The 54,518-nt window shown below is 73.3% G+C and carries 50 protein-coding genes and 1 pseudogene (1 of these 51 only partly in view); 21 read left to right on the top strand and 30 right to left on the bottom strand.

Translation table 11 applies throughout. The features are described 5' to 3' along the window. Nucleotides 1-87 precede the first annotated feature (87 nt). Nucleotides 88-1,497 carry a type I glutamate--ammonia ligase gene (gene glnA / locus ABD350_RS01720; protein WP_189752547.1) on the bottom strand — a complete coding sequence of 470 codons (1,410 nt, stop codon included), beginning with the start codon at nt 1,495-1,497 and terminating at the stop codon, nt 88-90. Between the two features lie 210 nt (nt 1,498-1,707). On the opposite strand from glnA, the gene ABD350_RS01715 reads away from it, so the two are divergent. Next, nucleotides 1,708-2,175: an RDD family protein gene (locus ABD350_RS01715; protein WP_344345660.1), complete on the top strand. Its 468-nt coding sequence runs from the start codon at nt 1,708-1,710 to the stop codon at nt 2,173-2,175. 94 nt (nt 2,176-2,269) lie between these two features. Here ABD350_RS01715 and ABD350_RS01710 read toward each other — a convergent pair whose 3' ends face one another. Beyond that, on the bottom strand, nt 2,270-3,928 hold the full coding sequence (locus tag ABD350_RS01710; protein WP_344345658.1) for an FAD-dependent oxidoreductase: 1,659 nt from the start codon (nt 3,926-3,928) through the stop codon (nt 2,270-2,272). 202 nt (nt 3,929-4,130) lie between these two features. Here ABD350_RS01710 and ABD350_RS01705 point away from each other — a divergent pair, with 202 nt between their 5' ends. From ABD350_RS01705 to ABD350_RS01675, 7 genes are read left to right on the top strand one after another with little or no spacing between them, the layout of a single operon-like run. Further along, nucleotides 4,131-5,213, top strand: a complete 1,083-nt coding sequence (locus tag ABD350_RS01705; protein ID WP_344345656.1) for a SchA/CurD-like domain-containing protein — start codon at nt 4,131-4,133, stop codon at nt 5,211-5,213. Nucleotides 5,214-5,249: 36 nt separating this feature from the next. Continuing rightward, the gene (locus tag ABD350_RS01700) at nt 5,250-5,690 is read left to right on the top strand and encodes a cupin domain-containing protein (RefSeq protein ID WP_344345654.1); all 441 of its coding nucleotides are present in this window, start codon (nt 5,250-5,252) and stop codon (nt 5,688-5,690) included. Beyond that, on the top strand, nt 5,687-6,946 hold the full coding sequence (locus ABD350_RS01695) for a beta-ketoacyl-[acyl-carrier-protein] synthase family protein (protein ID WP_344345652.1): 1,260 nt from the start codon (nt 5,687-5,689) through the stop codon (nt 6,944-6,946). Before ABD350_RS01700 ends, ABD350_RS01695 begins: the two co-directional genes overlap by 4 nt. Nucleotides 6,947-6,955: 9 nt before the next feature. Then, a complete protein-coding gene (locus ABD350_RS01690) occupies nt 6,956-8,200 on the top strand; it encodes a beta-ketoacyl synthase N-terminal-like domain-containing protein (protein ID WP_344345650.1) in 1,245 nt (414 codons plus the stop codon). Between the two features lie 22 nt (nt 8,201-8,222). Further along, nucleotides 8,223-8,477 carry an acyl carrier protein gene (locus tag ABD350_RS01685; RefSeq protein WP_030783119.1) on the top strand — a complete coding sequence of 85 codons (255 nt, stop codon included), beginning with the start codon at nt 8,223-8,225 and terminating at the stop codon, nt 8,475-8,477. A 1-nt stretch (nt 8,478) separates the two neighbouring features. Further along, a complete protein-coding gene (locus ABD350_RS01680; RefSeq protein ID WP_344345647.1) occupies nt 8,479-8,958 on the top strand; it encodes an SRPBCC family protein in 480 nt (159 codons plus the stop codon). A 21-nt stretch (nt 8,959-8,979) separates the two neighbouring features. After that, on the top strand, nt 8,980-9,312 hold the full coding sequence (locus ABD350_RS01675; RefSeq protein ID WP_344345645.1) for a TcmI family type II polyketide cyclase: 333 nt from the start codon (nt 8,980-8,982) through the stop codon (nt 9,310-9,312). Between the two features lie 76 nt (nt 9,313-9,388). On the opposite strand, the gene ABD350_RS01670 is transcribed toward ABD350_RS01675, so the two are convergent. The 6 genes from ABD350_RS01670 to lipB all read right to left on the bottom strand — a co-directional run bounded on the left by ABD350_RS01670 (nt 9,389) and on the right by lipB (nt 14,789). Further along, nucleotides 9,389-10,384, bottom strand: coding sequence for a methyltransferase (locus ABD350_RS01670; protein ID WP_344345770.1), 996 nt, complete (start codon nt 10,382-10,384; stop codon nt 9,389-9,391). 112 nt (nt 10,385-10,496) lie between these two features. Beyond that, on the bottom strand, nt 10,497-11,582 hold the full coding sequence (locus ABD350_RS01665; RefSeq protein ID WP_344345643.1) for a right-handed parallel beta-helix repeat-containing protein: 1,086 nt from the start codon (nt 11,580-11,582) through the stop codon (nt 10,497-10,499). A 122-nt stretch (nt 11,583-11,704) separates the two neighbouring features. After that, nucleotides 11,705-12,406 (bottom strand): DUF4191 domain-containing protein, encoded by a 702-nt coding sequence (locus ABD350_RS01660; RefSeq protein ID WP_344345641.1) that lies wholly within the window; start codon nt 12,404-12,406, stop codon nt 11,705-11,707. Nucleotides 12,407-12,482: 76 nt separating this feature from the next. Next, nucleotides 12,483-12,680 carry an SCO2195 family GlnR-regulated protein gene (locus tag ABD350_RS01655; protein ID WP_344345639.1) on the bottom strand — a complete coding sequence of 66 codons (198 nt, stop codon included), beginning with the start codon at nt 12,678-12,680 and terminating at the stop codon, nt 12,483-12,485. A 231-nt stretch (nt 12,681-12,911) separates the two neighbouring features. Continuing rightward, complete coding sequence (gene lipA / locus ABD350_RS01650) at nt 12,912-13,877, bottom strand: lipoyl synthase (RefSeq protein ID WP_344345637.1); 966 nt, start codon at nt 13,875-13,877, stop codon at nt 12,912-12,914. Between the two features lie 114 nt (nt 13,878-13,991). Next, complete coding sequence (gene lipB / locus ABD350_RS01645) at nt 13,992-14,789, bottom strand: lipoyl(octanoyl) transferase LipB (RefSeq protein ID WP_344345635.1); 798 nt, start codon at nt 14,787-14,789, stop codon at nt 13,992-13,994. Between the two features lie 240 nt (nt 14,790-15,029). Between lipB and ABD350_RS01640 the strand changes: the two genes are divergently transcribed. After that, nucleotides 15,030-16,499: an NsdA family TPR-like regulatory protein gene (locus ABD350_RS01640; protein WP_344345633.1), complete on the top strand. Its 1,470-nt coding sequence runs from the start codon at nt 15,030-15,032 to the stop codon at nt 16,497-16,499. A 15-nt stretch (nt 16,500-16,514) separates the two neighbouring features. On the opposite strand, the gene ABD350_RS01635 is transcribed toward ABD350_RS01640, so the two are convergent. Together ABD350_RS01635 and ABD350_RS01630 are read right to left on the bottom strand one after the other, a co-directional pair. Next, nucleotides 16,515-17,936 (bottom strand): NAD(P)/FAD-dependent oxidoreductase, encoded by a 1,422-nt coding sequence (locus ABD350_RS01635; protein ID WP_344345631.1) that lies wholly within the window; start codon nt 17,934-17,936, stop codon nt 16,515-16,517. 183 nt (nt 17,937-18,119) lie between these two features. Further along, nucleotides 18,120-19,013, bottom strand: coding sequence for a TIGR01777 family oxidoreductase (locus ABD350_RS01630; RefSeq protein WP_344345629.1), 894 nt, complete (start codon nt 19,011-19,013; stop codon nt 18,120-18,122). A 74-nt stretch (nt 19,014-19,087) separates the two neighbouring features. Between ABD350_RS01630 and ABD350_RS01625 the strand changes: the two genes are divergently transcribed. Beyond that, the gene (locus ABD350_RS01625; RefSeq protein WP_344345627.1) at nt 19,088-19,576 is read left to right on the top strand and encodes a GNAT family N-acetyltransferase; all 489 of its coding nucleotides are present in this window, start codon (nt 19,088-19,090) and stop codon (nt 19,574-19,576) included. Nucleotides 19,577-19,585: 9 nt separating this feature from the next. Here ABD350_RS01625 and ABD350_RS01620 read toward each other — a convergent pair whose 3' ends face one another. Beyond that, complete coding sequence (locus ABD350_RS01620) at nt 19,586-20,770, bottom strand: MarP family serine protease (RefSeq protein WP_344345625.1); 1,185 nt, start codon at nt 20,768-20,770, stop codon at nt 19,586-19,588. A gap of 198 nt (nt 20,771-20,968) precedes the next feature. Here ABD350_RS01620 and ABD350_RS01615 point away from each other — a divergent pair. After that, nucleotides 20,969-21,796: pseudogene (locus tag ABD350_RS01615) on the top strand (peptidoglycan recognition protein family protein); the annotation flags it as partial. Between the two features lie 260 nt (nt 21,797-22,056). Here ABD350_RS01615 and ABD350_RS01610 read toward each other — a convergent pair. From ABD350_RS01610 to cobT, 11 genes are all read right to left on the bottom strand, one after another. After that, nucleotides 22,057-22,575, bottom strand: coding sequence for a DUF4240 domain-containing protein (locus ABD350_RS01610; RefSeq protein ID WP_344345768.1), 519 nt, complete (start codon nt 22,573-22,575; stop codon nt 22,057-22,059). Nucleotides 22,576-22,633: 58 nt separating this feature from the next. After that, nucleotides 22,634-23,617, bottom strand: a complete 984-nt coding sequence (locus ABD350_RS01605; protein WP_344345623.1) for a helix-turn-helix transcriptional regulator — start codon at nt 23,615-23,617, stop codon at nt 22,634-22,636. Nucleotides 23,618-23,836: 219 nt separating this feature from the next. Further along, nucleotides 23,837-26,539 carry a pyruvate dehydrogenase (acetyl-transferring), homodimeric type gene (aceE, locus tag ABD350_RS01600; RefSeq protein WP_344345621.1) on the bottom strand — a complete coding sequence of 901 codons (2,703 nt, stop codon included), beginning with the start codon at nt 26,537-26,539 and terminating at the stop codon, nt 23,837-23,839. A 259-nt stretch (nt 26,540-26,798) separates the two neighbouring features. Further along, nucleotides 26,799-27,422, bottom strand: a complete 624-nt coding sequence (locus ABD350_RS01595) for a GntR family transcriptional regulator (protein ID WP_344345619.1) — start codon at nt 27,420-27,422, stop codon at nt 26,799-26,801. 255 nt (nt 27,423-27,677) lie between these two features. Beyond that, the gene (gene sucB, locus ABD350_RS01590) at nt 27,678-29,495 is read right to left on the bottom strand and encodes a 2-oxoglutarate dehydrogenase, E2 component, dihydrolipoamide succinyltransferase (RefSeq protein ID WP_344345617.1); all 1,818 of its coding nucleotides are present in this window, start codon (nt 29,493-29,495) and stop codon (nt 27,678-27,680) included. Nucleotides 29,496-29,558: 63 nt separating this feature from the next. After that, on the bottom strand, nt 29,559-30,947 hold the full coding sequence (lpdA, locus tag ABD350_RS01585) for a dihydrolipoyl dehydrogenase (protein WP_344345615.1): 1,389 nt from the start codon (nt 30,945-30,947) through the stop codon (nt 29,559-29,561). Nucleotides 30,948-31,238: 291 nt separating this feature from the next. Continuing rightward, entirely contained in the window at nt 31,239-32,777 is a 1,539-nt protein-coding gene (locus ABD350_RS01580; protein ID WP_344345613.1) for a leucyl aminopeptidase, read from the bottom strand. Between the two features lie 228 nt (nt 32,778-33,005). Further along, nucleotides 33,006-33,776 (bottom strand): adenosylcobinamide-GDP ribazoletransferase, encoded by a 771-nt coding sequence (locus tag ABD350_RS01575; protein WP_344345766.1) that lies wholly within the window; start codon nt 33,774-33,776, stop codon nt 33,006-33,008. A gap of 80 nt (nt 33,777-33,856) precedes the next feature. Next, a complete protein-coding gene (locus ABD350_RS01570; protein ID WP_344345611.1) occupies nt 33,857-34,612 on the bottom strand; it encodes a hypothetical protein in 756 nt (251 codons plus the stop codon). 7 nt (nt 34,613-34,619) lie between these two features. Further along, nucleotides 34,620-36,416 carry a phosphatidylglycerol lysyltransferase domain-containing protein gene (locus tag ABD350_RS01565; protein WP_344345609.1) on the bottom strand — a complete coding sequence of 599 codons (1,797 nt, stop codon included), beginning with the start codon at nt 36,414-36,416 and terminating at the stop codon, nt 34,620-34,622. 58 nt (nt 36,417-36,474) lie between these two features. Continuing rightward, a complete protein-coding gene (cobT, locus tag ABD350_RS01560) occupies nt 36,475-37,578 on the bottom strand; it encodes a nicotinate-nucleotide--dimethylbenzimidazole phosphoribosyltransferase (protein ID WP_344345607.1) in 1,104 nt (367 codons plus the stop codon). A gap of 133 nt (nt 37,579-37,711) precedes the next feature. Between cobT and ABD350_RS01555 the strand changes: the two genes are divergently transcribed. Further along, nucleotides 37,712-38,695: a class I SAM-dependent methyltransferase gene (locus ABD350_RS01555; protein WP_344345605.1), complete on the top strand. Its 984-nt coding sequence runs from the start codon at nt 37,712-37,714 to the stop codon at nt 38,693-38,695. 76 nt (nt 38,696-38,771) lie between these two features. Here ABD350_RS01555 and ABD350_RS01550 read toward each other — a convergent pair whose 3' ends face one another. After that, entirely contained in the window at nt 38,772-39,974 is a 1,203-nt protein-coding gene (locus ABD350_RS01550) for a bifunctional adenosylcobinamide kinase/adenosylcobinamide-phosphate guanylyltransferase (protein WP_344345603.1), read from the bottom strand. 80 nt (nt 39,975-40,054) lie between these two features. Between ABD350_RS01550 and ABD350_RS01545 the strand changes: the two genes are divergently transcribed. After that, nucleotides 40,055-40,264: a hypothetical protein gene (locus tag ABD350_RS01545; RefSeq protein WP_344345601.1), complete on the top strand. Its 210-nt coding sequence runs from the start codon at nt 40,055-40,057 to the stop codon at nt 40,262-40,264. Between the two features lie 38 nt (nt 40,265-40,302). Here the strand turns inward: ABD350_RS01545 and ABD350_RS01540 are convergent, their stop codons facing one another. The 3 genes from ABD350_RS01540 to ABD350_RS01530 form a co-directional block, all read right to left on the bottom strand. After that, on the bottom strand, nt 40,303-41,382 hold the full coding sequence (locus ABD350_RS01540; RefSeq protein WP_344345599.1) for a S1C family serine protease: 1,080 nt from the start codon (nt 41,380-41,382) through the stop codon (nt 40,303-40,305). 56 nt (nt 41,383-41,438) lie between these two features. Continuing rightward, nucleotides 41,439-42,140, bottom strand: coding sequence for a class I SAM-dependent methyltransferase (locus ABD350_RS01535; RefSeq protein WP_344345597.1), 702 nt, complete (start codon nt 42,138-42,140; stop codon nt 41,439-41,441). A gap of 83 nt (nt 42,141-42,223) precedes the next feature. Next, a complete protein-coding gene (locus ABD350_RS01530; protein WP_189996505.1) occupies nt 42,224-42,850 on the bottom strand; it encodes a DUF3043 domain-containing protein in 627 nt (208 codons plus the stop codon). A 266-nt stretch (nt 42,851-43,116) separates the two neighbouring features. On the opposite strand from ABD350_RS01530, the gene ABD350_RS01525 reads away from it, so the two are divergent. The 4 genes from ABD350_RS01525 (at nt 43,117) to ABD350_RS01510 (ending at nt 46,335) form a co-directional block, all read left to right on the top strand. Then, nucleotides 43,117-43,896 (top strand): PspA/IM30 family protein, encoded by a 780-nt coding sequence (locus tag ABD350_RS01525; protein ID WP_344345594.1) that lies wholly within the window; start codon nt 43,117-43,119, stop codon nt 43,894-43,896. 33 nt (nt 43,897-43,929) lie between these two features. Then, nucleotides 43,930-44,208, top strand: a complete 279-nt coding sequence (pspAA, locus tag ABD350_RS01520) for a PspA-associated protein PspAA (RefSeq protein ID WP_344345592.1) — start codon at nt 43,930-43,932, stop codon at nt 44,206-44,208. Between the two features lie 232 nt (nt 44,209-44,440). Next, entirely contained in the window at nt 44,441-45,658 is a 1,218-nt protein-coding gene (locus ABD350_RS01515; RefSeq protein ID WP_344345590.1) for a sensor histidine kinase, read from the top strand. Then, entirely contained in the window at nt 45,655-46,335 is a 681-nt protein-coding gene (locus tag ABD350_RS01510; protein WP_344345588.1) for a response regulator, read from the top strand. Before ABD350_RS01515 ends, ABD350_RS01510 begins: the two co-directional genes overlap by 4 nt. Before the next feature lie 65 nt (nt 46,336-46,400). Here ABD350_RS01510 and nadA read toward each other — a convergent pair whose 3' ends face one another. Continuing rightward, on the bottom strand, nt 46,401-47,585 hold the full coding sequence (nadA, locus tag ABD350_RS01505) for a quinolinate synthase NadA (protein WP_344345587.1): 1,185 nt from the start codon (nt 47,583-47,585) through the stop codon (nt 46,401-46,403). Nucleotides 47,586-47,849: 264 nt separating this feature from the next. Between nadA and ABD350_RS01500 the strand changes: the two genes are divergently transcribed. Continuing rightward, the gene (locus ABD350_RS01500; protein WP_030340884.1) at nt 47,850-48,206 is read left to right on the top strand and encodes an iron-sulfur cluster assembly accessory protein; all 357 of its coding nucleotides are present in this window, start codon (nt 47,850-47,852) and stop codon (nt 48,204-48,206) included. Nucleotides 48,207-48,362: 156 nt separating this feature from the next. Here the strand turns inward: ABD350_RS01500 and ABD350_RS01495 are convergent, their stop codons facing one another. Both ABD350_RS01495 and ABD350_RS01490 read right to left on the bottom strand, forming a co-directional pair. Continuing rightward, nucleotides 48,363-49,862 (bottom strand): hypothetical protein, encoded by a 1,500-nt coding sequence (locus tag ABD350_RS01495; RefSeq protein WP_344345581.1) that lies wholly within the window; start codon nt 49,860-49,862, stop codon nt 48,363-48,365. 99 nt (nt 49,863-49,961) lie between these two features. Further along, nucleotides 49,962-50,171: a hypothetical protein gene (locus ABD350_RS01490; RefSeq protein WP_344345579.1), complete on the bottom strand. Its 210-nt coding sequence runs from the start codon at nt 50,169-50,171 to the stop codon at nt 49,962-49,964. A 128-nt stretch (nt 50,172-50,299) separates the two neighbouring features. On the opposite strand from ABD350_RS01490, the gene ABD350_RS01485 reads away from it, so the two are divergent. Continuing rightward, nucleotides 50,300-51,274: a carbohydrate kinase family protein gene (locus ABD350_RS01485; protein WP_344345577.1), complete on the top strand. Its 975-nt coding sequence runs from the start codon at nt 50,300-50,302 to the stop codon at nt 51,272-51,274. A 118-nt stretch (nt 51,275-51,392) separates the two neighbouring features. Here ABD350_RS01485 and ABD350_RS01480 read toward each other — a convergent pair whose 3' ends face one another. Further along, nucleotides 51,393-52,769, bottom strand: coding sequence for a cysteine desulfurase/sulfurtransferase TusA family protein (locus ABD350_RS01480; protein ID WP_344345575.1), 1,377 nt, complete (start codon nt 52,767-52,769; stop codon nt 51,393-51,395). Between the two features lie 280 nt (nt 52,770-53,049). Between ABD350_RS01480 and ctaC the strand changes: the two genes are divergently transcribed. Both ctaC and ctaD read left to right on the top strand, forming a co-directional pair. Then, entirely contained in the window at nt 53,050-54,009 is a 960-nt protein-coding gene (gene ctaC, locus ABD350_RS01475) for an aa3-type cytochrome oxidase subunit II (protein WP_344345573.1), read from the top strand. After that, nucleotides 54,006-54,518, top strand: the 5' end (the start) of a protein-coding gene (ctaD, locus tag ABD350_RS01470) for an aa3-type cytochrome oxidase subunit I (RefSeq protein WP_344345571.1). It continues 1,221 nt past the right edge of the window; only the first 513 of its 1,734 coding nucleotides appear in the window; its start codon is at nt 54,006-54,008; its stop codon lies beyond the right edge, outside the window. The genes ctaC and ctaD overlap by 4 nt, the downstream gene beginning before the upstream one ends.

Raw genomic sequence — 54,518 nt, 5'->3', positions numbered from 1 at the left:
CGGTGAGTGACGGGGTCCGGGTGCGGCGCGGGTGCGACCAGGCCGTGCTCATCCGCTATGACCTCGGACGGCCGCGTTCCCCGCCTGTCACACGTCGAAGTACAGCTCGAACTCGTGCGGGTGCGGGCGGAGCTGGAGGGGGGCGATCTCGTTGGTGCGCTTGAAGTCGATCCACGTCTCGATCAGGTCGGACGTGAACACGTCGCCCTGGAGGAGGAACTCGTGGTCGGCCTCCAGCGCGTCGAGGACGGCGTTCAGCGAGGTCGGGACCTGGGCGACGTTCGCGTGCTCCTCGGGAGCCAGCTCGTACAGGTCCTTGTCGATCGGCTCGGCCGGCTCGATCTTGTTCTTGATGCCGTCCAGGCCCGCGAGCAGCAGCGCCGAGAAGGCGAGGTAGGGGTTGCCGGAGGAGTCGGGCGCGCGGAACTCGACGCGCTTGGCCTTCGGGTTGGAACCCGTGATCGGGATGCGCATCGCGGCCGAGCGGTTGCGCTGCGAGTACACCAGGTTGATCGGCGCCTCGAAGCCCGGCACCAGACGGTGGTACGAGTTCACCGTCGGGTTGGTGAAGGCCAGCAGCGAGGGGGCGTGCTTGAGGATGCCGCCGATGTAGTAGCGGGCCATGTCCGACAGGCCCGCGTACCCGGCCTCGTCGTAGAACAGCGGGTCGCCGTTGCTCCACAGCGACTGGTGCACGTGCATGCCCGAGCCGTTGTCACCGAAGATCGGCTTCGGCATGAAGGTCGCGGTCTTGCCGTTGCGCCAGGCCACGTTCTTCACGATGTACTTGAAGAGCTGGAGGTCGTCGGCGGCGGCCAGCAGCGTGTTGAACTTGTAGTTGATCTCCGCCTGGCCGGCGGTGCCCACCTCGTGGTGCTGGCGCTCGACCTTCAGGCCCTGCTTGTCCAGCTCCAGGGAGATCTCGGCGCGCAGGTCGGCGAAGTGGTCGACCGGCGGGACCGGGAAGTAGCCGCCCTTGTAGCGGACCTTGTAGCCGCGGTTGTTCTCCAGGGCGCCGGTGTTCCAGGCGCCCGCCTCGGAGTCGATGTGGTAGAAGGACTCGTTCGCCGAGGTGGCGAAGCGCACGCTGTCGAAGACGTAGAACTCGGCCTCGGGGCCGAAGTACGCGGTGTCGGCGATGCCCGTCGACGCCAGGTACGCCTCGGCCTTCTTCGCCACGTTGCGCGGGTCACGGGAGTACTGCTCGCCCGTGATCGGGTCGTGGATGAAGAAGTTGATGTTGAGGGTCTTGTCCCGGCGGAACGGGTCGACACGGGCCGTGGACAGGTCGGCACGCAGAGCCATGTCGGACTCGTGGATGGCCTGGAAACCGCGGATCGACGATCCGTCGAAGGCCAGCTCCTCGTCCGGGTCGAACGCCTCGACGGGCACCGTGAAGTGCTGCATGACGCCCGGCAGGTCGCAGAAGCGGACGTCGACGAACTTGACGTCCTCGTCCGCGATGAACTTCTTGGCCTCGTCGGCGTTCTGGAACATCCAGCTCCTCCTACTCCCGACCGTCCTCGCCGGGGTGGTAGATCGTTCGTGCGGCCAGTGCGGTGGCACACGCTGGCCTCGACCCTAGGGACGGGTGATTTCTCGGGCGTGACCCGTTTGTTTCGCAGACGTTAACCGGCCACATGTCCACCGTAGCCCCCGTGCACCCCTGCGCGTAGTGCCCGAAACCGGGCGCAGTACCGTGGACGGGTGGACAACAGGCAGGCAATCGGATCGTGGCTCTCCGGCCCGCGCGCGGCCATGGAAGAGGCGGGTGCCGACTTCGGCTACCGGGGCGAGCAGCTCGGCCTCCCGGAGCACGGGCCGAACTCGATCGCACGGCCCGGACGGCGACTCGGCGCGCTCGTCGTGGACTGGGCGCTGTGCGTCCTGATCGCATACGGCCTGATCACGCACGGCGACGGACCGGCCACGAGCAACTGGGCGCTGGGCGTCTTCTTCGTGCTGAGCGCGCTCACCGTCGGCACGGTCGGCTGCACCCCCGGCAAGCGGCTCTTCGGCATCCGGGTGGTCGCCCTGAGCACCGGCACGGTCAGCCCGGGCCGCGCCCTGCTGCGCACGGTCCTGCTGTGTGTGGCGGTTCCCGCGCTGATCTGGGACCGCGACGGCCGCGGCCTGCACGACCGTCTCGCCCGAACGGTGGAAGTCCGCATCTGACCCGGCCACGGGAAGAAGGCCGCCCGCGCCACGTGGGCGAAGGCCGCCCGCGCCACCTGGCGCGGGCGGTCTTCGGCGTTCCGTCCCGCGCGTCTCACCCCCTGCGCAGCACCGCCCCCAGCACCCGCCGCAGCTCCGCCTCCGGATCGGCCGCGGCACCGGGCGCGCGCCAGGCCACGAAGCCGTCCGGACGGACGAGGACCGCGCCGTCGGCCGTCGTGCCGTGCGCGGCCGCCCAGTCGGTGCCGCCGCCGGGGCCGTCGCCGTCGTAGGTCAGGTCGGCGTCCGGGCCGGCGCCGATGCGGTAGGTCTCCAGCCGTACCCCGTCCGTGTGCGCGACGCGCCGCGCGGCCGACTGCCAGGCCGCGCCCGCGGCCGAGGCGGCGTCGCTGAGGAGGACCAGCGACCGCTCGTAGAGGTCGATCGTGGACAGCCGTGTGCCCGCCCGGCGCAGCCACAGGTGCGGGGCCCGGCTGCCGGGGTCCGCGGTCAGCCGCACCCCGTCGGGTACGACCGGCTGGGCCGGGTCGGCGTCCAGGACGGCGCCCTCCAGATAGCGGTAGGCGAGGACCACCGGGAGGATGCCGCTGCGCGGGCCGCCGCCGACGCCCGGGGTCGGGGCGAAGCCGGGGTGGCTGTGCTCCACCGAGCGCGCCGAGGCCCGGGCGCTGGTGGCCAGGGCGACCGGCCGGCGCTCGGTGTCGTAGGTCTCCAGCAGCTCGGGCCCGGCCCAGCCGTCGAGCACGGCGGCCAGCTTCCAGGCCAGGTTGTGCGCGTCCTGGATGCCGGTGTTGGAGCCGAACGCGCCGGTCGGTGACATCTCGTGGGCCGAGTCCCCGGCGAGCAGCACCCGGCCGGCCGTGTACCGCTCGGCGACCCGTTCCGCCGCGCGCCAGGACGCCTTCCCGGTGATCTCGATGTCGAGGTCCGGCTCCCCGACGGCCAGCCGGATGTGCCGCTGGAGCCGCTCCTCGGTGAACTCCTCCAGCCGCTCGCCGTGCTCCGGGTGCCAGGGCGCGTGGAACACCCAGTGCTCCTTGTTGTCGACGGGCAGCAGCGCGCCGTCGGCCTCCGGGCTCGTGAGGTAGCAGCAGATGAAGTGCCGGTCGCCGACGGTCTCGGCGAGCAGCTTGGACCGGAAGGTGACGCTGACGTTGGCGAACAGGTCGCCGGGGCCGCTCTGGCCGATGCCGAGCCGGCCCCGCACGGGGCTGCGCGGGCCGTCGCAGGCCGCCAGGTAGTCCGCGCGGACCGTGTACAGCTCGTCGCTGTCGCGGTCCCGGACGTACGCCGTCACCCCTTCGGGGTCCTGGGAGAAGGACTCCAGCTCGTGGTAGTAGCGCAGGTCGCCGCCGAGCGCCCGGGCCCCCTTCAGCAGCACCGGTTCCAGATCGTTCTGGCTGCACAGGCACCACGTGGTGGGGCTGAACTTGGCGAGCCCGCCGCCCGGGTCGATGTGCCGGAACAGCCATTCGCCGGCGTCACCCGCCAGGGTGGGCGTCTGGAGGATGCCGTGGTTGTCCGCGAGCAGCGAGGCCGCCGCCTTGATGTCCGGCTCGATGCCGGCCACCCGGAACAGCTCCATCGTGCGCAGGTTGTTGCCGCGGCCACGCGGGTGGATCGAGGTCCCCGAATGCCGCTCGACGAGCATGTGCGGTACGCCGAGACGGCCCAGGAACAGGGAGAGGGACAGGCCCACCAGGGAGCCGCCCACGACGAGGACGGGCACCCGGTGATCGGCTTTCTGCTGCATCAGGACTCCAGAGGCAGGGTGAGGGATGCGGGGCGCATTGGTGTTTGTGTGCCCTCTGGGACGGCTTTCGCGTGCTCAATCACCCGCGTGGTTCACGCGAGTCGCGCGATCCGGCACAAGCGGCACAGGATCAAGAAGCGCTGACGTCGCGTCATTCGGCGGCCGGCGTTGCCTCTGCCCTCGTGAAGGAGATGTGCGCAGCATGACCACCTTGTCGGAAAAGCCCTCGGCCCCGTCGACGCGCCAGGTGTCGAAGCGGGTCTCCCAGTCGGTGTTCGACGGCTCCCGCCTGCGGGTCGTCCTCCTCGTGGACGTCCACGACGGCGCCCAGCAGCAGTTCCTGGAGGCCTACGAACAGCTGTGCAACCAGGTGGCGCAGGTCCCCGGTCACGTCAGCGACCAGCTGTGCCAGTCCATCGAGAACCCCTCCCAATGGCTCATCACCAGCGAGTGGGAGAGCGCCCCGCCGTTCCTCACCTGGGTGAACAGCGAGGAACACGTGCGGATGGTGGAGCCGCTGCACAGCTGCGTGAGGGACACCCGGTCGCTGCGCTTCCACGTGGTCCGCGAGACCGGGGGAGAGGCCGCCGTCTCCGCCGAGCGCCGCCGGCTCCAGACGTCCCCCCGGATCGGCGACGGGGTGATCCGGCACGCGCTCACCTTCACGGTGCGGCCCGGCAGCGAGGCGGAGGTGAAGCGGATCCTGGCGGACTACGCCTCGCCCCGGGCCCGGGTCGACGAGACCACCCGGCTGTGCCGGACCTCCCTGTTCATGCACGGCAACCGGGTGGTGCGGGCCATCGAGGTGCGCGGCGACCTGCTCGCGGCCCTGCGCCACGTGGCCCGGCAGCCCGAGGTGCGGGCCGTGGAGGAGGCCATCAACCCCTATCTGGAGCAGGAGCGGGACCTGAACGACCAGGAGTCCGCGCGGGTGTTCTTCACCCGGGCGGCGCTGCCCGCCGTGCACCACGTCACCGCGGACGAGCTGACCGAGGGCGAGCGGCTGGCCCGGTACTACCCGGCCCGGCCGGGCGGCGGCATGCGGCTGGCCGAACTGCTCGCCCAGCGGGACGAGGCGGCGGCGGACGACCCGGACAGCCCCGTGCTGCGCAGCACGATCTTCCAGCGTGACGACGTCGTCGTCCGGCTGATCGACGTACGCCCCGGCTCCGGCGCCCAGGCCGCCTCGCCGGAGCCCGGGCACCTGGCCGGGCTGGAGGACCTGCTGGACGGCGAGCCCGTCGGCATGGACCTCGTCACCGACCGCCGCTCGCCCGACGCCTGACCCCCGGCGGGCCGGCCCAACCAACGGAGGATCACCGTGATCACACCCCTTCCGAAGATCATCGACCTGAGCGAGATCGAGCCCAACACCCGGCGCGGCGGTGATCTGCGCGCCATGCTCACCCCCACGACGGTGGGCGCCACCAGCGGTTTCATGGGCGTGGCCATCGTCCGGCCCGGCGACCGCATCGGTGAGCACTACCACCCCTACTCCGAGGAGTTCGTCTACGTCCTGTGCGGGCAGCTGGAGGTGGACCTGGACGGCGAGCCGCACCCGCTGCGGCCCGAGCAGGGGCTGATGATCCCCATCAACATGCGCCACCGGTTCCGCAACGTCGGCAACGTGGAGGCTCGGCTCGTCTTCCACCTGGGCCCGCTCGCCCCGAAGCCGGCCCTCGGCCACGTCGACACCGAGGAGACGGCGCAGCCCGTCGCCGCCGTCGCCGAGCCCGCCGGCCGGGAACAGGTCCGCTCATGACCCGGCGCGTGGCGGTCACCGGCATAGGCGTCGTCGCTCCGGGCGGGATCGGCGTACCGGCGTTCTGGGACCTGCTGGCCGAAGGCCGTACCGCGACGCGGGGCATCACGTTCTTCGACCCGGCCGGGCTCCGGTCCCGGATCGCGGCCGAGTGCGACTTCGACCCGGCCGCGCACGGCCTGGACGCCGAGCAGGTCCAGCGGGCGGACAGGTACATACAGTTCGCCCTGGTCGCCGGGGAGGAGGCGGTCCGGGACTCCGGTCTCGACCTGGCCCGGGAGGACCCCTGGCGGGTCGGTGTCTCCCTGGGCACCGCCGTCGGCGGCACCACCCGCCTGGAGCACGACTACGTCCTGGTCAGCCACCGCGGGCAGCGCTGGGACGTCGACCACGGCGAGGCGGAGCCCCAGCTGCACCGGGCGTTCTCGCCGAGCACCGTGGCCTCCGCTGTGGCGGAACGTTTCGGCGCACGGGGTCCGGTGCAGACCGTCTCCACCGGCTGCACCTCCGGCCTGGACGCCGTCGGCTACGCCTTCCACACCGTCCAGGAGGGGCGGGCCGACATATGCGTGGCCGGGGCCTCGGACTCCCCGATATCCCCGATCACCATGGCCTGCTTCGACGCGATCAAGGCCACGAGCCCCAACAACGACGACCCGGCGCACGCCTCCCGGCCCTTCGACAACAACCGTGACGGCTTCGTCATGGGCGAGGGCGGCGCGGTGCTCGTCCTGGAGGAGCTGGAACACGCCCGGGCCCGCGGTGCCCATGTGTACTGCGAGTTCGGCGGCTACGCCACCTTCGGCAACGCCTACCACATGACCGGCCTGACCAAGGAGGGCCTGGAGATGGCGCGGGCCATCGAGACCGCCCTCGGCCAGGCACGGCTCGACCCCACGGCGATCGACTACGTCAACGCGCACGGCTCCGGCACCCGGCAGAACGACCGCCACGAGACGGCGGCCGTGAAGCGGGCGCTCGGCCACCACGCCTACGACACCCCGATGAGCTCCATCAAGTCCATGGTGGGGCACTCCCTCGGGGCGATCGGCGCCATCGAACTGGTCGCCTGTGTGCTGGCCCTCGCCAAGCAGGTCGTACCACCGACCGCGAACTACGAGATCCCCGACCCGGAGTGCGACCTGGACTACGTCCCACGCGTCGCCCGCGAACGCAAGCTGACCAGCGTGCTGTCCGTGGGCAGCGGGTTCGGAGGCTTCCAGTCCGCGGTGATCCTGACCCGGCCGAGGGAGTGAGGACACACGATGAGCGAACCGAAGGACCGGCAGGCGGCCATCACCGGCATCGGGGTGGTCGCACCCAACGGCACCAGCACCGACACCTTCTGGAAGGCGACCCGGGAGGGCCTCAGCGTCCTCGACCGGGTCACCCGCGAGGGCTGCGAGCACCTTCCGCTGAAGGTGGCCGGTGAGGTCCGCGCCTTCGACCCGGCGGCCACCATCGAGGAGCGCTTCCTCGTCCAGACCGACCGGTTCACGCACTACGCCATGGCCGCGGCCGACTTCGCGCTGGACGACGCCCGGCTCACGCCGTCCGGCATCCCGGACGCGCCGTACTCCATCGGCGTGGTCACCGCCGCCGGATCCGGCGGCGGCGAGTTCGGCCAGCGCGAACTGCAGCGATTGTGGGGCAAGGGCAGCCGGTTCGTCGGGCCGTACCAGTCCATCGCCTGGTTCTACGCCGCCAGCACCGGTCAGGTCTCCATCCGCCGCGGCTTCAAGGGGCCCTGCTCGGTCGTCGCCTCCGACGAGGCCGGCGGACTGGACGCCCTGGCCCACGCGGCCCGGGCGGTGCGCCGCGGCACCGACGTGATCGTGGCCGGCTCCACCGAGGCGCCGCTCGCGCCGTACTCGATGGTCTGCCAGCTCGGCTACGCGGAACTGAGCCGGGAGACCGACCCCGCCCGGGCCTACCGGCCCTTCACCCACGGGGCGTGCGGCTTCGTGCCGGCCGAGGGCGGCGCCATGCTCGTCGTCGAGGCGGTGGGCACCGCCGAGGACCGCGGCGCCGACGTCCGGGCCGTCGTCGCGGGCCACGGGGCCACCTTCACCGGCGCCTCCCGCTGGGCGGAGTCCCGCGACGGCCTCGCACACGCCATCCGGCAGGCCCTGGCCGAGGCCGGCGCGGCCCCCGAGGAGATCGACGTCGTCTTCGCCGACGCCCTCGGGGTGCCGGAGGCCGACCGGGCCGAGGCACTCGCGCTCGCCGACGCCCTCGGCGCGCACGGCACCCGGGTCCCGGTCACCGCCCCGAAGACCGGGATCGGCCGCGGCTACTGCGCGGCCCCCGTGCTGGACACCGCAGCGGCCGTGCTGGCGATGGAGCACGGCCTGATCCCGCCGACGCCGAACGTCTTCGACGTCTGCCACGACCTCGACCTCGTGACCGGCCACGCCCGCGTCGCCGAACCGCGCACGGCACTGGTGCTCAGCCGCGGACTCATGGGGTCGAACTCGGCGCTGGTGCTGCGAGCCGGCACCAGGCAGTGAGCACAGCAAAGGAGGAAAGCGCATGCCGCAGATCACCGTGGAAGAACTCGCCGCGCTGATGAAGAAGGCCGCCGGGGTCACCGTCAGCCCGGAGCAGCTGATGGAGAAGCCGGACACCGGTTTCGACGTCCTCGGCGTCGACTCGCTCGGCCTGCTCGGCATCGTCGGCGAGCTGGAGAACACGCACGGCACCCCGATGCCGGTCGACGCCGAACGCTGCAAGACGCCGCAGCAGTTCCTCAACCTCGTCAACACCACCCTGATGGCAGGAGCCTGACATGGCAGGACACACCCAGAACGAGATCACCATCGCCGCCCCGCTGGACCTGGTCTGGGACATGACCAACGACCTGGAGCGCTGGCCGCAGCTGTTCAGCGAGTACGCGTCGGTGGAGGTCCTCAAGCGGGAGGGCGCCAAGACCACGTTCCGGCTGACCATGCACCCGGACGAGAACGGCACCGTCTGGAGCTGGGTCTCCGAGCGCGAGCCGGACCGCGACGCGCGCACCGTCACGGCCCGCCGGGTGGAGACCGGCCCCTTCGCCCACATGAACATCCACTGGAGCTACGAGGAGGTCCCGGCCGGCACCCGGATGGTGTGGACCCAGGACTTCGAGATGAAGCCGGACGCCCCGGTCGACGACGCCTGGATGACCGACAACATCAACAAGAACTCCAAGGTCCAGCTCGCCCTGATCCGGGACAAGATCGAGAAGGCGGCGGCCGGCCGGCGGCCCGCCCCGGCCCTGGCCGACTGAGCCGGAGAGCAGGAGACGACCGTGCACCAGGCCCTGATCGTCGCCCGCATGGCCCCGGGCTCCGCCCCGGACATCGCCAAGGTGTTCGCGGAGTCCGACCGCGGAGAGCTGCCGCACCTCGTCGGGGTGGCCCGGCGCAGCCTCTTCCAGTTCGGTGATGTGTACATGCACCTCATCGAGTCCGAACGCGAGCCCGGACCGGCCATCGCCAAGGTCACCTCGCACCCCGAGTTCAGAGAGGTCAGCGAGCGGCTGTCGGCGTACGTCAGCGCGTACGACCCCGAGACCTGGCGGTCCCCGAAGGACGCCATGGCCCGGCGCTTCTACGTCTGGGAGCGCGACGCCGGAGTCTGAGACCCCCGTCCGGAGCACCGGTGCCGGGCCCGCGTCACACGCGGACCCGGCACCGGTGTGCCGTGGGGCAGTGGGCTCACCCGCGGACCGTGCAGTCGAAGGCGTGCAGGAAGGGGTTGACCGGGCGGATGTCGCCGACCTCCAGGCCCGCCGCCCGCAGCCGGCCGGTCATGCTGGCGGTGGTGTGCTTGGCCCCGCCCACGTTGAGCAGCAGCAGCAGGTCCATGGCGGTGCTGAACCGCATGGACGGCGTGTCGTCCACCAGGTTCTCGATCACGACGACCCGGGTGCCGGGGCCGCCCGCCTCGACCACGTTGCGCAGCAGCCGGGCGGTGGAGTCGTCGTCCCACTCCAGGATGTTCTTGATGATGTAGACGTCGGCCCTGACCGGGACGGCCTCGCGGATGTCACCCGGCACGATCCGCGTCCGGCCGGCCAGGTCGCCGCCCGGGCGCAGCCGTGGCAGGGCGTTGTCCACCACCCGCGGCAGGTCCAGCAGATAGCCGAGCATGGCCGGGTACTTGTCGAGCAGGCTGGCCACCACGTGCCCCTGCCCGCCGCCGAGGTCGGCGACCGAGTCGCTGCCGGACAGGTCGAGCAGCGCGGCGACCTCCCGGGCCGACTGCTCGCTGGACCGGGTCATCGCCTGGTTGAAGACGTCGGCGGACTCTGGGGCGTCCTCGTTGAGGTACTGGAAGAACTCCTTGCCGTACAGGTCCTGTACGACGTCGTGGCCGGTGCGCACCGCCCGGTCCAGTTGGGGCCAGGCGTCCCAGGTCCACGGCTCGGTGCACCACAGGGCGATGGCCCGCAGGCTGTTCGGGTCGTCCTCGCGCAGCAGCCGGGACATCGCGGTGTGGGCGAACGTGCCGTCGGGCCGCTCGGCGAAGACGCCGTGGCAGGACAGGGCGCGCAGCAGCCGGCGCAGCGGCCCGGGCTCGGTGTGCACGGCCGCCGCCAGGCCCTGGACGGTCATGGGGGCGTCACCGAGGGCGTCGGCGACACCGAGCCGGGCGGCGGCGCGGACGGCGGCGGCGCAGGCCGCCCCGAACACGAGTTCGCGCAGCCGCATCGACGGTGGCGGGGTGGGGGGCGCCCCGGGCTCCGGCGCGGTGGAGAGCGCGGGGGATGGTGCGGTCATGTGCCGTCTTCCTTCCTTGCGTGGGTCGGGTACGGCGGTCCGGTCAGCACAGGCCCGCGGGCCTGGAGGCGCGGCAGGAGTTGCGCTCGAAGGCGTTGCCGCTCTTGGCCGCTTCCTGGTTGACCAGGTCCGCCGGGGAGTTGGCCGACAGGTGGTTGCCGGTGATCCGGTTCCGCTCGCTGGTGGCGCCGACGAAGCTCTTGAACAGGACGATGCCGCCCGACAGCGGGGACCTGCCCGAGTGGCCGGTGACCGTGTTCCGGGCGATCAGGGCCTTCTCGGTGCCGGTCAGGACGATGCCGGAGCCCTGGAGGTGGGGCAGCCGGGCGGTCTTCGGGCAGTACTTGTTGTTCCGCTCGACCAGGTTGGCGCGCACGGTCAGCGCGCCCGCCCGCGGTTTGTTCTCGTCGCCCACGACGAACACGCCGGCGCAGTTGCCGGTGACGTGGTTGCGCCGGACGGTGAGGTTGCGCAGCCGGCGGACGGTGAGTCCGATCCGGTTGCCTTCCAGCAGGGTGCGCTCGACTACCGTGCCCTTGCTGTCCGCGGCGCCCTGCTCGGCCTTGACGCTGTTGGCGAGGAACAGGCCGGCGTCGCCGTTGCGCCGGGCGGTGTCACGGCGGAAGACGCCCCGGGTGGAGTGCTCCTGGGCGATGCCCCACTGGCCGTTGTCGTCGGCGATCACCCCGGTGACGGTCAGCCGGTCGGTGTCCATGGACCACAGGCCGACCTTGGCGAAACCGGTCACCTTCAGATGGGCGACGGTGACGTCCCGGAGGGGTTTGTGCTTCCCGCCGACCACGCAGATGCCGTTGCCGGCCGCGCGACAGGTGGGGGTGGCCCCCTTCGCGGGCGGTACGGCCCTGGAGTTCGCGGGCGGCCGGATGACGGTGCGGGGGCCCACGCCCCGCAGGGTCACCGCGGCGGTTTTGAGCGTGACGCTCTCGTGGTAGGTGCCGGCCGACACCAGCACGGTGTCGCCGGGCCGGGCGGCGTTCACCGCCTTCTGGATGGACTCACCCGGGTGCACCACGAGGGTCCGGTGGGCCGCCGACGCCGGGGCGGCGCCGGCGAACGCACCGACGAGGGCCGTGGCGCATGCGAGGTACGTAATATGGCGTTTTGTCACATTCCGAAGGCTAAGAGCGGATGAGCCGATTACCTGCCGGATGCTCCGTTCGGTGGCGTGTCAACGAAGCCCCGTACCCACCAGGGGGTACGGGGCTTCGTCGATGGCGTGTCCGGGTGCGGTCAGCGCCCCCGGGGCCCGCCCTTCGGCAGCTTCATGCCCTTGGGCATCGGACCCTTCGGCAGCGGCATGTTGCTCATCAGGTCGCCGAGCGCGCGCAGCCGGTCGTTGGTGGCGGTCACCTGGGGGCCGGTGAGCACCCGCGGGAACTTCAGCAGGGTCGTGCGCAGCTTCTTCAGCTCGACCTGGCCCTCGCCGTTGCCCACGATCACATCGTGCACCGGCACGTCCGCGACGATCCGGTTCATCTTCTTCTTCTCGGCGGCCAGCAGGGTCTTCACCCGGTTCGGGTTGCCCTCGGCGACCAGCACGATGCCGGCCTTGCCGACGGCCCGGTGCACCACGTCCTGGCTGCGGTTCATCGCCACCGCCGGAGTCGTCGTCCAGCCGCGGCCGATGTTGTCCAGCACGGCCGCGGCGGCGCCCGGCTGGCCCTCCATCTGACCGAAGGCGGCCCGCTCGGCCCGGCGGCCGAACACGATGGCCGTCGCCAGCAGGGCGATCAGCAGGCCGAAGATGCCCAGGTAGACCGGGTGTCCGATCAGGAAGCCGATCGCGAGGAAGACACCGAGCGTGCCGATGCCGACGGCCGCGAGTACAAGGCCGATCTTCTTGTCGGCCTTGCGGGTCATCTGGTACGTGAGGGCGATCTGCTTCAGTCGCCCGGCATTCGCGGCGTCCGCCGCGGTTTCCTTCCTCGCCATGCCACGAAGTCTACGTGCCCCCGGGAGCGCCTACGACGGCAGTGCCCGGCGGGGCCGGCCCGGGGGCGGGTGCGGGTCAGGAGCGGCCGGCGGCCTGCTCCAGGAACCGCTGGGCCTCGACCCGGTCCTTGGCCCGGCGGCGGTCCTCCAGGACGGAGGTCCAGGCGTTGCGGCGGGCGGTGCGCTGGCCGCCGCTCAGCAGCAGGGACTCGACGCGGCGGAGCGCGTCGGTGAAGGACGGGATGGCGGTGGCGCGTACGGGTGCTGCCTGCATGATCGGGATCCCCCCTAGAAACGGTGGAGACAGGGGCGTGAACACCCAGGGTCACTGTCTGGTGTTACCAGGGCGTGACCGACCGGTCAAACAGGGGTGAACCCCTGGGCGCGGGGGCCGCAACGGCGACGCGGCCCCGGCGCCGCCCTCATCAGCGAGGACGGCCGGGACCGCGTCGACTCGGCCATTACCGGTCAGTAGTGACGTGTGCGACGATTCACACGCGCGGGCTCACACCGCCTGGGCGGCGACGAACGCGCCCCGCTTCTCGACGGCCATCTGGTACAGCCGCCCGGCGCGGTAGGAGGAGCGCACCAGCGGGCCGGACATCACACCGGAGAAGCCGATCTGCTCGGCCTCCTCCTTCAGCTCCACGAACTCCTGCGGCTTCACCCAGCGCTCCACCGGGTGGTGCCGGACGGAGGGACGCAGGTACTGGGTGATGGTGACCAGCTCGCAGCCCGCCTCGTGCAGCTGCCGCAGCGCCTCGCTGACCTCCTCGCGGGTCTCGCCCATGCCGAGAATCAGGTTCGACTTGGTGACCAGGCCGAAGTCGCGGGCCTCGGTGATGACCTTCAGGGAGCGCTCGTAGCGGAAGCCGGGGCGGATCCGCTTGAAGATCCGGGGGACCGTCTCGACGTTGTGCGCGAAGACCTCGGGGCGGGACTCGAAGACCTCCGCCAGCTGCTCGGGGACCGCGTTGAAGTCGGGGGCCAGCAGCTCGACCTTGGTCCGGCCGCCCTCGCGCCCGGCCGTCTGGGCGTGGATCTGGCGCACGGTCTCGGCGTACAGCCAGGCGCCGCCGTCCGGCAGGTCGTCGCGGGCCACGCCGGTGATGGTGGCGTAGTTCAGGTCCATCGTCACCACGGACTCGCCCACCCGGCGCGGCTCGTCGCGGTCGAGCGCCTCGGGCTTGCCGGTGTCGATCTGGCAGAAGTCGCAGCGCCGGGTGCACTGGTCGCCGCCGATGAGGAAGGTCGCCTCGCGGTCCTCCCAGCACTCGTAGATGTTCGGGCAGCCGGCTTCCTGGCACACCGTGTGCAGGCCCTCGCTCTTCACGAGGTTCTGCATCTTCGTGTATTCGGGGCCCATTTTCGCCCGGGTCTTGATCCACTCGGGCTTGCGCTCGATGGGGGTCTGGCTGTTGCGGACCTCCAGGCGCAGCATCTTGCGTCCGTCCGGTGAGACTGCGGACACGTCGGCTCCCTGTGACTTCGATTCTTCGGCGTACACCAGGGTACGCCCGTGCTGATTGCGCCCTGCCGGTGAGACCAACCTCGCGACCACAGGGCGCATTCCCGGTGCCGACGGTCAGGCGGACGCCTTCTCGATCTCCCGGGGCCTGAGGACCGCGTTCTCCAGGACGTCCCTGAGGTGCCTCTCGACCACCGGCACGACCTCCTCGACCGTGATGTCCCGGCCCAGCTCGCCCGCGAGGGAGGCCACGCCCGCGTCGCGGATGCCGCACGGGATGATCCGGTCGAACCACTTCATGTCCGGGTTCACGTTGAACGAGAAGCCGTGCATCGTGACGCCCTTGGCCACCCGGATGCCGATCTGCGCGATCTTGCGGTCCTCGCGCCGCTGGCCCGCGTTGGAGGGGGCGTACTCGGGGCCGTTGAGGCGGGGGTCGAACTCGTCGTCGGTCAGGCGCGGGTCGAAGTCCAGGGACAGCCCCCCGAGCGCCGGCCGCTGCTCGACCGGGTCGCCGAGCACCCATACGCCGCTGCGGCCCTCGACCCGGGTGGTCTCCAGGCCGAACTCGGCGCAGGTGCGGATGAGCGCCTCCTCCAGCCGGCGTACGTGCGCGACCACGTCCACCGGGCGGGGCAGCTTCTGGATCGGGTAGCCCACCAGCTGGCCCGGGCCGTGCCAGGTGATCTTGCCGCCGCGGTCGACGTCGACGACCGGGGTGCCGTCCAGCGGGCGCTCGCTGTCCTCGGTGCGCCGGCCGGCCGTGTACACCGGGGGGTGCTCCAGGAGGAGCACGGTGTCGGGGACCTCGTCGGCGAACCGGGCCGCGTGGATCCGGCGCTGCTCGTCCCAGGCCTCCTGGTAGTCGACGGCATCGGCACCGAATCCCCTGCGGACGAACCGCAACTCACTCACGGCAAGCGCCTCCCTCGGCGATGGGTGTGTCAGGCATGTATCGCGCCCACGCCACTGTACGTCCGACCGGCCCGCGTCAGCCCTGCGGGCGTTCCTCACACGATCGAATGAAGGTGGCGCAAAGTGTGTGATCGTCTGTTCACTCTCCGCTACATTCGCGCCGTTCATGAGGCCATAAGGGCTGCTCAAAGGCAATCCGGGCACGTCCACAGGCCCGGAAGGCAGGAGACCGCACCGCAGATGACGGACCGACCCGCGCAGCGCACCCCCAACCGCCAGCTCGCCGCGCTCATCGCAGAAGCGGGGTTCTCCAACGCGGGTCTGGCCCGTCGCGTCGATCAGCTCGGTCTGGAACACGGGCTGGACCTCAGATACGACAAGACATCGGTCACCCGCTGGCTGCGCGGGCAGCAGCCGCGCGGGACGACCCCCGCCCTCATCGCCGAGGTGTTCACCCGCCGGCTCGGGCGCCGGCTCACCGCCCAGGATCTCGGCCTGGACTCCTGCGCGCCGGTGTACGCCGGGCTGGAGTTCGCGGCCACCCCCGAGGAGGCCGTCGACATCGTCAGCGGCCTGTGGCGCAAGGACTCCGGCAGCCACGCCGAGCTGCGCAAGATCGCCTTCACCCCGGCGGGGCTGGTCGTGCCCAGCCGGGACTGGCTGATCGGCAAGCCCGACGACCGGGTGGCCCGCGAGCCGGGACCCCGGGTGCCGCCGCAGGGCCGGCCCGGCGCGGCCAGGACCCCGCTCCCGCCCGGGGCGGCGGCCGTGGCCCGGGCCCGCGCGACCGCCGAACGCACCCCCGGCCACCGGGTCACCGCCGGCGACATCGCCGCCCTGCGCTCGGTCGGCGAGCTGTTCCGCACCCTCGACGACCGGTTCGGCGGCGGCCACGCCCGGCAGGCGCTGGTGCGCTACCTGGAGCACGAGTGCGAGCCGATGCTCCGCGGCAGCTACGGCGAGCAGACCGGCCGCCGGCTGTTCGGCGCCGCCGCCGACCTGACCCGGCTGGCGGGCTGGACGTCGTACGACATCGCCGCGCACGGACTCGCCCAGCGCTACTTCGTGCAGGCCCTGCGGCTCGCCCAGGCCGCCGGCGACCGGGCCTACGGCTCCTACGTCCTGGTCACCATGAGCCGCCAGGCCGTCTACCTCGGGCACGGCAGGGAGGCCGTGCAGCTGACCCGGGTCGCCCAGCAGGGCGTGGGCACCGGCGCCCCGCCCGTCGTCCAGTCGCTGCTGCACGCCTCCGAGGCGCGGGCGCACGCCGTCCTCGGCGAGGTACGGGCGTGCACCGCGGCGCTGGTGCGGGCCGAGCGCGCGCTGGAGGCGGCCCGGCCCGGGGACGAGGTGCCGTACTGGGCCCGGTTCTTCGACGAGGGGCAGCTCGCCGACGAGTTCGGGCACTGCCACCGGGACCTCCAGCAGTTCCGGGCCGCCGCGCAGCACGCCGAGCGCGCCCTCCAGCTGCGGGCGCCCGCCTTCGCCCGCAGCCGGCTGTTCTGCCGGGTCGTCCTCGCCACCGCGCGGCTGGGTCTCGGTGAACTCGACCAGGCCTGCGCGCTGGCGGCGGAGGCCGCCGGGCAGGCCGCGGAGATGCGGTCCGCCCGCGCGGTGGAGTACGTGAAGGACTTCGAACGCCGGCTGGAGCCGTACCGGGACGCGGCGCCGGTGCGCGGTTACCGGGAGAAGGTCGCCGCGCTGGGGTAGGACCGCCGCGAGCGGCTACGCCGCCCGCGGCAGCACCGGGGCCGGATCCGCGCGGTGCATCGAGCCCGTGGCGCCCAGGTCCGTCAGGATCGCCGACGCCGCCCGGCGGGCGGAGTGCAGCGCTCCCTGGACCGTGCCGCTGTCGCGGTGGTCGCCGCAGACGTACAGGCCCGCCAGGAGGCGTACCGGGCGGCGAGGGTCGTGCGGGGGGCGCATGGCCGGGACCGCCTCGGGGGTGTGGTGCACGGACAGCGTCTCCCAGCGGCGCGTGGAGGTGCCGTAGAGGCGGGAGAGGTGGATGCGGACGGCGGTGTCGACGCCCTCCGGCGGCGGGCCGAGCACCGTCGAGGAGATCAGCACCCGGCCGGCCGGCGCCCGGCTCGGGTCCACGGCGCTGAGCACCGCCGTGTGCGCCACCGGTCCGCCCCGGTCCGCGTCCAGCAGCAGCGAGGCACCGGTCGCGAAGGCCTCCACGGGTTCGTCGGCGGTGTGGTGGACCACCGTCACCGGATGGAAGTCCGGCACCCTCAGCCCGGGCAGCAGCTCCGCCGCGGCCCGCGCGTCGGTGGCCAGCAGCACCGCCCGGCAGCGGACCTCGCCGTGCTCGGCGGTGGCCACCGAGGTCGTGGACACCGAGGTGACCCGCACCCCGGTGTGCACGGTGCCCGGCGGCAGCGCCCCGGCCAGCAGCTCCGGAAGCATCTCCGCGCCGCCCTCCGGCACGCACAGCCGGCCGCTCGCGAAGGCGCGCAGCGCCAGGTCGGCGCAGCGGCTGGACGTGGTCAGCTCCGGGTCGCACAGCAGCGCGGCCAGCAGCGGACGCAGGAAGCCGTCGATGGTGCGGGCCGGCACCCCGCGCCGGGCCAGGGCCTGGGCGGCGGGCAGCTCGGGACGGGCCAGGACGCGCTCGACGGGCGTCGCCGCGAGCCGGCCCAGCGCGGCGCCCAGCCGGGCCTGGTCCACCGCGCCGCCCACCGGCGCGCCGCCGGTCCGGCCGGGCGTGACCGTCGTGCCCCGGCCGGTCGTGGCCCGGGCCGCCGTCGCCCTGACGGCCGTACCCCTGGGCGTGCCGGCGAGGGCGCGCACGGCGTGGAGTGCGCCCCGTGCGCCCCTCGCGCTTCCGCCGGGCGCTGGGGCGCCCGCGCGCTGGAGGCGCCCGTCGCGGTGCAGCAGCACGCCCGGCGCGAAGCGGCGCAGGGACAGCTCGGCCAGGCCCGGGGTCAGCCGGAGTTCGGGATAGGACGTGGACAGCAGCTGTCCGACGCGGTCGAGCCGGAAGCCGTCGACCTTCTCCGTCGACATGCGACCGCCGACGTACGGGGCGGCCTCCAGGACCGCGGTGGTGATTCCGGCGCTGGTCAGCCGGTGAGCGGCCGAGAGGCCGGCAATGCCGGCCCCCACGATGACGACGTCCACCTGGTACGCGGGCTCAAGCACGAGGCCCCTCCTGTGGTTACGCGGCCGGTGGAGGAGCCATGCCTCCGACTGGCGCCACGGATACCCGAGTTCGGATCGAGGTTAGGGCGGTGATCGGTCAGGAGGAGTCGCGCATCAACAGGGCACGGTCGCATGGAGGTCGCATACGGTCACTTTTGTGTGCCCGTGTTGTCAACCGGCTCATTACGCCGCGCGGATCGCCTCCTCGATACCGGGAAACGCGAACCGGAAGCCCGACTCCAGCAGCCGCTTGGGGACCACCCGCTGACTGCCCAGCACATCCCCGGCCATCTCCCCGAGGACCGCGCGCAGCACCCCGGCCGGCACCGCGCACACCGCCGGCCGGTGCAGCACCCGGCCCATCGCCGCGGTGATCTCCCGGTTCGTCAGCGGCTGCGGGGCGGTCAGATTGAACGGGCCGGACAGGTCGTCCCGGTCGATGAGATGCCGGATCGCGGCCACCTCGTCGTGCAGCGCGATGTACGACCAGTACTGCCGCCCGTCGCCCAGCCGCCCCCCGAGCCCCGCCCGGAACAGCGGGAACAGCCGTCCCCAGGCGCCACCGCCCCGGGCCACCACCAGCCCCGTGCGCAGGAACACCGTGCGCACCCCGGCCTCCTCGGCGGGCGCCGCGGCCTCCTCCCACTCCACGCACAGCCCGGCCAGGAAACCGTCGCCCGGGGGCGTGTCCTCGTCCGCCACCCGCTCGCCGGTGTCGCCGTAGAAGCCGATCGCGCTGCCGTTCAGGAAGGCCCGGGGCGGCTCGGGCAGCGAGGCCACCGCCTCGGCGAGCGCGGCCGTGCCCAGCACCCGGCTGTCCCGCAGCACCCGCTTGTACTCCGGGGTCCAGCGCCGGTCGCCCACCCCGGCCGCCGCCAGATTGACCACCACCTCGCACCCGGTCAGCCCGGCCGCGTCGACCCGGCCCCGCTCCGGGTCCCAGCGGACCTCGTCCGGGCCCCGGGGCGCCCGGCGCACCAGCCGCACCACCTCGTGCCCGTCGGCGGCCAGGGACCGCACCAGGGCCCCGCCGATGAGACCGGACGCGCCGGCCACCGCGATACGTGAACGTTCCATGGCCCCAAGCATGACCCCGCCCGAGGCCCGGAAACACGTTGGCCGCCCGGACCACGCCGCCTAGGGTGATCGTCATGCCCGAGCCCTCCATACGCACCGCCCAGGCCGACGACGAGGAGGAACTGGCCGCCCTCGACCGGACCACCTGGTCCACCCTGCACGCGGTCACGCCCCGCCCGCGGCCGCCGTACCCGCCGTTCTTCGACGACCGGCACCGCCCGGAGGACTTCCTCGTCGCCGAGGCCGGCGGACGCCTCCTCGGCTACCTCCGCCTCGCCCGCCCCACCCCGCTCGCCGCCAACGCGCACGTCCTGCAGATCCAGGGGTTCGCCGTCGCCGACGAGGCGCGCGGCCGGGGCGTGGGGCGCGCGCTGCTACGGGCCGCCGTCGACCGCGCGCGCGAGCGCGGCGCCCGCCGGCTGACCCTGCGGGTGCTCGGGCACAACACCCCGGCCCGGGTGCTGTACGAGTCCGAGGGGTTCGCCGTCGAGGGCGTGCTGCCGGGGGAGTTCTTCCTCGACGGCCGCTACGTCGACGACGTGTGCATGGGCCGGTCCCTGTGACCCCGCGCCCTACGCGGCGACCAGCTCGCCCGTGTCCACCGGGGCCGTCGCCGTGGCCGCGCGCCGGGCGGCGCCCGTCACCTCGGCCGCCGTCAGCACATACCCCGTCCCCGCGTCCGAGGCGGACCGGGCGAAGATCATCCCCAGCACCCGGCCGTCCGGGGTCAGCAGCGGGCCGCCGGAGTTGCCCGGCAGCACCTCGGAGCGGATCGTGTACACCTCCCGGGTGACCGTGCGCTCGTCGTAGAGGTCCGAGCCGATCGCCCGTACCCGGTCCGTGACCGTCGCCGCCCGCAGGTCCAGGCCCCCGTCCTCCGGATAGCCCGCCACCACCGCCGGGTCCCCGCGCCCGGCGTCCGGGGCGAACCGCAGCGCCGGGGCGCGCAGCCCGGGCACGTACAGCACCGCCACGTCCCGGCCCGGGTCGAACAGCACCACCCGGGCCGGGTACGACCGCCCGGCCCCGCCGACCCGCACGCTCGGGCGGTCGATGCCGGCCACCACGTGCGCGTTGGTCAGCACCCGCCCGGACGCGTAGACGAACCCGCTGCCCTCGCGGCCCTCGGCGCCCGCCAGTCCCTCGATCTTCACCGTGCCGCGCCGGGCCGCCCGGGCCGCGGCCGGGGTGACGCCGTCGTCCGCCGGCCGGGCCGCCCGGGCCGCCGGCCCGGCCGCGAACGGGCCGGAAACCCGCGGGAAACCCGCCTCGGACAGCGCGGACGCGGCCCGCGCGAACCAGGCGGGCGTGGTCTCGGGCATCCGCTGCCGCACCGCGCCCAGCAGCGTCGAGTCCCGTATCTCCGCCGTCAGCGCCGGGGACGCGGCCGCGCCCGGTACGCCCGCCGCCACGCAGGCCGCCACCAGCACCGCGACCGCGTTCACCGCCGCGCCCCCGACGCCGTCCGCCACCCGCAGCGGGCCCCGGTCCAGCCGCCCGCGCAGCCGCCGTGCCGACCGGCCCGCCAGCCGGTGCCCCAGCACCGCCGGCACCAGCAGCGTCACCGCGGCGAGCGCCGTGACCGCAGCCGGACCCGGCGCCGGCCGGCCCGTGCTCCACGGCAGCAGCCACACCCCGACGAGGGCGCCGGCCACGAACCCGGCCGGCGCGAGGCACCCGGCCACCAGCCCGCGTCGGTATCCCGGCACCGCGCAGCCGACGGCCACCACGGCGAGCACCAGATCCAGCAGGTTCACGGAAGCCGCCTTTCTCCGAGAGCCCCCCTGGTACGGCGGACCGAACCCCCCGGTACGGGCGGAACCGGAACGGATACGGCCGCGCCGCGCCCCCCGGATACGGCCGCGCCCCCGGAACCGGCCCGGACCGGGACGACGGTTGCGCCAGGTGGCAGAGCGTGCGTCGCGGGTACGGCCCGGCGGCTTGACAGTGGGATCATGCGTGTCCTCCGAAGAGCCCCGCAGGCCCCGGCACGGCCCGCCGCGGGGAACCCCCGTACCGCACGGCGGATACCCGGGGCGCTGCTGGTGCTGCTCGGCTGCCTGCCCGGGCTGCTCGCCGTCGGCGCGCTGGTCCTGTGCGCCCGCGGCACCGAGCGCGCCGCCGCCTCCCGTCCCGACCGCCCCGCCGCCGGGGCCCGGCCGCCCGTCGGGCACCGGGCCGCCCGGCCGCGCATCGTGCCGCGCTCCGCCTGGCTGGACCGCGTCACCGGGCACACCCAGCCGCCCCCGCGCTACGACGACAAGGTGGTGGCCGTCTTCCTGCACCACACCGACTCGCCCAACGACTACGCCTGCGCCGACGCGCCGCGCATCATCCGCGGCCTGTACGCCGGCCAGACCGGCGCCCGGCACTGGGACGACATCGGCTACAACTTCCTCGTCGACCACTGCGGCACCATCTACGAGGGCCGCGCCGGAGGCATCGACCGGGCCGTCACCGGCGCCCACACCCAGGGCTTCAACCACCGCACCGCGGGTATCGCCGCCCTCGGCACCTTCACGGCCGGCGTCCCCGTGCCCCGGGCCATGACCGACGCCATCGCCGCCCTCGCGGCCTGGAAGCTCGGGCTCGCCGACATCGACCCGCGCGGCCGGGCCCGGCTGGTCTCCAGCAGCGGCCAGAGCCGGTACAAGGCGGGCGCCGCCGCCACCCTGCCCGCCCTCGCCGGGCACGACACCGGATTCCCCACCAGCTGCCCCGGCGCGGCCCTGACCGCCCGCCTCCCGGCCATCCGGGAACGGGCCGCCCTGCTCCAGGGCCGCCCGGCCACGGCGCCGCCCCGCAAGACCCACCGCCCGCTCCCCACCCGGCGTCCCAGGACCGTCCCCGGCACCCACACCACTGCCAGTGCCCGTGCCCGTGCTACTGCCAGTGCCCGTGCCAGTGCCAGTGCCAGTGCCGGCGGTGGTGCCGGCCGGGCCGAGCCGACCGGGGGCACCCAGCGCGGGAAGCAGCCGTGAGGGCGGTCGTGAGGGCGATCGTCGCGGCCCCGCGCGGGAGCGTCCCGGCACACGCGGCGGCGTCATGACCTCAACCGCTCCCACAGCCGGGGAAACCGCTCGGCGAGCACCCGGTCGTCCTCCAGGTCCAGCGGGGTGCCCTCCGGTTCGGCCGGCGCCGGGGGAAGGCCCAGTTCGGGGGCGACGGTGCCGGTCAGCTGCTCGTAGGCCTCGTCCGCCGCGTACCCCAGCTCCTCGCCGTCGCCGTCCACCTCCTCGTCGAAACCGCCCAGCAGCCCGGCCAGCGCGTCCGGGTCGTGCAGGGCCCCCTCGAAGACCTCCCGGCCCTGCCCGATCAGCCAGCACCGGAAGAAGTCGAACGCGTCGTCGCTGCACCCGTCCAGCAGCAGCCAGGCGGCACCCCACAGATCCCAGCGGTAGGCGCGGTTGTAGCGGGCCTCGAAGTGGCGGGCGAAGTCCAGGACCCGCTCCGGGTCCAGCGCGAGAAGCCGCTCCACCAGCAGGTCGGCCTGTTCCTCGGGGTCCCCCTCGGCGGCCTCGCGGGTGGAGTCGATCAGCTCCCAGAACTCCGTCTCGTCCATCACGCCACCAGCATCGGGCCTTACCCGGTGGCACGCACCCGGAGTACGACGGCCCCGCTCAGCGCTCCTGCCGGCGGTACAGCGCGGCGGCGCGGGCCGCGGCCGCCGTGAACCGCTCGCGCAGCGCGGCCGGCGCCAGCACCTCGGCCTCCGGGCCGAGCGCCGTCAGCTGCTCGTACGCGACCTCCTCCGACTCCACGGGCAGCGTCACCGTCACCCAGCCCGCCGCGTCCGGCGCGCCCGGCTCCGCGAGCGCCGTCCGCGCGGCGAGCGGATCGACCGCGTGCGGCAGCCGGCGGGCACCCTCCGGAGAGAGCCGTACGACGACCTCGCCGCGCAGGATCGAGCGGGCGAACCGCTCGGCCTGCTCCGCCCAGAAACCGGGCAGATCGAACTCCGGGTCGCGGCCGAACCGCTCGCCGAGCGGGTCCACGGCGGTGAACCGGTCGATCCGGTACGTCCGGAAGGAACCGCTTCCGGCCACCCGCGCGCACAGGTACCAGACGCCGGCCTTCAGCACGAGCCCGTACGGCTCCAGCCGCCGCTCCACCGTGTCCTCCCCGCGCCGGTACCGGGCGAGGACCCGGCCGTCGTCCCACACCGCCTCGGCGAGCACCGGCAGCAGCGCGGGCGTCTCCGGCTCCCGGAACCAGGCGGGCGCGTCCAGGTGGAAGCGCTGCGCGGCGGTGTCCGGGGCGTCCCGCAGCGAGGGCAGCAGGGCCGCCGACACCTTCAGCCGGGCCGCCGAGGCGGCGTCCGCCAGGCCCATCTCCCGCAGCGCCCCCGGCACCCCGCTCAGGAACAGCGCCTCGGCCTCGCCGCGGGCCAGCCCGGTCAGCCGCGTCCGGTACCCGCCGACCAGCCGGTACCCCCCGGTCCGCCCCCGGTCGGCGTACACCGGCACCCCCGCCTCGGACAGCGCCTGGGCGTCCCGCGTCACGGTCCGCTCCGACACCTCCAGCTCCCGCGCCAGCTCGGCGGCGGTCATGACGGGGCGGGACTGGAGCAGCAGAACCATCTTGATGAGCCGGGCCGCACGCATGCGCCCATGATGCCGAAGGGCACCGACAGCACGGCCCGCGCGGGCCGGAAAAGGCGAACGCGGCGGACCGGAGGGCACCCGCGACCCGCGCGGGCGCGCACCCTCCTGTCCGCCGCGATGGCGTCCGGCCGCGGCGGCGCGGCCCGGCGGTGCCGGGCCGGCCGTCACTCCCCGTCGGCCTTCTCGCTGCGTCGGCCTGCCCACAGACCGTCGGCCTGCTTACAGCCCGTACTTCTCCCGGGCCTCCTTGACCGCCGTCGCCTTGACCTCGCCGCGGCGGGCGAGCTGGGCGAGGGCGGCCACGACGATCGACTGGGCGTCGACGCCGAAGTGGCGGCGGGCGGCCTCACGGGTGTCCGACAGACCGAAGCCGTCGGCGCCCAGCGAGGACCAGTCCTGCTCGACCCACTGCGCGATCTGGTCCGGGACCTGGCGCATGTAGTCGGACACCGCGAGCACCGGGCTCTCGACGCCCTGCAGGGCCTGGCGGACGTACGGCACCCGGTCCTCGCCGCGCAGCAGCGCCGCGTCGGCCTCCAGCGCGTCCCGGCGCAGCTCGGTCCAGGAGGTCGCGGACCACACGTCCGCGGCCACGCCCCACTCCTCGGCCAGCAGCTTCTGCGCCGCAAGGGCCCAGTGGATCGCCGTGCCCGAGCCCAGCAGCTGGATGCGCGGGGCGCCCGCCGCCACGGTGATGCCCGCGGACTCCGCCGTGTTGAAGCGGTACAGGCCCTTGACGATGCCCTCGTCGATGCCGAGGCCCTGCGGCTTGGCCGGCTGCGGCAGCGGCTCGTTGTAGACCGTCAGGTAGTAGAAGACGTTCTGGTCCTCGCCCGGCTTGGCCTCGCCGTACATCCGGCGCAGACCCTCACGGACGATCACCGCGATCTCGTAGGCGAACGCGGGGTCGTACGTCAGCGCGGCCGGGTTGGTCGCGGCGATCATCGGCGAGTGGCCGTCGGCGTGCTGGAGGCCCTCGCCCGTCAGGGTCGTACGGCCCGCCGTCGCGCCGACCAGGAAGCCGCGGCCGAGCTGGTCGCCGAGCTGCCACATCTGGTCGGCCGTGCGCTGCCAGCCGAACATCGAGTAGAAGATGTAGAACGGGATCATCGCCTCGCCGTGCGTCGCGTACGACGACGAAGCGGCGATGAAGTCGGCCATCGAACCGGCCTCGGTGATCCCCTCGTTGAGGATCTGGCCGTTCTTGGCCTCCTTGTAGTACATCAGCTGGTCACGGTCGACCGGCTCGTACGTCTGGCCCTTGGGCGAGTAGATGCCCAGGGACGGGAAGAGGCTCTCCATGCCGAAGGTGCGCGCCTCGTCCGGGACGATCGGCACCCAGCGCTTGCCCGTCTCCTTGTCGCGGACCAGGTCCTTGATCAGGCGGACGAACGCCATCGTGGTGGCCACGTTCTGCGAGCCGGAGCCCTTGTCGAAGGAGGCGAACGCCTTCTCGGACGGGGCCGGCAGCGCGGGCAGCGGGTGGGTACGGCGGGCCGGGGCCGGGCCGCCGAGGGCCGCGCGGCGCTCCTGGAGGTAGCGCACCTCGGGGGAGTCGGCGCCCGGGTGGCCGTAGGGCACCACGCCGTCGACGAAGTCGCTGTCCTTGATCGGCAGGCCGAGCCGGTCGCGCATCGCCTTGAACTCGTCCACCGTCAGCTTCTTCATCTGGTGGTTGGCGTTCTTCGACGCGAAGCCCTCGCCCAGGGTGTGGCCCTTGACCGTCTGGGCCAGGATCACGGTCGGCGCGCCCTTGTGCTCGACGGCGGCCTTGTACGCGGCGTAGACCTTGCTCGCCTCGTGACCACCGCGCGAGAGGTGGAAGCACTCCAGGATCTTGTCGTCGCTCAGCAGCTTGGCCATCTCGGCCAGCGCCGGGTCCTTGCCGAAGAAGTCCTCGCGGATGTAGGCGGCGTCGCGGGTCTGGTACGTCTGGACCTGCGCGTCCGGCACCTCGCGCAGCCGGCGGACCAGCGCGCCCGTGGTGTCCAGGGCGAACAGCTCGTCCCAGGCCGTGCCCCACAGCGTCTTGATCACGTTCCAGCCGGCGCCGCGGAACTGGGCCTCCAGCTCCTGCACGATCTTGAAGTTGGCGCGGACCGGGCCGTCCAGGCGCTGGAGGTTGCAGTTGATGACGAAGGTGAGGTTGTCCAGCTGCTCACGCGAGGCCAGCGCGAGGGCGGCCGTGGACTCCGGCTCGTCCATCTCGCCGTCGCCCAGGAAGGCCCAGACGTGCGAGGCGGAGACGTCCTTGATGCCGCGGTTGGTCAGGTAGCGGTTGAACCGCGCCTGGTAGATCGCCGACAGCGGGCCGAGGCCCATGGAGACCGTCGGGAACTCCCACAGCCAGGGCAGCCGGCGCGGGTGCGGGTAGGAGGGCAGGCCGTTGCCGCCGGCCTCCTGGCGGAAGTTGTCCAGGTGCTGCTCGGACAGCCGGCCGTCGAGGAAGGCGCGGGCGTAGATGCCGGGGGAGGCGTGGCCCTGGATGTACAGCTGGTCGCCGGAGCCGTCGCCCTCCTTGCCCTTGAAGAAGTGGTTGAAGCCGGTCTCGTACAGCCAGGCGGCGGAGGCGAAGGTCGCGATGTGGCCGCCGACGCCGTGCTTGCTGCCGCGGGTCACCATCGCCGCCGCGTTCCAGCGGTTCCAGGCGGTGATCCGGGCCTCCATCTCCGGGTCACCGGGCAGGGCCGGCTCCGCGGAGGTGGGGATCGTGTTGACGTAGTCGGTTTCGAGGAGCTTCGGCAGCGCGATGCCGCCCGCCTCGGCGCGCTCCAGCGTGCGGCGCATCAGGTACGCGGCGCGGTGCGGTCCGGCCTCCCTGGCCACGGCGTCCAGGGAGGCCTGCCATTCGGCGGTCTCCTCCGGGTCGCGGTCCGGGAGCTGGTCGAGCGCGCTCGGCTGGATGGCGTTGGGGTCGGTCATGTCGCCGCCTTCCTCAGTCGAAGGGGGTTCCCTCATCGTCAAGGGTTCGGGGGTGCCCTAGGTCTTTGGCAGGACAGGGCAGCGGACTTCGGTGGAAGTCCGTCGGCGACTGTAACCCTCTGATCGATGATCGATCAAAGGGTTGAGGGTTAAAAAGTCTCGATTCCGAGAAAGTAGGCACCCGGTGCCTTCGAAATGGGCACCCGGTGCCGCGTTCGAGGGGGGTTTTCGCAGGTGAGCAGGGGTATGCTCGGCTGGGTCAGGCGCGTGGCGCGCAGCCCAGCACATGCGCCTTCACCAGCTCCGCGATCCGCGGATCACGGCGCCGGAACGCCTGCACCAGCTCCTCGTGCTCCTCCGCGTACGACTGCTGGACCGTGCCCAGCCAGCGGATCGACAGCGCCGTGAAGACCTCGATGCCCAGCCCTTCCCACGTGTGCAGCAGCACCGAGTTGCGCGCGGCCCGCACCAGCTCCCGGTGGAAACCGACCGTGTGCCGCACCTGGGCCGTGCCGTCCGCCTTCCGGTCGGCCTCGTACAGGGCCGTGACGTGCGGTTCCAGCGCCGAGCAGTCGTCCGCGAGCCGCTCCGCCGCCAGCTCGGCGGCGATCGCCTCCAGACCCGCCCGGACCGGGTAGCTCTCCTCCAGATCGGCCGCCGTCAGATTGCGGACGCGTACGCCCTTGTTCGGGGCCGACTCGATCAGCCGCAGCGACTCCAGCTCGCGCAGCGCCTCCCGCACCGGGGTCTGGCTGACCTCCAGCTCGGTCGCGATCCGCCGCTCCACGATCCGCTCGCCCGGCTGCCAGCGCCCGCTGACGATCCCCTCCACGATGTGCTCGCGGATCTGCTCGCGCAGCGAGTGGACGACGGGCGCGGTCATGACGGCTCCTTAGGGAGGGGCCGTCCTGCGGCCCCCGGGGGCTTTGACGTTTAGACAATACGGCTGGTTCGCTCCGCGGGGAGGGCGCGCGGGGGCGCTTTGACGCAGGTGAGACGAGCCTTACACGCTGCGCATCCGGACAAACACGAACACCCCGCCCGGAAGAACTCCGGACGGGGTGCCGTACGCCTGATCAGGCGCGATGAGGTCGCGGACCCGGCTCTATGTCGCTTCGGTCCTAAGCCCGAGAGCCGCTCAGAGACCGAGCTCGACCTCGAACTCGCCCGCCTCCAGGATCGCCTTGACCGCCGTCAGGTAACGGGCCGCGTCGGCGCCGTCGACCAGCCGGTGGTCGTAGGAGAGGGTCAGGTAGGTCATGTCGCGGACGCCGATGACCGTGCCCTCCTCGGTCTCGATGACGGCCGGACGCTTGACCGTGGCACCGATGCCGAGGATCGCCACCTGGCCCGGCGGCACGATGATCGTGTCGAACAGCGCGCCACGCGAACCGGTGTTGGAGATGGTGAAGGTCGCACCGGACAGCTCGTCCGGGGTGATCTTGCTGGCGCGGACCTTGCCCGCCAGCTCCGCCGTGGCCTTGGCGATGCCCGCGATGTTCAGGTCGCCGGCGTTCTTGATGACCGGGGTCATCAGGCCCTTCTCGGAGTCCACCGCGATACCGATGTTCTCGGTGTCGAAGTAGGTGATGGTCCCCTCGGCCTCGTTGATCTTGGCGTTGATGACCGGGTGGGCCTTCAGCGCCTGCGCGGCGGCCTTGACGAAGAACGGCATCGGGGAGAGCTTGACGCCCTCGCGGGCCGCGAAGGAGTCCTTCGCCCGGGCGCGCAGCTTCATCAGACGGGTGACGTCGACCTCGACGACCGACGACAGCTGCGCCTGCTCGTGCAGCGCCTTGACCATGTTGTCGCCGATGACCTTGCGGATGCGGGGCATCTTCACGGTCTGGCCGCGCAGCGGGGAGGCCTGAAGTGCCGGAGCCTTCTTCGCTGCGGGGGCCGGGGCGGCAGCGGCGGGGGCCGGAGCGGCGGCGGCCTTCGCGGCCTCGGCGGCGGCGAGGACGTCCTGCTTGCGGATCCGGCCGCCGACGCCGGTGCCCTTGACGGTGGCCAGGTCGACGCCGTTCTCGGCGGCGAGCTTGCGCACCAGCGGGGTCACGTACGCGCCCTCGTCGGTCGCCTGGGTGGCGGTCGGCGAGGTCGGCGCGGTGGCCGGGGTGACCGGAGCCGGGGCCGGAGCGGGCGCCGGAGCCGGGGCGGCAGCGGCGGGGGCCGGAGCCGGGGCGGGCGCCGGGGCAGCGGCCGGAGCGGGAGCGGGAGCCGGGGCAGCGGCCGGAGCCGGAGCCGGAGCCGGGGCCGGGGCGGGCGCCGGGGCAGCCGCGGGGGCGGCCGGTGCGGCCTCGGCGGCGGGGGCCGGAGCGGCACCCGGGGCACCGATGACGGCGAGCTTGGCGCCGACCTCGGCCGTCTCGTCCTCGCCGACCACGATCTCCAGCAGCACACCCGAGGCGGGGGCGGGGATCTCGGTGTCGACCTTGTCCGTCGAGACCTCAAGCAGCGGCTCGTCGGCCTCGACGGTCTCGCCGACCGACTTCAGCCAGCGGGTCACGGTGCCCTCGGTGACGGACTCGCCCAGCGCGGGCAGGACCACGTCGGTGCCCTGCGTGCCACCGGCCGGGGCGGCCGGGGCGGCCTCGGCGGCGGGGGCCGGGGCCGGGGCCGGGGCCGGAGCCTCGGCGGCCGGGGCGGGGGCGGGCTCGGCGGCGGGGGCCTCGGCGGCCTCGGCGGCGGGGGCCGGCTCGGCGGCGGGCGCACCCGTGCCGTCGTCGATGAGGGCCAGCTCGGCGCCGACCTCGACCGTCTCGTCCTCGGCCACCTTGATGGAGGCCAGGATGCCCGAGGCGGGGGCGGGGATCTCGGTGTCGACCTTGTCCGTCGAGACCTCGAGCAACGGCTCGTCGGCCTCGACGCGCTCGCCCTCGGCCTTCAGCCAGCGGGTGACAGTGCCCTCGGTGACGCTCTCGCCGAGCGCCGGAAGGGTTACGGAAACCGCCATGGTTTCGGTTGCTCCTAACGAATTGCGGAAGTCTGTGTCGTCGCGCCCAGTGACCGAGGGAGGTCAGTCGTGGGAGTGCAGCGGCTTGCCGGCCAGGGCCAGGTGGGCCTCGCCGAGGGCCTCGTTCTGCGTCGGGTGGGCGTGGATGAGCTGGGCCACCTCGGCCGGCAGCGCCTCCCAGTTGTAGATCAGCTGGGCCTCGCCGACCTGCTCACCCATCCGGTCGCCGACCATGTGGACGCCGACCACGGCACCGTCCTTGACCTGGACGAGCTTGATCTCGCCCGCGGTCTTCAGGATCTTGCTCTTGCCGTTGCCCGCCAGGTTGTACTTCAGAGCGACGACCTTGTCCGCGCCGTAGATCTCCTTCGCCTTGGCCTCGGTGAGACCGACGGAGGCGACCTCCGGGTGGCAGTACGTCACCCGCGGGACACCGTCGTAGTCGATCGGGACGACCTTCAGGCCGGCCAGCCGCTCCGCCACCAGGATGCCCTCCGCGAAGCCGACGTGCGCGAGCTGGAGGGTCGGGACGAGGTCGCCGACGGCGGAGATGGTCGGGACGTTGGTGCGCATGTACTCGTCGACGAGCACGTAGCCGCGGTCCATCGCGACGCCCTGCTCCTCGTAGCCGAGGCCCTGGGAGACCGGGCCGCGGCCGACGGCGACGAGCAGCAGCTCGGCCTCGAACTCCTTGCCGTCCGCCAGGGTGACCTTCACACCGTCCTGGGTGTACTCGGCCTTCTGGAAGAACGTGCCCAGGTTGAACTTGATGCCGCGCTTGCGGAAGGCCCGCTCAAGAAGCTTGGAGGAGTTCTCGTCCTCGACCGGGACGAGGTGCTTCAGGCCCTCGATGACCGTGACGTCGGCACCGAAGGACTTCCACGCCGAGGCGAACTCGACGCCGATGACACCGCCGCCCAGGATGATGGCGGACTTCGGCACGCGGTCCAGGACCAGGGCGTGGTCGGAGGAGATGATGCGGTCGCCGTCGATCTCCAGGCCCGGCAGGGACTTCGGCACGGAGCCGGTCGCCAGCAGGATGTGGCGGCCCTGGACGCGCTGGCCGTTCACATCGACGGAGGTGGGGGAGGACAGACGGCCCTCGCCCTCGATGTACGTCACCTTGCGCGAGGAGATCAGACCCTGCAGACCCTTGTACAGGCCCGAGATGACCTCGTCCTTGTACTTGTGGACGGCCGGGACGTCGATGCCCTCGAAGGAGGCCTTGACGCCGAACTGCTCGCTCTCGCGGGCCTGGTCGGCGATCTCGCCCGCGTGAAGCAGAGCCTTGGTGGGGATGCAACCCTTGTGCAGGCAGGTGCCGCCGACCTTGTCCTTCTCGATCAGGGCGACGTCCAGGCCCAGCTGAGCCCCGCGCAGGGCCGCGGCGTAACCACCGCTACCACCGCCGAGGATCACTAGGTCGAAAACGGTGCTGGCGTCGTTCGCCACGTCACGTCCTCCATGCATGTGCGCCGTGCGCCGGTCGGCGATGACCGGCAGGCGGCTGGTGTCCGGCCGCTTGATGCTTCGGCCCTTCGGTGGGGGCCCTGTCCTGCCGGGCTCCATCTTTGCACTTGTCGGACGGGATCGAGACGCCGGGCCGGTGTGTGAGACGTCCCACGTTCCGGCGCCCCGAGGAGGCGCGGGGCCGTATGCGGCGTGCGGCTCCGCCGCGCGGGGGCGGCCGGCCCCCGCGACGGAGCCGCGAAACGACGGAGGGGAGCGGACTCCCGGGCGGCCTCAGCCGAGGTCGCCCTCGGCCGTGAGCTCGGCCAGCCGGACCAGCGTACGCACCGCGGATCCCGTGCCGCCCTTCGGGGTGTACCCGAACGGGCCGCCCTCGTTGAAGGCCGGCCCGGCGATGTCCAGGTGCGCCCAGGCGATGCCCTCGCCGACGAACTCGCGCAGGAACAGGCCGGCCACCAGCCCGCCGCCCCAGCGCTCGCCCATGTTCGCGATGTCGGCCACCTGCGAGTCCATGCCCTTGCGCAGGTGCTCCGGCAGCGGCATCGGCCAGGCCGGCTCGCCGACCTCCTCGGCCGCCTCGTGCACCGCGGTGCGGAACGCGTCGTCGTTGGCCATGACACCGAACGTCCGGGTGCCCAGCGCCAGCATCATCGCGCCGGTCAGCGTGGCGACGTCCACGATCGCGTCCGGGTTCTCCTGCGAGGCCGCCCACAGCGCGTCGGCGAGCACCAGCCGGCCCTCGGCGTCGGTGTTGAGCACCTCGACCGTCTTGCCGCTGTACATGCGCAGCACGTCGCCCGGGCGGACGGCGGAGCCGGACGGCATGTTCTCGGCCAGCGCCAGCCAGCCGGTGACGTCGACCTCCAGGCCGAGCCGGGCGGCGGCGACGACCGCGGCGAACACGGCGGCGGCGCCGCTCATGTCGCACTTCATCGTCTCGTTGTGCCCGGCCGGCTTCAGCGAGATGCCGCCCGAGTCGTAGGTGATGCCCTTGCCGACGAGGGCCAGGTGCTTGCCCGCCTTCGGGTGCTTGTACGACAGCTTCACCAGGCGCGGGGTGGCCGCCGAGCCGCCGCCGACGCCGAGGATGCCGCCGTAGCCGCCCTTGGCCAGGGCCTTGTCGTCGAGCACCTGCACCTTGATGCCGTGCTCCTTGGCCGCGGTCTGCGCGATGGCGGCGAAGGCGGCGGGGGTGAGGTCGTTCGGCGGCATGTTGACCAGGTCGCGGGCGCGGTTGAGCTCCTCGCAGACCGCGACCGCGCGGGCGAGCGCGCCCTTGTGGGCGGCGTCGCGCGGCTTGCCGCCGAGCAGCGCGGCCTCGGCCAGCGGCGCCTTGCCGTTCTTGGCCTTGGCGTTCTTCGCGTCCTGGGCGCCGCCCTTGTAGGTGTCGAAGGAGTAGGCGCCGAGCAGGACGCCCTCGCCGATGGCGCCGATCGCGCCGGGGCCGTCGACGGGCAGCGCGAACGCGGCCTTCCTGGCGCCGGTGAGCGCGCGGGCGGCCACACCGGCGGCCTTGCGCAGCGCTTCGGCGTCGTAGCCGGCGTCGTCGTCCGAGGGCTCCGTGCCCAGGCCCACCGCCACCACGAGCGGGGCCTTGAAGCCGGCCGGTGCGGGCAGCTTCGTCAGCTCGCCCTCGGCACCCGAGGCGCCGAGGGTCTCCAGGACGCCGGCCAGCTTGCCGTCGTACGCCTTGTCCACGGCCTCGGCGCCCGGCGCGACGACGGGCCCCTGGGCGCCCTTGGCGACACCGATCACGATCGCGTCGGCCCGCAGGCCGGGCGCCGCGGCGGTGCTGAGAGTCAGAGCAGTCACGGTGGTGGATTCTCGCTTCCGATGTGAAGTTGCAGTGGCCGAAAAGGGGTGGGTCGACCGGGCCCGACAGCCGACCCTAGGTCCAGGCCTGGGGACAGGTGGCAACCGGGGCCTTCACCCTGCCGGCGAACACCCGGGACGAGACTACGCGCGTGGGTGCGTTCGCTCATTCCTTCGGGTGTTCACCCGCGTGTGGCGTCGCGTCCACGCCGGGTCCTCCGCCGGAGGCTAGCGGCCCAGCGAGAGCAGGACGAGAGCGGTCGTCGCCGCCGTCTCCGCGAGCGCGCCGAACACATCCCCGGTGACTCCGCCGAACCGGCGCACACACCGCCGCAGCAGCACCTCGGCGACCGCGAGCCCGGCGGCCACCGCGAGGGCGGTGCGCGCGCCGTCGTATCCGCCGAGGCAGGCGCCGGCCGCCCTGGCCGCCGCCGTCACCGCGGCCGCCGCACCCAGCGCGGCGGGCCGCGGCACCACCCCGGCCACGGCCGCCCCCAGCCCCTCCGGCCGGGCGGCCGGCACCCCGGCGCGGGCGGCCAGGGTGAGCGCCAGCCGGGCCGCGACCGCCGAGACCACGGCCGCCAGGGCGCCCCGCGCCCAGGAACCGGCGTAGAGCTGGGCCAGTACGGCCACCTGGGCCAGCAGCACCAGGACGAGGGTGAGCACCCCGAACGGCCCGATGTCCGACTGCTTCATGATGCGCAGCGCGTCCTCGGCGGGCTTGCCGCTGCCCAGCCCGTCGGCGGTGTCGGCCAGCCCGTCCAGGTGCAGCCCGCGGGTCAGCGCGGCGGGTACGGCGACCGAGGCGACGGCGGCGAGCGGCGCGCCGGCGCCGAGCAGGAGCAGCAGCAGGCCGAGCCCGGCCGCGCAGCCGCCGACGACCAGCCCGGCCGCCGGGGCGCACAGCATCCCGCCGCGCGCCGCCGCCCGGTCCCACCGGTGCACCCGTACGGGCAGCACGGTGAGCGTGCCGAAGGCGAACCGCAGACCGTCGGCCACCCGGGACGGGGGAGAGGGGGGCGGCGGCGAGGACGGGGAGGACGAGGAGGACGTGAGCACCGGCGCAGGGTACCCGGGCCTCAGGCCCGGACCGGAGGTGTGCCCGCGCCCCGGCCGCCCGGCCCGCGGTGCGGGCGGCGGCCGCCCGGGTGGTCCGCGCGGTCGGAGTGGTCGGCGTGGTCGGCGTGCCGGTCCCGCAGCGCCGCCAGCAGGCACAGCAGTCCCACCACGGTGAGCGCGGCCAGGTGCTCCTTGCCCGCCAGGTTCTCCTTCAGCAGCACCTCGGCGACCATGGCCAGCGTCACCGCGCCCGTCGTCGCGTAGGCGCCGTACCGCCAGCCCACGTACACCGCGAGCCCCACCACCGCCGCCGACGGGCCGGTGTCCACCACCTGCGCGTCGGTCCACGGCAGCCCGAACGGGGCGTGCGCGCCGAGGGTGATGCCGAGGCGCGCGTACAGGGTCCCGGCGAGCGTGGCGGCGTAGGCGACGGCCAGCGTCCGCCACCGGCCCAGGCACAGCTCGGCGATCCCGAACACCAGCAGGATCTGCGCCAGCGCCCCCCACACCGGCAGGTCCGGGGCCGGCACGAACAGCGACAGGGGGGTGCGCAGCAGGGCGAGCCACAGCGGGTCCTCGGCCCGTACGGCGCCCAGGCTCCGCACGAGCGGGTATCCCCACGGCTGGTTCTGCACGTACTGCAGGAACGCCGTCAGGCCCACCGCGGCCACGGTCAGCGGCAGCGCGGCCGGCCCCCGCCGGCGCAGGGGGCCGCGCACGGCGGCGTACAACGGGCCCCACTCGGCCCGGGCCCAGCGGGCGGGCGTTCCCCTCATGTGCTCCTCATCCCCGTACGGTCGTCGGTGCGTTCCGCGGCTGCCCGCGGCGCGGCCACCCGGGCAGTCCCGGCGCTTCCAGGAACCCCTCCGCGCGGGCCGCGGCGAGGCCGATGCGCGGCAGGTCCGCGGTCTTCTCGAAGAGCAGGAACCGCGGTTCCCAGACGGGCCGGTACTTGGCGTTGGCGCGGTACAGCGACTCGATCTGCCACCAGCGGGAGAAGAAGCCGAGCAGCGACCGCCACAGCCTCAGCACCGGTCCGGCGCCGAGGCGCGCGCCACGTTCGAAGACCGAGCGGAACATCGCGAAGTTGAGCGAGACCCGCGTGATCCCGATCTCGCCGGCGCGCCGCAGGAGCTCGATGACCATGAACTCCATCAGCCCGTTGGCGGAGCCGTCGACGTCCCGTTCCCGCCGCATGAGGTCCAGCGACAACCCGTGCGGGCCCCACGGCACGAAGGACAGCAGCGCCCGCGGCCGCCCCCCGGCGTCCACGCACTCCAGCATCACGCACCGGCCGTCGCGGGGGTCCCCGAGCCGGCCCAGCGCCATGCTGAAGCCGCGCTCGGTCGCGCCGTCCCGCCAGTCGTCGGCGCGCTCGACGAGGTACGCCAGCTCGGTCGCCGGGATGTCCTCGTGGCGCCGGATCCGCACCCGGTACCCCGAGCGCCGCACCCGGTTGCAGGCCTGCCGGACGGTGCGCATGGCCCGCCCCTCCAGCGTGAACTCGGCGACCTCCACGACCGCCTCGTCCCCGAGTTCCAGCGCGTCCAGGCCGTGCCGGGCGTAGACCGTCCCGGCCTCCTCGCTCGCGCCCATCACCGCCGGGATCCAGCCGTGCGCCCGCGCCTCGGCCAGCCACGGCACGATCGCCCCCGGCCAGGCCTCCGGGTCCCCGAGCGGGTCGCCGGAGGCCAGGCTCACCCCGCCCACGACGCGATAGGCGACGGCGGCCTTCCCGGTCGGGGACCACACCACGCTCTTGTCCCGGCGCAGCGCGAAGTAGCCGAGCGAGTCCCGGTGACCGTGCCGCTCCAGCAGGTCCCGCAGCCGTTTCTCGTCGTCCTCGGTGAGCGGGTCGACGGCCCGCCGGGAGCGGAAGGCGGCGTACAGCACGGCGAGCAGCAGCGCGGTGCTGAGCGCGTTGACGGCCACGTTCGCCCAGTTGGGCGGGTCGATGCCGGGGAAGCGGGACTCCTCGGCCACCGTCACCAGCCGCAGGGTGCCGTAGTACCAGCGCTCGGGGAACGTCGAGCGGGCCGCGTCCGGTGCCCGGTTGGTGACCGTCACCAGCAGCCCGGCCAGCAGGCTCGCGGCCAGGCCGCCGCCGACGGCCACGGTCGCCGCGAGCCGGGGGTTGGACCGGTCGCCCTTGGCGTAGAACTCCCGGCGGCCGAGGAGCAGCGCGCCCACGAAGGCGGCCGTCAGCGCCAGGGAGACCCAGTTCTGGGCGTGCCGCCGGATCTCCGGGAAGGTCATGGCGAACGCGAACAGGGCCAGGAAGAGCCCGCTCATCGCCAGGTTCAAAATCCACGCGGCCCGTTTGCGGCGGCGCATGGTGAGGGCGAGGAAGGCGGTGAGGACACCGGAGGCGAAGCCGGCCGTCAGCAGGTACGGCGTGAAGAAGTCGTCCTGGTTGTGCCGGCGCACGTCCTGGCCGAGCGAGACCCACACCGCGCTGAGGAAGTTGACGAACGCGACGGTCCGCAGATACCAGACGGCGCACGCGGCGGCCCGCCGGGAAGCCCCGGCGGCCCACCGCGCCCTCGGCCGCCGCGTCACGGCGATGCGGGCATCTTCCATAAGCGAGGATCATAAGTGCGCGATTGCCGTAAATCGCACTTTTCGCCCGCCCGTGGCATCAGTCCATGGACTGTTCCCTCTCCGCCGACTCGTTCTCCGCCGGTTCGTTCTCCGCCGGGTCCTTCTCGGGCAGTTCGGCGGCCAGCGCGGCGGCGGCCCGCACCAGCGGCAGCGCCAGCAGCGCGCCCACGCCCTCGCCGACCTTCACCCCCTGCTCCAGCAGCGGCTCCAGGGCCATCCGGTCCAGCGCCTTCGCCTGCCCCGGCTCCCCGCTCGCGTGCCCGGCCAGCCACCAGTCCGGCGCCCGGAAGGCGATCCGCTGGGCGACCAGCGCGCACGCGGTGGCCACCACCCCGTCGAGGATCACCGGCAGCCTGCGTACCGCGCACTGCAACAGGAACCCGGTCATCGCCGCGAGATCCGCCCCGCCCACGGCCGCCAGCAGCTGGAGCTGGTCCCCGAGCACCGGCCGGGCCCGCCGGAGCGCGTCCCGGATCGCCGCGCACTTGCGCATCCACGTCAGGTCGTCGATCGCGAGCCCGCCGCGCCCGGTCACCACGGAGGCGTCGGTGCCGCACAGCGCGGCGATCAGCACCGCCGCCGGCGTGGTCCCGCCCACGCTGACATCGCCGAGCACCACCAGATCGGTGCCCGAGTCGGCCTCCTCGTCGGCGACCGCGACCCCGGCCCGCAGCGCGGCCTCGGCCTCCTCCGGCGTGAGCGCGTCCTCGATGTCGATACGGCCGCTGCCGCGCCGCACCCGGTGCCGCACCACGTCCGGCGGGAAGGCGTCCGGCGGGCAGTCCAGGGCCATGTCCACGACCCGCACCGGCACCTCCAGCCGGCGGGCGAGCACCGACACCGGGCTCGCGCCCTCCAGCACCGCCCGCACCAGCCGCTCCGCGCCGCCCGCCGGCCGCGCGGAGACGCCCAGCGAGGCCACGCCGTGGTCACCGGCGAAGAGCACCACCCGCGGCCGTTCGACCGGCCGTACCGGCACCTCGCCCCGCGCGGCGGCCAGCCACTCGCCCAGCTCGTCGAGGCGGCCCAGCGCCCCGGGCGGCACGATCTGGCGCTCCCGCCGGGCCTCGGCGTCACGGCGTACGCCCCCGTCCGGGCGCTCGATCAGATCGGTGAAGTCGTCCAGATTAAGGCTGCTCATTCGCCGAACAGTACCGCCCGGGCACGAACGGCTCCGCGCCACATCGCCACCACACCCCCACGAGGTCTTTGCACCTCGGAGCGGCATCCCATACGTTCCGCTTTGCCGCGGAATGTCGCACAGGGAGCCGCCCATGCCGACCTCGCCCCTCACCCCGCAGTTCACCACCCCCTACGACCCCTTCCAGGAGCCGCGCCGCGAGGACTGCCCCTGGTGCGGCTCCCGGCGCCTGCGCACCCGGCTGCGCGCCCCCGACCCGCTGCGCCACCGGGCCGGCGCGTTCACCGTCGACGCGTGCGGCGACTGCGGCCACGCCTTCCAGAACCCCCGGCTCAGCGCGGAGGGACTCGCCTTCTTCCGCCGGGACTTCTACGAGCGACAGCTGGAGGAGTTCGCCGGCCGGGTGCGGTCCGCCCGCGCGGTTTGGCGCCGGCACCGGGACACCGCCTGGCGCCTGTCGGCACTCGGCGAACCGGAGAGCTGGCTCGACGTCGGCACCGGGCACGCCCGCTTTCCCGAGGCCGCGAAGGAGTTCTTCCCGTACACCAGCTTCGACGGGCTCGACCCCACGGCGCGGGTCGAACAGGCGCTGCTGGAGGGCCGGGTGGAGGAGGCGCACCGCGGCTACCTGACCACCCCCGGCATGGCGGCCCGGCTGCGCGCCCGCTACGACGTGGTCACCATGTTCCACCATCTGGAGCACACGCCCGACCCGCGCGCCGAACTCGGCGCCGCGCTGACCGTGCTGCGCCCCGGGGGCCACCTGGTCGTCGAAGTCCCGGACCCCGCCTGCGTGTTCGCCGCACTGCTGGGCCGGTGGTGGCTCCCCTACGGGCAGCCGCGCCATCTGCACCTGGTGCCGCGGGCCAACCTGTGCGCGGAACTGGCCCAGCTGGGCTGCGCGATCCTCGTCGTGGACCGCAAGGCCCCGCACATCCCCTACGACCTGTCGGGGGCCCTCGCCCTGACCCTGGCCCACGCCCACCCGGCGCTCCACCTGGCCGCCGCGCCGGTGCTGGCGCTGGCCTCGGCCCTGGACCACGGGGGCGCTCCGCTGTTCCGGCGGACTCGGTTCTCCAACGCGTACCGGGTGGTGGTGCGGAAGGGGAGGGGGTAGCCGCGGCCCGTCGTTCGCCGCGGGTGCGTCGTGGTCGCTCGCGCAGTTCCCCGCGCCCCTTACGGGGCGCCCCCGCTCAGCCCCGCAGTACCAGCGCCTGGCCCGCCACCACCAGGACCACCTGTTCGCACTCGCTTGCGAACGCCGTGTTCACGCGGCCCAGTTCGTCGCGGTAGCGGCGACCGGAGACGGTCGCGGGGACGATGCCCGAGCCGACCTCGTTGGACACCGCGACCACGGTCCGCCGGGTGGAGCGCACCGCGTCGGTCAGCTCCCGTACGCGCTCCCGCAGCAGCTTCTCGCCCCCGCCCGCCCACTCCGCGTCGTCCCACGCGCCCACGGAGTCCATCACGTCCGCCAGCCACAGCGACAGGCAGTCGATCAGCACCGGCGGCCCGTCCTCGGCCAGCAGCGGCACCAGGTCGGTCGTCTCCGCCGTACGCCACGACCCCGGCCGCCGCTCCCGGTGCGCGGCCACCCGGGCCGCCCACTCGCCGTCCCCGCTACGCGTGCCGCCCGTCGCCACGTACAGCACGTCCGGGAACGTCTCCAGCCGCCGCTCCGCCTCCACCGACTTGCCCGAGCGGGCGCCGCCCAGCACCAGCGTCCGGCGCGGCACGTCCGGCACCTCCTCGTACGCCCCGACCACCAGCGTCGTACCGTCCGGCACCGCTCGCGCCCCGGCCGCCGCGAGCCGGCGCCGCAGCTCCGCACCGGCCGGCACACCGTGGTCCAGGTGGACGGCGACCACGTCCGTCGTGGGGCCCGCCGAGCCGACCGCCCGGAGCCGGGCGAGCGCGTCCGGGCGGCCCACGACGTCCGCGAGGACCATGTCGTAGGACTGCGCGCCGGCCTGCTCCAGACCGGCCGGCGCCCCGCCCGGCGGCAGGTACAGCAGCCGCTGCCCCTCCGGCCCGGTCACCGCGTACCCGGTGCCGCCCGCGTCCATCGCCACCGCCCGCACCCGATGCCCCGTCAGCAGCGCCAGCTCCCGCCCGTCCGGCACCCGGCCGGGCTGCGGCAGCCCGGCCGGCACCTCCACCGCCGGACCGTCGTGCGGATGCGACAGCAGCACCTGCCGCACCCCGCCCAGCGAATGCCCGGCGCGCGCCGCCGCGAACGCCGCGCCCGGCGTGAGGTCGAGCAGCAGCGCGTCGTCCACGAGCACCGCGGTCGCGGCCCGCGCCTCCGGTCCGAGCGCGGTGGCGCAGACGGCGCAGGAGCAGTCGGGGCGAGGCAGTCCCGCGGGGGCACCGGTACCGAGCAGAGTGATTTCCACGGACCGATTTTCGCCCCTCCCGGTGGGTCTTGCGCTTCCGGCTAGGCTGCCAGCAGGTGTTGGATCACAAGGAGGCCTGTATGACGGCATGGACGTGGCGGTTCGAGAAGGCCGACGGGACGGAGGTCCAGCCCGCCGTCCGGCCCGAGGAGTTCACCACGCAGGGCGATGCCGAATCCTGGATCGGCGAGAACTGGAAGGCGCTGCTGGAGGGCGGGGCCGACCAGGCGCGGCTGTTCGAGGAGGGGACCGAGATCTACGGGCCGATGAGCCTGCACGCCGACGCCTGACCGGACCGGCACGGGCGGTGGGGAGAGGCCCGCTCTCCTCACTGCTCGCCCAGCGTCACCTGCGTCGTGCGCTCCTCGCCGTCGCGGAGGAACGTCACCGGCATCCGCCGGCCGGGCCGGGCCGTGGCCAGGGCCTCGGCGAGCGAGGTGATGGTGGTGATCCGCCGGTCGCCCAGCCTGGTGATGATGTCACCGGGCCCGAGGCCCGCCCGGTCGGCGGCGCCACCCGCGCGGGCGCTGACCACCGCCACCCCGACCGGCTGGTAGCGGTCGTCGACGACGGTCCGCGCGGTGATGTCGAGGGCCGCCCGCCCGGAGTCGACGACCTTGCCCTCCCTGACGATCTGGTCGGCGACCGTCTTCACCATCGACGCCGGGATGGCGAACCCGATACCCGGCGCCGCGCCGCCGCCGAGGCTCTGGTCGACCGCCGCCAGCGTCGGGATGCCGATCACCCGCCCGTTCAGGTCGACCAGGGCGCCGCCGCTGTTGCCGGGGTTGATCGCGGCCGAGGTCTGCACCATGTTGGCGATGGTCGCGCCCGTCCCGCCGCCCGAGTCGCCCTCGCTGACGGTCCGCCCGGTCGCCGAGACGATGCCCTGGGTCACGCTGGACGACAGCCCCAGCGGCGACCCCATGGCCAGCACGATCTGGCCCACCGCCACCTTCTCCGAGTCCCCGAACACCGCCGGCCTCAGCCCGTCCGGCACCTTCTCCAGCCGGATCACGGCGAGATCCTGCTCGGGGTAGGAGTAGACCAGGCTCGCGGTGAGCGGCTCCTCGTTGCTGGCGGTGGTCACCTGGAACGTCTTCTCCGAGCCGACCACGTGCGCGTTGGTGACGATGTGCCCCTCGCCGTCGTACACCACCCCGGAGCCCAGATCCTGGCGCGCCTGGATCTGCACGACCGAGGGCAGCACCTCCTTGATGACGCGCAGATACTGGCTCTGCAGGTCACCCGCGGCCAGCGGCACGGCCGCCCCCGGGCTCGCCGGGGCGTCCCGCCCGGCCGGGGCGGCGGGGGCGGTGCAGCCGGCGGCGAGGGCCGCGCAGCACGCCAGCGCGGCGGCGAAGAGGGCCGTACGGGGGGAACGCGCGCGGATACGGGAAGCGTCCATGTCCCGAGTGTCACCGCACGGTGATCATCCGTCCCCTGCGGTTGCCCCGATCGGGCTCAGCCGCGTACCCCGCACAGATGCAGCAGCGCCGCCACCCCGCGGTAGGGGTCCGTGCGCCCGGCCCGCTCCTCGACCGCGAGCAGCGTCGGCAGGTCCTGGGGCAGCGCCGCGTTGTGCGCCGCCGTGTCCGTGAAGACCCGGACGCCGTACCAGGCCTGCAACGGGGCGGCGATCCCGGCGAGCGTGGCGGTCAGGGCGGACAGCCGGTCGGCGCGCACGTCCAGACCCAGCCGGTTGCGGTAGGTGGTGGTGTCGAAGGCGGCCAGGGCACCCGCCCAGTCACCGCCGAGGCCCGGCCGCATGGCGAGCGCGTCGCCGTTGCGGACCAGGAGGGAGAGCAGGCCGCCCGGGGCCAGCATCCGGGCCAGGCCGGCCACCAGCGGATCGGGATCCGCCACGTACATCAGCACGGCGTGGCACAGCACCACGTCGAAGCTGCCGGGCCGGAAGTGCGCCCCGGTGTCCCGGCCGTCGCCCTGCACCAGCCGCACCCGCTGCCGGATGCCCTCCGGCTCCCGGGCCAGGTTCGCGCGGGCGGCGGCGATCATCCTGGGGTCCCGTTCGACCCCGGTCACCTCGTGGCCGAGCCGGGCCAGCCGCAGCGCCTGCTCGCCCTGGCCCATCCCCACGTCGAGCACCCGCAGCCGCCGCCCGACCGGGAACCGCCCGGCTATCTGTTCGTCCAACTGCCGGGTCACCAGCTCCTGGGACACGAGGTCGCGCAGCCCGCCCAGCTCGTGCGGCCGGGCCGGCGACGCGCCCCCGGTGAACGCGTCGGCGTTCAGGGCCGCTCTCCGCGCTTGACCCGCGGCTTCGGCAGGCGCAGCCGGCGCATCTGGAGGGACCGCATCAGCGCGTAGGCGACCGCGCCGCGGGTGTTCTCGTCGGGGAAGCGCTCCGCGAGCCGCTTCTTCAGCCGGAAGCCGCTCACCGCCGCGTCCAGCACGATCAGCACGATCACGATCAGCCACAGCAGCAGCGCCAGGCTCTGGATCGCACCGACCCGCACCACGCTCAGTACCAGGATGACCACGGCGAGCGGCAGGAAGAACTCCGCCACGTTGAACCGCGAGTCGACCCAGTCCCGGGCGAACCGGCGGACCGGGCCCTTGTCCCGGGCGGGCAGATAGCGCTCGTCCCCGTTGGCGAGCGCCTGGCGCTGCCGTTCCAGGGCCTGCCGCCGTTCTTCGCGCTGGCGCTTCGCGGCCTCCTTGCGGGTCGTCGGCGTGTTGGCGACGCTGCGGCGCTGGGTACGGGCCTCACTGCGCTTGGGCGTGGGCCTGCCCTTGGGGGCCTGCGGGTCTCGGGGCTGCTTGGAGTCGGTCACCGCCGCCTTGGTGGCGGGGGCCTTCTCTTCCTTGGCACGGCTACGGAACACAAATCCCAAGGGTAAGGGCTGTACCGGCATGGACCCCAGCCCGCTGGGGAACGATCCGGCAACGCCGGACGTCTGAAAAGGACAGAGGGGGCGTGGGAAGGGCGGCGGGGGACACGGGAGCGGGATCACCTACTCCTTGCGCCGGAGGCGAGCGGTCCGCAGTCGTCCTCGGGGAGGAGCGCATCGCCCGGCGAACAGTGCGGTAATGGAGACAGGGCCCGTACTGTGGGTTCTGTCGCAGGATCGGTGAGCTGGAGTCCGTCAGAAGGGGGCGCGCGAAGCCCATGAGCGGTGTCATGAAGCGTATGGGAATGATCTTCCGCGCGAAGGCGAACAAGGCCCTGGACCGGGCCGAGGACCCGCGCGAGACCCTCGATTACTCGTACCAGAAGCAGCTGGAGCTGCTGCAGAAGGTGCGGCGCGGCGTCGCCGACGTGGCGACCAGCCGCAAGCGCCTGGAGCTCCAGCTCGGCCAGCTCCAGCAGCAGTCCGCGAAGCTGGAGGACCAGGGCCGCAAGGCGCTCGCGCTCGGCCGGGAGGACCTGGCCCGCGAGGCGCTGTCCCGCAAGGCCGCGCTCCAGCAGCAGGTCACCGACCTGGAGACGCAGCACGCCACCCTCCAGGGCGAGGAGGAGAAGCTCACCCTGGCGGCCCAGCGCCTCCAGGCCAAGGTGGACGCCTTCCGCACGAAGAAGGAGACCATCAAGGCCACCTACACCGCCGCCCAGGCCCAGACCCGCATCGGCGAGGCGTTCTCCGGTATCTCCGAGGAGATGGGCGACGTCGGCCTCGCCATCCAGCGCGCCGAGGACAAGACCGCCCAGATGCAGGCCCGGGCCGGCGCCATCGACGAACTGCTCGCCTCCGGCGCCCTGGACGACCAGTCCGGCATGCACAAGGACGACATCCAGGCCGAGCTGGACCGCCTCTCCGGTGGTACGGATGTAGAGCTGGAACTGCAGCGCATGAAGGCCGAGCTGGCCGGAGGCGCCCCGCAGCAGGCCATCGAGGGCAACACCGGCCAGGGGCAGTCCCAGCAGCAGCCGCAGGACACCCCGCGCTTCGACAAGCAGTAGCCGGGCGCCGGGGCCCGAGCCGAGGAGGCCGACGTGATCGTACGGATCATGGGGGAGGGCCAGGTGCGGGTGGACGACGCCCACCTCGCCGAACTGAACAGGCTGGACGACGAACTGCTCGCCGAGATGGAGAGCGGCGACGAGGACGGCTTCCGCCGCACGCTCACCGCGCTGCTGGACGCCGTCCGCCGCCTCGGCACCCCGCTGCCGGACGCCGCGCTGGAACCGTCGGACCTGATCCTGCCGTCGTCCGACGCGACCCTGGAAGAGGTCCGGGAACTGCTGACCGACGAGGGCCTCATCCCGGGCTGACCGGGTCCGGCCCGGGGCTGGGCCTCGTACACGGTCTCCAGGTACCGCGTGTACCCGCTCTTGCCGAGGTACCCGTCGCCGTCGGCGTCGATCTCCATGAACTTCGTGCGACCTCAGACTGCCGAAGGAGCCGGGCGCCGGAACCGACGTCACCCGGTGATCACCCGAACGGGCGACCCAAGGTTCCCCCGGCCCGGGTCACCGTGCCGGAGGGGCGCCGTACTGTTCCCGGGTGAGCACTCTCGAACGCGCCCGGTGCGGACTGAAGGCCCACCCCCTCGCCCTGGACGCCGCCCTGGCCGCCGGCGCCCTGGTGTGCATGGTCGCCGGCTCCTTCGCGGTGCCGAAGGACGGGCACGGCGTCACCTGGGGCGTGCGCACCCCGGACTCCCTCGGCCTGCTCCTGATGCTGCTCGGCGCCGTCGCGCTGGTCTTCCGCCGCCGCCGGCCCCGCGCCGTCCTCGCCGTCACCGGCACGCTCTCCGTGGTCGAGTGCGTCACCGGCGACCCGCGCGCCCCGGTCGCGATGTCCGCCGTCGTCGCCCTGTACACCGTCGCCGCGACCACCGACCGCCCCACCACCTGGCGACTCGGCCTGCTCACCATGACCGTGCTGACGGCCGCCGCCATGCTCGCCGGCCCGCTGCCCTGGTACGCGCAGGAGAACCTGGGCGTGCTCGCCTGGACCGGCATCGGCGCCACCGCCGGGGACGCCGTCCGCAGCCGCCGCGCCGTCGTGCAGGCCATGCGGGACCGCGCCGAACGCGCCGAACGCACCCGGGAGGAGGAGGCCCGCCGAAGGGTCGCCGAGGAACGGCTGCGCATCGCCCGCGATCTGCACGACGTCGTCGCCCACCACATCGCCCTGGTGAACGTGCAGGCCGGGGTCGCCGCCCACGTCATGGACAAACGGCCCGACCAGGCCAAGGAGGCCCTCGCCCACGTCCGCGAGGCCGGCCGCAGCGCGCTGAACGAACTGCGCGCCACCGTCGGCCTGCTGCGCCAGTCCGACGACCCCGAGGCACCCACCGAGCCCGCCCCCGGCCTGAGCCGTCTGGCGGAGCTGGCGGCCACCTTCCGCAGCGCCGGCCTCCCGGTGGAGGTGGCCTGCGCCGACCTGCCCGGCGACCTGCCCGCCGCCGTCGACCTGGCCGCCTACCGGATCGTGCAGGAGGCCCTGACCAACGTGCGCAAACACGCGGGCCCCGCGGCCCGGGCCGAGGTGAGCGTCGTACGCGTCGGAGCCGACCTGGAGGTCACCGTGCTGGACGACGGGGAGGGCGTCCCCGGCGCGCCCGAGGACGGCGGCGGCCACGGGCTGCTCGGCATGCGCGAGCGGGTCACCGCCCTCGGCGGCACCCTGACCACCGGACCCCGCCACGGCGGCGGCTTCCGCGTCCATGCGATCCTGCCGGTCCAGCCGACGACGGCCCAGGGGGAGCCCGTATGACCATCCGTGTCCTGCTCGCCGACGACCAGGCGCTGCTGCGCAGCGCGTTCCGGGTGCTGGTCGACTCCGAGCCCGGCATGGAGGTGGTGGGGGAGGCCTCCGACGGCGCGGAGGCGGTCCGGCTGGCCCGCGAGCACGCCCCCGACGTCGTCCTGATGGACATCAGGATGCCCGGCACCGACGGCCTCGCCGCCACCCGGCAGATCGGCGCCGACCCCTCGCTGGCCCAGGTCCGGGTGGTCATCCTGACCACCTTCGAGGTGGACGACTACGTGGTCCAGGCGCTGCGCGCCGGCGCCTCCGGCTTCCTCGGCAAGGGCAGCGAACCGGAGGAGCTGCTGACCGCCATCCGGGTCGCGGCCGACGGGGAGGCCCTGCTCTCCCCGGCCGCCACCAAGGGCCTGATCGCCCGCTTCCTCGCCCAGCAGGACCCCGGCACCGTGCCCGACCCCGCCCGCGCCGAACGGCTCGCCGCCCTCACCGGCCGGGAGCGGGAAGTCCTCGTCCAGGTCGCCGGCGGCCACTCCAACGACGAGATCGCCGAGCGCCTCGCGGTCAGCCCGCTCACGGTGAAGACGCACGTCAACCGGGCCATGGCCAAGCTGGGCGCGCGCGATCGGGCGCAGCTGGTCGTCATCGCGTACGAGTCGGGGCTGGTCCGTCCGAGGAGCGACTGACCGGCTACGGCAGAAAGGGGCCGCACCGATGGTGCGGCCCCTTTCCCACGTCGTACCGCCGGAGGCTACGGCAGCGCCAGCATCCGCTCCAGCGCCAGCTTGGCGAACGCCTCCGTCTCCTTGTCGACCTCGATCCGGTTGACCAGGTTGCCCTCGGCCAGGGACTCCAGCGCCCAGACCAGGTGGGGCAGGTCGATGCGGTTCATGGTCGAGCAGAAGCAGACCGTACGGTCGAGGAAGACGATCTCCTTGCCCTCGGGCGCGAAACGGTTCGCCAGCCGGCGGACCAGGTTCAGCTCGGTGCCGATGGCCCACTTGGACCCGGCCGGGGCCGCTTCCAGGGTCTTGATGATGTACTCGGTCGAGCCGACGTAGTCCGCCGCCGCCACGACCTCGTGGCGGCACTCCGGGTGCACCAGGACGTTCACCCCGGGGATGCGGGCGCGCACGTCATCGACCGACTCCAGGCTGAAGCGGCCGTGCACGGAGCAGTGGCCGCGCCACAGGATCATCTTCGCGGCCCGCAGCTCCTCGGCGGTGAGGCCGCCGTTGGGCTTGTGCGGGTTGTAGACCACGCAGTCGTCCAGGGACATGCCCATGTCCCGGACGGCGGTGTTGCGGCCCAGGTGCTGGTCCGGCAGGAACAGCACCTTCTCACCCTGCTCGAACGCCCAGTCCAGCGCCCGCCTGGCGTTGGAGGAGGTGCAGATCGTGCCGCCGTGCTTGCCGGTGAACGCCTTGATGTCGGCGGAGGAGTTCATGTACGAGACGGGGACGACCTGCTCGGCGATCCCGGCCTCGGTCAGCACGTCCCAGCACTCGGCGACCTGCTCGGCCGTCGCCATGTCCGCCATGGAGCAGCCGGCGGCCAGGTCGGGCAGGACCACCTTCTGGTCGTCGGACGTCAGGATGTCCGCCGACTCGGCCATGAAGTGCACACCGCAGAAGACGATGTACTCGGCCTCCGGGCGCGCGGCGGCGTCCCGGGCCAGCTTGAAGGAGTCACCCGTGACATCGGCGAACTGGATGACCTCGTCGCGCTGGTAGTGGTGGCCGAGCACGAAGACCTTGTCGCCGAGCTTCTCCTTGGCCGCGCGGGCGCGTTCGACCAGGTCGGGGTCGGACGGCGACGGCAGGTCGCCGGGACACTCGACGCCCCGCTCGCTCTTCGGGTCGGCCTCGCGGCCGAGCAGCAGCAGGGCGAGCGGACTCGGCTGCACGTCGAGCTCCGGGGTCTGGGCGGTGGTCACGACACGCACCCTTTCTACTTTTCGTCTAACTGACGCTATTATCATAACCGCTTCACGTCACTTTGACGATGGCCATAACGTCGATGTGACGTGAATCCCGCCCGGGGCCCCTTTCCGGGCCGCTGTCCCCCCGACGGGCCATGTGCGAGCATGAGGAAGCGACAGAAAACGCGACAACGCGATCGCCCGGCCCGGAATGAAACCGCGGCAGCGCCGGTTGCATACGTCGGCAAGCAGTCTCCGTACAACCCGGGAGAGATGTAGATGTCCGTATCGGACGAGACCACCACCGTCACCGACGGCATCATCCTGACCGACGCCGCCGCGGCCAAGGTCAAGGCCCTGCTCGACCAGGAAGGCCGCGACGACCTCGCGCTGCGCGTCGCCGTCCAGCCCGGCGGCTGCTCCGGCCTGCGCTACCAGCTCTTCTTCGACGAGCGCTCGCTCGACGGCGACGTCGTGAAGGACTTCGGCGGGGTCAAGGTCGTCACGGACCGCATGAGCGCTCCGTACCTGGGCGGCGCCACCGTCGACTTCGTGGACACGATCGAGAAGCAGGGCTTCACGATCGACAACCCGAACGCGACCGGCTCCTGCGCCTGCGGCGACTCCTTCAGCTGAGCCGAGCCGACACCGGACGGTAAAGGCGGCGGTCCCCTCCCCGGGGGCCGCCGCCTTCGTCCGTCGGGAACCGGCGGGGCTGCGTCCGTCGCGAGCCTGCGGGCTTCGTTCGTCGGGAACCCGCGGGGCTGCGTCCGTCGCGAACCGCGGGCCGGGTCAGCGTGGCCGCGCCGACGCGTCCGGCAGCGGCGCGCCCGGCCCGGCCTCGGGGACCGCCCGGCCGTCCGCGCCGGTCACCGTCCGGCCGCCCAGCGGCGCGCGAAGCGTCACGGTCTTCACGTACTCCTTGGCGATCAGCACACACACCCGGTCCGGCCAGGGCGTCTCGGTGACCGTCACCGTCACCCGGTCGCCGCTCTCCCGCGCCGAGACCCGGTAGTCGGCGCACACCCCGCCGGAGAATCCCACGCTCAGCGTCCGCCCGTCGGCCGCGTACGAGGTCACCGGCACGTTCCGACTCTTCCCGCGCTCCCCGGACGGCGCCGGCGCCGGCGCCCGAGACGCGGACGCGGACGTCAGATACGCCGGGTCGACCGCCGGACGCGTCACCGTGAACGCCTCGCCCCCGCCGGCCCCCCGCACCCGGAACAGCCAGGACGGCACCAGCGTCTGCCGCCCGCCCACGGAGTGCGCGGCCAGCCCGAACACCGCCTTCTCCACGGTGAGTGTCTCCCGCGCCCGCTTCGGCACCCCGGTGGACGCCCCGCACGGCCCCTCCGGCCGGTCCTTCAGCGGCACCGGGCTCGCGCACCCGCCGATCCCCGCCCGAGGGCCGCCCCCGGCCGCCGCGTTCATCAGTTCCAGCGTGCGCGCCGCGCCCAGCACCGGATACGTGTCCCCCTTCACCGGCGCGGCCAGCAGCCCGTGGCCGCCGAGCAGTTCGCCCCCGCGGCCGACGGTCAGGCCGGTCGTCCAGCCGTACGTGGGCAGCCCGCCCACCACCGGATCGGCGTCCACCACCCGCCGGCCGCCCGTCACCCGGCCCGCGTCGGTCCGCGCGTCCCGCAGCCCGGCCGCCTCCAGTACCGGCGCCGCCGCCCGCCTCGCATCGGCCACGCTCACCGGTTCACCGGCCCCGGCGCCCGGGCCCGGGGAGCAGACGGTCACCTTGCGGCAGTCGTCGGTGCCGGGCGCGTACCGGCTGTACGACCAGTTGCCCGGCGCGTCCCGGCGCACCGTCAGGGCCGGTCCGGAGCCGTCCCGGCCGCCGACCCGCCAGGTCCGCCCCTCGGCCACCGGAGCCCCGTCCATGCCGAGCGCCCGTGCCAGCCGCGCCACCCGCTCCCGGCCGACCTCGGCCCCCGGCCCGTACACCGGCGCCGAGCCGGGCCCGTCCGGCAGTCCGTCGGCGGCCACGTACCGGGCGCCGGACGGGTCGGGCTCGCCGGGCGTGATACCGCCGGTGCCGGTGCCGGTGCCGGTCCAGCCGTCCAGGGTGAGCGGCGGGGGAGTGCGGGCGGGCGCGGCGGGGCCGCTCGTACGGACGTCCGGGCCGCCGCCCGTGGCGAGGCAGGCGCCACCGGCGCCGACGAGCAGCACGGTCGCGGCGGCGAGGCAGGCGACGAGGGTGGTGGGGCGGCGGCCGGCCGCCGGCTCGGGGGCCGCCGTCGGCGGCCGGTCGCGCGCCGGGTCGCTGTCGGGGTGCTCGGTGTTCACCGCATCGCTCCTCGCTGGTCGTGTCCCGTGGTCCCCGCGCGGGGGACGGCGATGGGACGCGGGACGGCGGCGCGCGGTTCCCGGACGCGTGCCTCGCGGTCAGTCGCCGTAGTCCGACATCGCGTCCAGCAGCCGGGCGGACCGCACCGGCACGGACACCCCGTGGATACGGGACGGGGACACCGGACGCGACTCGGCCCGCTCCGGGACCGCCCAGTGCGGGACCATCCGGGCGCAGTCGCCCCGCAGGGAGGCGAGGCCGCCGTCGGGCTCGGCCGGGGCGGGGGAGAAGACCTCGGGGTTCGTCATGAGCGCACCGTACGCACGGCGCGGGCCGCGAAGAAAGATCTACTATCGGGTAGTTTCGTCAGCTTCAGCGAGAGCGGTCCAACCGGTAGCGTGAACTGTCAATCCAGCCTCCCCAGGAGAACCCCGTCGTGCGCATCGCAGTCACCGGCTCCATCGCCACCGACCACCTCATGACCTTCCCCGGCCGCTTCGCCGACCAGTTCGTCGCGGACCAGCTGCACACGGTTTCGCTCTCCTTCCTGGTCGACAACCTCGACGTCCGCCGCGGCGGCGTCGCCGCCAACATCGCCTTCGGCATGGGCCAGCTCGGCACCCGCCCGATCCTGGTCGGCGCCGCCGGCTTCGACTTCGACGAGTACCGGGCCTGGCTCGACCGGCACGGCGTGGACACCGAGTCGGTCCGCATCTCCGAGACCCTGCACACCGCCCGCTTCGTGTGCACCACCGACGCCGACCACAACCAGATCGGCTCCTTCTACACCGGTGCGATGAGCGAGGCCCGCCTGATCGAGCTGAAGACCGTCGCGGACCGCGTGGGCGGCCTCGACCTGGTCCTCATCGGCGCCGACGACCCCGAGGCGATGCTCCGCCACACCGAGGAGTGCCGCTCCCGGAACATCCCGTTCGCCGCCGACTTCTCCCAGCAGATCGCCCGGATGGAGGGCGAGGAGATCCGGATACTGCTGGAGGGCGCGACCTACCTCTTCTCCAACGAGTACGAGAAGGGGCTCATCGAGTCCAAGACCGGCTGGAGCGACGCGGAGATCCTGTCCAAGGTCGGCCACCGGGTCACCACGCTCGGCTCGCGGGGCGTGCGCATCGAGCGGACCGGCGCGGACCCGATCGAGGTCGGCGTCCCCGAGGAGGACCGCAAGGCCGACCCCACGGGCGTCGGCGACGCCTTCCGCGCGGGATTCCTGTCCGGGCTGGCCTGGGGCGTCTCACTGGAGCGCGCGGCGCAGATCGGGTGCATGCTCGCCACGCTGGTCATCGAGACCGTGGGCACGCAGGAGTACCAGCTGCGGCGCACGCACTTCATGGAGCGGTTCGTGAAGGCCTACGGCGACGAGGCGGGGCAGGAAGTCCGGACCCACCTGAGCTGAGGCCGGAATTCGGCTGTTCGACTACGCGTCTGCCCCTGGTCCGCCGTTGTCGAGTGCGGCGCGCGGGGAGCTGGCCGCCCGGTTCCCCGCGCCCCCTCGGGGCCGTGCCCCGGCCCCCTCAGCCCACCCGGCGGACCAGGTACGCCGTCCCCCGTTCCGCCGGCTCCTCGCCCACGTACTCCTGCCCCCGCATCTCGCACCACGCGGGGATGTCCAGGCGGGCCGCCTCGTCGTCCGAGAGGACCCGTACGAGGCCGCCCACCGGGACCTCGCCGAACACCTTCGCCAGTTCGATGACCGGGATCGGGCAGCGCTTGCCGAGGGAGTCGACGACCAGTTCCCCCGCCCGGACGGCCGTCGCCGGGGCCGGTGCGCCGAGCTTCTCCCGGACGCCCGCCACCGCCCCCGGCAGCACCTGAAGGAACCGCTCCACGTCCGCCTCCGCCGTGCCTGGCGCCAGCGACACCCGGACGTTGCCCTCGCTCAGCACCCCCATCGCCTTCAGCACATGGCTGGGCGTCAGCGTGCCGGACGTGCACGAGGAGCCGGAGGAGACCGAGAAGCCGGCCCGGTCCAGCTCGTGCAGCAGGGCCTCGCCGTCGACGTAGAGGCAGGAGAAGGTGACGATCCCGGGCAGCCGGCGCCCGGGATCGCCGACCACCTCCACGTCCGGCACCAGCTCCGGAACCCGGGCCCGGATCCGCTCCGTCAGCTCCCGCAGCCGTACCGCCTCCCGGGCCGCCTCGGCCCGTACCGCGCGCAGCGACGCCACGGCCGCCACGATCGCCGGGATGTTCTCGAAACCGGGCGCCCGGCCCGACTCCCGCTCGTCCACCGGCCCCTGGGCGGCGAACCGCACCCCCTTGCGGACGGCGAGCAGCCCGACCCCCGACGGCCCGCCCCACTTGTGCGCGCTGGCCGTCAGCAGCGACCAGTCGCCCCCGACCGGCCCCCAGCCCAGCGACTGCGCTGCGTCCACCAGCAGCGGCACCCCGGCGGCCCGGCACACCTCGGCCACCTCGGCCACCGGCTGCTCGGTGCCCACCTCGTGGTTGGCCGACTGCAGACAGGCCAGCGCGGTGTCCGCCCGGAGCGCGTCCGCGTACCCCGAAGGGCCGACGGCTCCCGCCTGGTTGACGGCCACCCGGGTGACGGTGCCACCGTCCGCCTCCCACGCCTCCGCCGAATGGAGTACAGAGGAGTGTTCGACAGCGGACACGATCAGGTGGCGTCCCACCCGCCGCCGCCCGGCCAACGTCCCCGCGATCCCGGTGTGTACGGCCCGGGTCCCGGAGGAGGTGAACACCACCTCGTCGGCCCGGCAGCCGACGGCCTCCGCGGCGGCCTCCCGGGCCGCGTCCAGCAGCATCCGCGCCTTGCGCCCCTCCCGGTACAGTCGCGCGGGGTCAGCCCATCCCTCGTCCAGAGAGACCAACAGAGCCTGTCGGGCAACCGGGTGGAGAGGAACGGCGGAGGCAGCGTCAAAGTAGGCCATACGGCAACGTTAAAACCCCGGCGGAGGCAGCCGGCCCAGGGGCGCGGGGCGGTGACGACAGCGGCTCCGCCGCGGGGCGCGACCAGCCACGACACACCCGCAGCCGCCAATCAAGCGAACCACCCCACCCAGTAGGCACCCCTCCTCGCGAACCCTCGGAGAGGGTGGGCTAGGGTTTGGTCCGCATAAACATCCAAACCCCTGCCCGACGCAGGGCGGCGACCGACCAGCGAGAAGGCCGCAGCCGACCGCGCGGGCGAGACTCTCGGGAAGGCGCTACGTGAGTCCCAACGGCTCCGACCGCTCGCCGCGGCGCCCGATGCGGCGGAAGCTGCTGCAGGCACTGACCGCGGGCCTGGTCCTGGCGACCGCAACCGGTTGCACATACAAGGACTTCCCCCGCCTTGGCATGCCCACCCCGACCACGGAAGAGGCTCCGCGGATCCTCTCCCTGTGGCAGGGCTCCTGGGCTGCCGCGCTCGCCGTCGGCGTGCTGGTGTGGGGCCTGATCCTGTGGAGTGCTTTCTTCCACCGGCGCAGCCGCACCAAGGTCGAGGTTCCTCCGCAGACGCGATACAACATGCCGATCGAGGCCCTGTACACAGTGGTCCCGATCATCATCATCTCGGTGCTCTTCTACTTCACGGCCCGGGACGAGTCGAAGCTCCTGGACACCTCCAAGAAGCCCGACGTCACGGTCAACGTGGTCGGTTTCCAGTGGAGCTGGGGCTTCAACTACATCGAGAACGTCCCCGGTGCCACCGGCGATGCCAAGACCGACAAGAACCTGGACGCCATTCCGGACCGGTTCAAGAAGGACTTCCCGGCGAACGCCGGCGGCGTCTACGACGTCGGCACGCCCGGCACGCGGAACCCGCAGACGAACAACCCCGGTCCGACGCTCTGGCTTCCCAAGGGCAAGACGGTCCGCTTCGTCCTGACCTCGCGTGACGTCATCCACTCCTTCTGGGTGGTGCCGTTCCTCATGAAGCAGGACGTCATCCCGGGCCACACCAACGCCTTCCAGGTGACCCCCAACAAGGAGGGCACCTTCCTCGGCAAGTGCGCCGAGCTCTGCGGCGTCGACCACTCCCGGATGCTGTTCAACGTGAAGGTCGTCTCCCCCGAGCGTTACGAGCAGCACCTCAAGGACCTCGCCAAGAAGGGGCAGACCGGTTACATTCCCGCCGGCATCGCGCAGACGAGCCACGAGAAGAACCGGGAGACGAACAACCTGTGAGCATCCTCAACGAACCCCAGGGTGCCGCGGCAGCAGGGTCCCACTACGAGGACGAGCTGCCGGTCCGGCGCCAGCGCCGCGGTGAAGTCGTCGTCAAGTGGCTGACGACCACCGACCACAAGACGATCGGCACGCTGTACCTGGCGACGTCTTTCGCGTTCTTCCTGATCGGTGGCGTGATGGCGCTCGTCATGCGCGCCGAGCTGGCCCGGCCGGGTCTGCAGATCATGTCGAACGAGCAGTTCAACCAGGCGTTCACGATGCACGGCACGATCATGCTGCTGATGTTCGCGACGCCGCTGTTCGCCGGTTTCGCCAACTGGATCATGCCGCTGCAGATCGGCGCGCCCGACGTGGCGTTCCCGCGGCTGAACATGTTCGCCTACTGGCTCTACCTGTTCGGCTCCCTCATCGCGGTGGCCGGCTTCCTCACCCCGCAGGGTGCGGCCGACTTCGGCTGGTTCGCCTACTCCCCGCTGTCGGACGCGGTCCGCTCGCCGGGCGTCGGC

Source organism: Streptomyces nogalater (genome assembly GCF_039532885.1).
In the GTDB taxonomy this organism is placed as follows: Bacteria; Actinomycetota; Actinomycetes; order Streptomycetales; family Streptomycetaceae; genus Streptomyces; species Streptomyces nogalater.
This window is presented reverse-complemented; position numbering and strand designations above follow the sequence as displayed.

Coding starts and splice junctions, on each gene's coding strand:
- ABD350_RS01630 (WP_344345629.1), bottom strand. CDS start 19,013: ATGGAACGTTCACGTATCGCGGTGGCCGGCGCGTCCGGTCTCATCGGC.
- ABD350_RS01595 (WP_344345619.1), bottom strand. CDS start 27,422: ATGACCGCGCCCGTCGTCCACTCGCTGCGCGAGCAGATCCGCGAGCAC.
- ABD350_RS01680 (WP_344345647.1), top strand. CDS start 8,479: ATGGCAGGACACACCCAGAACGAGATCACCATCGCCGCCCCGCTGGAC.
- ABD350_RS01545 (WP_344345601.1), top strand. CDS start 40,055: ATGACGGCATGGACGTGGCGGTTCGAGAAGGCCGACGGGACGGAGGTC.
- ABD350_RS01565 (WP_344345609.1), bottom strand. CDS start 36,416: ATGGAAGATGCCCGCATCGCCGTGACGCGGCGGCCGAGGGCGCGGTGG.
- ABD350_RS01660 (WP_344345641.1), bottom strand. CDS start 12,406: ATGGCGAGGAAGGAAACCGCGGCGGACGCCGCGAATGCCGGGCGACTG.
- glnA (WP_189752547.1), bottom strand. CDS start 1,497: ATGTTCCAGAACGCCGACGAGGCCAAGAAGTTCATCGCGGACGAGGAC.
- ABD350_RS01540 (WP_344345599.1), bottom strand. CDS start 41,382: ATGGACGCTTCCCGTATCCGCGCGCGTTCCCCCCGTACGGCCCTCTTC.
- cobT (WP_344345607.1), bottom strand. CDS start 37,578: ATGAGCAGCCTTAATCTGGACGACTTCACCGATCTGATCGAGCGCCCG.
- aceE (WP_344345621.1), bottom strand. CDS start 26,539: ATGACCGACCCCAACGCCATCCAGCCGAGCGCGCTCGACCAGCTCCCG.
- ABD350_RS01625 (WP_344345627.1), top strand. CDS start 19,088: ATGCCCGAGCCCTCCATACGCACCGCCCAGGCCGACGACGAGGAGGAA.
- sucB (WP_344345617.1), bottom strand. CDS start 29,495: ATGGCGGTTTCCGTAACCCTTCCGGCGCTCGGCGAGAGCGTCACCGAG.
- ABD350_RS01525 (WP_344345594.1), top strand. CDS start 43,117: ATGAAGCGTATGGGAATGATCTTCCGCGCGAAGGCGAACAAGGCCCTG.
- ABD350_RS01605 (WP_344345623.1), bottom strand. CDS start 23,617: ATGCGTGCGGCCCGGCTCATCAAGATGGTTCTGCTGCTCCAGTCCCGC.
- ABD350_RS01640 (WP_344345633.1), top strand. CDS start 15,030: ATGACGGACCGACCCGCGCAGCGCACCCCCAACCGCCAGCTCGCCGCG.
- ABD350_RS01480 (WP_344345575.1), bottom strand. CDS start 52,769: ATGGCCTACTTTGACGCTGCCTCCGCCGTTCCTCTCCACCCGGTTGCC.
- ABD350_RS01490 (WP_344345579.1), bottom strand. CDS start 50,171: ATGACGAACCCCGAGGTCTTCTCCCCCGCCCCGGCCGAGCCCGACGGC.
- ABD350_RS01690 (WP_344345650.1), top strand. CDS start 6,956: ATGAGCGAACCGAAGGACCGGCAGGCGGCCATCACCGGCATCGGGGTG.
- ABD350_RS01670 (WP_344345770.1), bottom strand. CDS start 10,384: ATGCGGCTGCGCGAACTCGTGTTCGGGGCGGCCTGCGCCGCCGCCGTC.
- ABD350_RS01510 (WP_344345588.1), top strand. CDS start 45,655: ATGACCATCCGTGTCCTGCTCGCCGACGACCAGGCGCTGCTGCGCAGC.
- ABD350_RS01610 (WP_344345768.1), bottom strand. CDS start 22,575: ATGGACGAGACGGAGTTCTGGGAGCTGATCGACTCCACCCGCGAGGCC.
- ABD350_RS01570 (WP_344345611.1), bottom strand. CDS start 34,612: ATGAGGGGAACGCCCGCCCGCTGGGCCCGGGCCGAGTGGGGCCCGTTG.
- ABD350_RS01705 (WP_344345656.1), top strand. CDS start 4,131: ATGACCACCTTGTCGGAAAAGCCCTCGGCCCCGTCGACGCGCCAGGTG.
- ABD350_RS01530 (WP_189996505.1), bottom strand. CDS start 42,850: ATGCCGGTACAGCCCTTACCCTTGGGATTTGTGTTCCGTAGCCGTGCC.
- ABD350_RS01500 (WP_030340884.1), top strand. CDS start 47,850: ATGTCCGTATCGGACGAGACCACCACCGTCACCGACGGCATCATCCTG.
- ABD350_RS01655 (WP_344345639.1), bottom strand. CDS start 12,680: ATGCAGGCAGCACCCGTACGCGCCACCGCCATCCCGTCCTTCACCGAC.
- ABD350_RS01695 (WP_344345652.1), top strand. CDS start 5,687: ATGACCCGGCGCGTGGCGGTCACCGGCATAGGCGTCGTCGCTCCGGGC.
- ABD350_RS01685 (WP_030783119.1), top strand. CDS start 8,223: ATGCCGCAGATCACCGTGGAAGAACTCGCCGCGCTGATGAAGAAGGCC.
- ABD350_RS01555 (WP_344345605.1), top strand. CDS start 37,712: ATGCCGACCTCGCCCCTCACCCCGCAGTTCACCACCCCCTACGACCCC.
- ABD350_RS01710 (WP_344345658.1), bottom strand. CDS start 3,928: ATGCAGCAGAAAGCCGATCACCGGGTGCCCGTCCTCGTCGTGGGCGGC.